Origin of the sequence: Winogradskyella maritima (assembly GCF_042650215.1) — a bacterium.
GTDB lineage: Bacteria > Bacteroidota > Bacteroidia > Flavobacteriales > Flavobacteriaceae > Winogradskyella > Winogradskyella maritima.
Genome location: NZ_JBHSAT010000002.1, coordinates 1 through 57,671, shown reverse-complemented (window position 1 = coordinate 57,671; position 57,671 = coordinate 1). Strand labels below are relative to the sequence as shown.

The window sequence follows — 57,671 nt, the reverse complement described above, 5'->3', positions numbered from 1 at the left end:
GGCGGCGGCTCAACCTTATTTTAAGGAGCAGAATATCGATTCTACCGAGATAAGACAATTAATGGTAGAAACCGATATTGAGTCCGAAGACAAAACCATAAAGCATACAAATATGGTTTTGGAGGAGCGCTTTAAAGTCCCATCGTTGTTCTTTGAAATTGATGCAGACAGCATTCCTTTAAGCGTATTTAAAAACGAACGTAAAACGGAAGTATTCAGTAAGAAAGGATTGGATGAAGGTGCCCAAATGATGCCTATCTCAACCTTAACTGAGTTTTCTAACCTTAATGAGGTACAACAGACCATGTGGGAAAACACATTTAGGTCACTCATTAGTAATTACCCAATTTATAAGCGCATAAGGACCGAACAGGTCGAGACTTTATTAAAGAAATTCCTTAAGAATGAAGGTATTAATATAGATTTTGAATTCGCGATTTACGATGATGATTTAAGCACCAAGGTGCAATCCGATAATTTTGAAAAATCAGAAGATTCAAGAGGTATTCCGATATTTTTAAACAATGACAATGAAAGCAATTATATTCTCTGGGTAGATTTTCCAGAACGTAAGCAGTTTTTACTCTCATCAATTATTGGTATGATTGTTTTATCCGTCATTTTCACCATTGTTATTGTTGTGGCCTACTCTGGAGCAATCTATCAGTTGATTCGTCAACGTCAGATATCTCAGATTAAAACGGACTTTATCAATAATATGACGCACGAATTTAAGACACCAATTGCGACCATCAATTTAGCCTTGGATTCAATAAAGAATCCAAAAGTCATTGGTGACCAAGACAAAGTAAAGCGTTATTTGGGAATGATTCGCGAAGAAAATAAGCGGATGCATGCCCAAGTTGAAAATGTACTGAGAATTTCTAAGCTCGAAAAAAATGAGCTTAATATCAGTAAGGAACCGTTGGAGTTGCACGACTTAGTGGAGGATGCTGCAACACACGTTGAATTGATTGTTGAAGACCGAAAAGGGTATATCAATCTCCATCTTGATGCATCAAGTTCATCAATATTAGCTAATGAAACGCATTTTACTAACGTTATAGTCAATATGTTGGATAATGCTATAAAATATTCTGACAACGCACCAGAAATTGATGTGTATACAGAAAATGTCGGGTCTAATATTTTGCTGAAAGTAGCAGATAGAGGAAACGGCATGTCAAAACAAGTACAAAAACGTGTGTTCGAAAAATTTTATAGAGAACACACTGGTAATGTACACAATGTAAAAGGCCACGGTTTAGGGTTGGCCTATGTAAAACGAATTGTTGACGACCATCAGGGTCATATATCAGTAGAAAGTGAAAAAGGAAAAGGCAGTGTATTTACGATAAAACTGCCCTTAATATCATAAATTATGGAAGAACAAAACAAAAAAATCTTATTAGTAGAAGACGATCCAAATTTCGGAACCGTACTTAAGGACTATTTAACTATGAACGACTATGACGTTGTACATGCAAAGAATGGTATGGAAGGCTTTGAAAAATTTAAAAAGGATGATTACGACCTTTGTATTTTAGATGTGATGATGCCCTACAAAGATGGATTCACTTTAGCTAAGGAGATTAGAGAGAAAAACACGGATGTACCAATTATCTTCTTAACGGCTAAAGCCATGAAAGAGGATGTGCTTAAAGGTTATAAGGTTGGTGCGGATGATTATCTCAACAAACCGTTTGACAGTGAAGTTCTTCTCATGAAAATTAAAGCCATTATGCAACGAAAGGCTACAGATTCTGTTGCGGATAGCAAGCAGTTTGAATTTAAAATTGGACGCTTTGATTTAAACTCCAAATTAAGATTCTTAAAATTTGATGGGGGAGATCCTGAAAAATTGTCACCAAAAGAAAACGAATTATTACGTCTTTTGGCTTTACATGAAAATGATTTAATGCCACGAGAATTGGCCTTGACCAAAATATGGAGAGATGACAATTATTTTACATCGCGTAGTATGGATGTATATATTGCGAAGCTTCGTAAATATTTAAAACCAGACCCAAATGTTGAAATCCTAAACATTCATGGTGAAGGGTTTAGATTGGTCATCAACAACCAAGACGCTTAAAACGTTTTTCCTTTATATATAAAAAATCCAGCTGTTTAGCTGGATTTTTTGGTTTCAATATGTTTTGTAAGAGTGTCGAGAATTTGGTCCAATGGTGTTTCAAAATCAAACCATAAAATACTATCGTATTTTCTATACCAGGTTAATTGGCGCTTAGCAAAGCGACGGGTGTTTTTCTTTATTTCTGAAACGGCCAAATCAAGTTCCCATTCGTCATCAAAATATTTGAATAATTCTTTATAGCCTACAGTGTTAAGGGCGTTCAAGTCTTTGTGAGGATACAGTCTTTTAGCTTCTTCCAATAAACCAGAATCCATCATAATATCTACGCGTTGATTAATACGTTCATAAATAATGGAACGCTCAGCCGTCAAGCCCACCGAAATGGTTTCAAAAGGTCTTGTTATTTTGCCTTTCGCTAAGAAACTAGAATAGGGTCTTCCCGTCCCAATACAAATTTCCAAAGCTCTGATAAGCCGTTGCGGGTTGTCAATTGCAATGGTATCATACGCTTTCGGGTCTTTTTCTTTTAATTCATTCTGAAGGACAGAGATGCCTTCATCCTGAATTCTTTTATTTAATGTGGTTCTGATATCGGAATCCACATCAGGAAAATCATCTAAACCATGAATCACGGCATTACTATATAATCCTGAACCACCAACCATCACTGCGACATCATGATTTCTGAAAATTGTATCTAGTCGAGCAATTGCGTCTTTTTCAAACTGTCCGACGCTATACGGGTCTTGAATTGATAAATGTTGAATAAAATGATGCTTGACTTGGCTCAATTCTTCACGTGAGGGTACTGCGGTACCGATAGACATTTCCTTAAAAAATTGCCTAGAATCCGACGAAATGATTTCAGTCTCAAAGTGTTTGGCCAATTGTATGCTCAGTGCCGTTTTACCAATGGCTGTAGGGCCAACTACGGATAAGAGAAATTTAGTCATAATGCAGATTGTTGCCACATTGATAGCAATAATTGGCATCGTCCTTGTGCTTTTCCGCATTACAATTCTGACAGGATTGTGTATTCATATCAATCTCAACAGGCTCTAGTACCTTAGAATCATCTTTTTTAGTAGCGGAGGTGTATTCCGCAGTCACAATGCCAGTAGGTACGGCGATAATACCATAACCCATAATCATAATAACAGCTGCGATAAACTGGCCTAGCGGTGTTACTGGGGCAATATCACCAAACCCTACTGTCGTTAATGTCACTATACACCAATACACACTTTTTGGAATGTTGGTAAAACCGTTTTCTTCGCCCTCAACCATATACATTAAAGTGCCAAAGATGATACAGGCAATCATTACTGCAAATAAGAATACCGAAATTTTAGCTTTACTGGCCTTCAGTGCTTTTGATAAATGTTGGGATGCACCTAAATACCTTGCTAGTTTCAAAATCCTGAAAACCCGCAGTAAACGCAAAGCTCGTAATGCAATAAGCATATTAGTACCCGCGAATATAAAGGATAAGTACATTGGGATAGTGGAGAGCAAGTCTATAACGCCATAGAAGCTTTTAATATACTTCCATGGTTTTTTTACGGTAATGATTCTAGTGATATATTCAATGGTAAAGAGGATAGTAATAACCCATTCCGAAATATAAATGAACTTATGATATTTGAGGTCGAAGCTGTTAATGCTTTCTAGCATCACAAGTACGATGCTAAATAAAATGGTGATTAAAAGAACAACATCAAAAAATTTACCCGATGGTGTATCTGCTTCATAAATAATTTCATGAAGTCTCACCCGCCAATGTGTTTTTGTCTTTTGCTGTTGCATGTGCTAAATTTACAAAAGAATATTTTGGGAGGGTTCCATTATATCATCACAATTTTAAGCCGTTTACGATTCCGGCGGACGTAACTTTGTATAATATGCTGATGGTCTTTGTTATTTTCCATCGGAGTGATAATTGATAATAATACGTCTCGATTATTTATTTGATGATTAAGGTCAAAAAAACCAAGGCCTCTAAACTGACCTTCTTCGATAACAATGACGCTTTTTTCACCGACACTTCTACCACGGTCAATAATCATCATATTTTTATCCTCGTAGCTGTTGTGGTCTATGATACGCTGTGCACGCTCATTGTAGGTGGTGACGTCTTCTTCCAATACGCAGGCGCCATAACACTTTTGAATACCGTAATTAAAACAACTAGTTTTAGAAGCTGATAAATGGTTGAGTTTTTCGCACAATTCAAAATCTTCGGTCATTCGGTTTAAAAAGGCGGTACCGCTTCTACGATTGCTGAATGTTGTAATCGGCGTTTCCTTTTTACTGGCGTGGTCTATCGAAAAGTTGAGATAGCCATTAGCATCAACAAAACTATATAGACCATGGGAAAACAAGCTTTTCCGAAGCGCTCTATTTAAAGGCGGTTTGTTCTTTTTAATTTCCACACTTTCCTTGAGCAGGGCTACCAACTCGCTTCCGGTTTTTTCAAAAGAGACGGAGTGAACCAACGCTTGAATTTTCTTTGATTTTGAATCTTTCCCCGTAAAATGTTGGGTGATGCGTTTTCTAATATTATTGCTCTTTCCGATGTAAATAATATCACCCGCTGCGTTATGAATGTAATAGACACCCGTATCCGACGGTAAATCTTCAATAATGTGTTTTAAGTTCGAAGCAATTTTCGGTTTTTCATCAACTTTTACTGAGGCTTTAATGATTTTCTTGCCAGAGTCCTTATTCAGTAACATTTTGAAGAGCTTAACCGTGGCTTGAGCATCGCCCGACGCACGATGTCGGTCACTCACGGCAATACCCAAGGCCCGAGATAACTTTCCTAAGCTGTACGACTCCATATCCGGAATCAGCTCCTTTGCCAATTCCACGGTACATAGGGTTTTTCGTTTAAATGGGAAGCCGAGACGCTTAAATTCCGTTCGGAGAATACGATAGTCAAAACTACTGTTATGGGCTACAACAATGCAATCTTCGGTAATTTCAACGATACGCTTGGCAACCTCATAGAATTTTGGTGCATTACGTAACATCTTTTGATTGATACCCGTAAGATTTACGACGAAGGGCTGAATCTCGCGTTCCGGGTTAACGAGGCTAATGAATTGGTCAACAACCTCATGACCATCATACTTGTAGATTGCAATCTCGGTTATCCCTTCTTCATTGAATTTTCCACCCGTAGTTTCTATGTCTAAGATTGCGTAAATAAAGCGTCTTTTCAGATTGTTTTAAAATTGAAAAATAAAGGAAATCTTGAGATTGGCAAAGGCTTAGCTGTAATTTCTTGCACCAAAAATAGTACTCCCAATTCTGACCATGGTACTGCCACAATCTATAGCTAATTTGTAGTCGCCACTCATACCCATGGAAAGGATTTCAAGATGAGGATGGTTGGTTTTTAAAGTATTAAAATAGGTTTGAAGTGATTTAAACTCACGTTCAACTTGGGCCATATCATCGGTGAACGTTGCCATGCCCATAAGCCCCGTTACTCTTATATGTTTTAAATTTTGAAATGAGTCTGAAGTTAAAATATCTGAAGCATCCGCTTTAGACAGCCCAAACTTACTCTCTTCCTCGGCTATCTTAATTTGAAGTAAACAATCTATCACACGGCTGTGCTTCTTAGCCTGTTTATCAATTTCTTTGAGTAGTTTGAAGCTATCGACACCATGAACAAGATTCACAAACTCCGCCATATATTTCACCTTGTTGCGTTGTACATGACCAATCATGTGCCATTGAATATCTTTTGGCATGGCATTCCATTTCTCCGTCATTTCTTGGATTTTGTTTTCTCCAAAAATGCGTTGCCCAGCATCATACGCTTCCATTAAATCATCAATCGGTTTGGTCTTAGAAACCGCGACTAGGGTCACGTTTTCTGGTAATTCAGATTGAAATCTTTTTATGTTTTTAGCAATACTCATTCAAGCTTAATTTCAAGTTAAAATTCATAAATAGTCACCCCACTCCGTAACTTAGGCTCAACATAGGTACTTTTTGGTGGCATCTTTAAACCTTCGTCTGCAATGGCTTTCATCTGTTCTACGGATGCAGGAATCATTCCAAAGCCGACTTTAAATTCGCCACCGTCAATTTTATTAATCAATTTTATGATGTCCTTCTTGCCACTGAGGTAGTCAATGCGCGAATTGTTGCGTAAATCGTCAATTCCCAAAATCGGTTTTAAAATGGTTTCAAATAATAATTGAGCGTCTAGCCGGTCTAAGGATGTTTTAAATTTGTAATTGGTTTTCCGAAGATATAGTGAATAAAACTCTCCATCTAAATACATACTAAAATGATGTGGTTTTGATGGTTTATAAGGAATGGCACCACGATTTTCAATACGATACATGGTATCTAGCTTAATCAAAAATTCCTCTTTAGATAACCCATGCAAATCTTTGATGATACGGTAGAATTCATGAATGCGTAATTCAGACTCAGGAATTAAAAAACTCATGAATGAATTATAGGTTTCGTCACCAGAATGATTTTGGTTTTCAGATTTTAAATCGTCGCAGAGCAGGGCAGAGGATGAGGAGCGATGATGGCCGTCGGCAATGTAAAGCGTGTTCATATCTGAAAAAGCTTTGGTAATGGTTTTTATATCGCGTTCTTCACTAATCTGCCAAAGATAATGGGTGTCTCGGTAGGTGGTGGTAAATTCGAACTCTGCACGATGTGACTGAATTTGCTGTACAATGCCAGAAACGATAGCGTTATCTGGATAGGTCAATAAAACCGGTTCTGCATTAAATCCGACGGTCTTTAGGTAATCTTTGAATACAGATTCTCGAGTAGCAATGGTATCTTCGTGCCTCTTGATGACGTTGTTTTTGTAATCGTCAACACTTGCCGAAGCAATGATTCCGTTAAAGACTTGGTTATCCCTATCAACTATACGATAAATATAAAATGAAGGCTTTTCATCTTGAACAAATACACCATCTTCCTTAAACTCCAAATAGCGATTTTTCACCAATTGGTATCGCTCTTTCCCAGAAATCTCCTTGTCGTATTTATACCCTGGATTCACAATATGTAAAAATGAATAGGGATTATAGTCAAGCCGTGCTTCGCGTTCCGCCTGCGTATAACTTTGGTAGGAACGAGAGGCCACGAGGCTGACTTTGTCTCTGGTTGGGCGAACGGCTCGGAATGGGAGGATTTTGGCCACGATTTAGTGTAAAGTTTTAAGTGTAAAGTATAAAGTTCTCACTGTTGCTTTATTACCCTTTGGAACCAAATTTTTCTGGATTCAGTATCATATAGTTTAGCAATTTTGAAATTTCAATGGATTTATCATAAAGCGTGTTATAAATGTCTTTCGTTATATAGGCGCATGCCAAAGCAAACTCTAGCCAAGTTCTTGTTTCTCCGTTTTCGCCATCACAATCAGTAAGTTTACTAATGAAATGTTTTGGATAACGGCGTTTGCTGTAAGCTTCAGAAAGATTGGCACAAACGCTTCGAGACGAGCGACGAATTTGGTCTGTTAGTGAATATTGTTCTTCTCTTGGAAACGATTTAGAGAGCTGAAAGATATCCATTGCCAGCTCAAATCCTTTCTTATAAGCTATCAAATCTTGAACTCTATTCATACGCATTGACTAACAACTTTACACTTTGGACTTTACACTTAAAATAAAACTATCGAGAAAACTGCTTCGCCACAGTCTCCGCCTTCCTGCTTTCAGAATAATCATAAAAACCTTCACCAGACTTCACGCCTAGCTTTCCGGCTCGGACCATATTGACCAATAATGGACACGGTGCGTATTTTGGATTTTTAAAGCCGTCGTACATGACATTCAGAATGGAAAGACAGACATCTAACCCAATAAAATCAGCGAGTTGTAAAGGTCCCATTGGGTGTGCCATGCCTAATTTCATTACGGTGTCAATTTCTTGTACACCGGCAACACCATTGTATAGCGTTTCAATAGACTCGTTAAGCATCGGCATTAAAATGCGGTTGGCTACAAAACCTGGATAATCATTTACTTCAGTTGGAATTTTACCCAAAGTCTTACTCAGTTCCATAATCGTATGAGTCACCTCGTCGCTGGTATTATAACCACGTATGATTTCCACCAATTTCATAATCGGCACCGGATTCATAAAATGCATACCGATTACCATGTCCGGACGAGATGTAACCGCACCAATCTGAGTAATGGAAATTGATGAAGTGTTGGTCGCCAAGATAGTGTCGTCTGGACAAGCTTCGTCCAATTGTCTAAAAATATTGAGTTTTAAATCGATATTTTCCGTGGCCGCCTCCACCACCAAATTAGCGTATTCCACACCTTCGGTAATGTCTGTGTAGAGCGTAATATTTTCAAGGGTTTGTTGCTTGTCGGCTTCAGATATTTTTTCCTTGGCCACCATGCGGTCCAGATTCTTGGAAATAGTATCCACACCACGCTTAAGAGATGCTTCGTTGACATCTATAAGTTGCACTTTAAATCCGGCTTGGGCAAAAGTATGTGCAATACCGTTTCCCATGGTTCCTGCGCCTATAACTGCTACGTTTTTCATAATAAAAAAGCCCTACCTAGCCTCCCCAAGGGGAGGAACTCTTACTCGGGCTTGTAAATAAAAGTTTAGTTATTGTAATTGTTTTTTTGAATTATATGATACCATACATTTTGCGTTTTGCGGTTCTCTTCCCTTTGGGAAGGGCTAGGGATGGGCTCTTAAAACTGATTAATAATCATATTGGCAATCCTAAGTGCTTCCGTACCATCATGCAAGGTCACAATTGGCGTCGTATTGTTAGTGATGGCATCCGCAAAGGTTTCCAGTTCATCTAAAATGGCATTGTTGCTTTCTACGTCAGGATTATCAAAATAAATCTGCTTCTTAACGCCTTCAGCATTCTGAAGAATCATGTCAAAATCGCCTGGATTCGTCGGTGCATCTTTCATTTTTACAACTTCGCATTTCTTCTCTAGAAAGTCAACAGAGATATAGGCGTCCTTCTGAAAGAAACGCGTCTTCCTCATATTCTTCAAGGAAATACGACTAGCCGTAAGATTTGCCACACAACCATTCTTGAATTCAATTCTAGCATTAGCAATATCTGGCGTGTCACTAACAACGGAAACGCCACTTGCGGAGATATGCTTAACTGGCGAGTCCACCACACTTAAAATGATATCTATATCGTGAATCATTAAATCGAGCACCACAGGCACATCCGTTCCTCTTGGATTGAATTCCGCCAAACGATGCGTTTCGATAAACATGGGATTGTCAATCTTGTTCTTAACCGCGGTAAACGCCGGATTAAAACGCTCCACGTGTCCCACCTGACCCTTAACACCATTCTCGGCCACTAAGGCCCTAATGGTTTCGGCTTCTTCAACCGTATTTGTAATTGGCTTTTCGATAAAAATATGCTTGCGTTTGGTGATGGCTTGCTTCGCACAATCATAATGCGAAAGGGTTGGTGTGACAATATCAACAACATCCACGGCGTCGACCAAGCCTTCAATAGTATCAAAATACCTGTAACCAAATTCGTGAACAACGCGCTTTGCATTTTCGGCATCTGCATCGTAGAAACCGACCAGCTCGTATTTTTCAGATTGCTCTAATAATCTCAGGTGTATTTTACCTAGGTGTCCGGCACCCAAAACCCCAGCTTTTAGCATAAATTCAGTTTTTCACAAAAATAACGGTTTTAGACGTAATTATTTGTAATGAAAAGATAAAATAGAACCGCTATAATGCGAAATTTATAATACTTCATTTTGAAAAACGCACTGTTGAAAAATCCTAAATTGCAATCCCGTTTTAGCTTTGCCATTGAAAAGCTTTCTATTAATTTTAGTCCCGACTAAACCCTACATTTTGAAAGACACGTTTAAACACCAAGGCCTACGAAAAAAGCTAGTCGCCATCCTGAAAGAGAAAGGCATTACCAACGAAGCTGTTTTAAATGCCATCGGAAAAATACCGCGCCACTTGTTTATGGACTCTGGTTTTTTGGACCATGCTTATCAAGACAAAGCTTTCCCAATTGGTGCCGACCAAACCATTTCACAACCATATACAGTGGCTTTTCAATCTGAATTACTCAACCTTTCCGAAGGTCAAAAAGTACTCGAAATAGGGACTGGCAGTGGTTACCAAACCGCAGTGTTATTGGAGCTTGGTGCGAAAGTATGGAGTATAGAACGTCAGCAAGAACTCTTTAAAAAGACCAGCAAGTTTTTACCTAAAATCGGTTATCGCGCTAAAAAACTCATTTTTGGTGATGGTTACATCGGCTTAGAAGACGAAGCGCCTTTCGATGGTATCATCGTTACCGCCGGTGCGCCTTTTGTACCAAAACCATTATTAAGTCAATTGGCCATTGGTGGACGCTTGGTTATTCCAGTGGGGGATGATGTACAAACCATGACACTCTTTATACGAAAAGGCCCAAAGAATTTTGAAAAGCATGAGTTTGGAGAGTTTCGATTTGTGCCTTTGTTGGAGGATAAGAATTAGGGGTTTCACGAAATCCATTGTCTAAAACCAAAAAAGCCCCAAACCAAGTTTAGAGCTTTTTCATTTTTACATTACAAAACCTACTCCGTCGCCTTTTTAAAAGCCTTAACCCCACCAACAACAGGTAATTCTAAATGCGTTTTCTGCAATTTTACAGTGAGTAGCGTTCCTGGTTTTGGATGTAAGGTGTATTCTTGGTCGGAACTGAAAATCATCAAGCCTATTTTTTGGCCTTTTGGGATGATTTGGTCGTCGGGTTGTAAATCGAAAGTTAAATCATAGAATTGATTTGGTTCTAGAGGTTCGCTTTCCGTTAGGGATTTTGAATTCTGTGGGTCTGCCCATCCGCGGGTAATAATATTATCTGTAATTTTTGTGCCTTCGCCTTCTTCCCAAGGCAGTGCTACCAGCCAAACCGAGAGATTAGCAAAGGGTTTGCTACTCGCTACAGTAATGTGCATTTTGGCCAAGCCCGAAATATGAAGGTCTTCCTTAAGCTCTGGCGTCACATATAATAAACGGTTTTCGGACTCTTCGGCTTTTGCTAATTCTGTTCCGGAAAAATTCACATTGTCAATTAAGGCTTCAGCAGTAATATCGCCATCATCAAGGGTAAGTTGCCCTTGGGTTCTTCCCTTGACCTTAAGATTTAGCTTGACCATTGACGCTTCAGGATTTGGATAATCTGCATAAGCCGTTGGCTCACTGCGCTTATCGTCCTCCCGAACGATGTAAGCTTTGTTTTCTTCATTCTCAACACCATTGTCGACGCCATGTAGATATTTAGTAAACCATTTGTTCATCATGGAAATCGGCGGTGGACCACCATGTCCATTTTGGTGATAGTAAATCATAGCTGGTAAACCCTGTTCTTTCGCTTTTTTGTAGATGCGATAACTGTGCTCTGGCATCACATTCCAGTCGTTAAAACCGTGGGACATTAATAATGCCGCTTTCATGCCGTCCATAGCATTCAGGTAGTCACGTCCCGCCCAAAAGTCATTATAGTCGCCTGTTTTACGGTCCATGCCTTGAATCATTATAGAATCCCTAACGGTTTTATTATTATAAGGCCGTTTGTCTTCGGCACCACTGTGAATATAATCGTAAAGCACATCGATGTCCTCGCCTAAATAACCACCTGGTGAACGTACCAAACCGTTAGAACGGTAATAATGATAGTAGGAGGTGTTTGGCGCAACAGGAATAATCGCTTCTAAACCTTCAACGCCTGTTGTGGCGCAGGCTAGGGGAATAGTACCATTATAGCTCGTACCCGTCATACCCACTTTTCCGGTCGACCAAAAAGCTTCCACTTCTTCATCGCCATCTGGACTCGTATAGCCTTTGGCTTTGCCATTGAGCCATTTTACAACGGCTTTTGGCGCCAAGGATTCATTGATGCCACCAACGGTAGGTGCACCTTGAGATAAGCCTGTTCCTGGAGACGAAGAATGCACAACGATATAGCCACGAGGTACCCAAGTTTTTATTTGTGAGTTGGAGATAATCGGGCGTTCACCTTTTCGTGTCACTTCAGGATGAACCCGTTCTTTAGCCATTTCGCCCAATTCATGTTTCACATCCCAAAAAACACCATCAACATCTGGTGCAACACCAGCGTAGTAGGGGCTAGATTCATAAACCACAGGCAACTTTAATCCTTCAGTATCAGTTTGCTTCGGGCGAGTGACATCTACGTGCATACGGTCTGGCTTACCGTCGCCGTCGGTATCAAATTCTGTTTCAACCCAAAGGTCGTGTCTAACCCAATCGTCAGGATTATTAAAAGCCTCCACAATTTGGGCTTCGCCGTTTTCAAAAATGGGTTTTACAGCATTGGGATCTACTTTGTCTTGGCAAGACGATATGGAAAGTCCTAATACAATTAGGGAAAGGCGTAAGTAGAGTTTCATAATTTCAGTTTTCTTTGCCCAAAATTACGAACTAAAATGAATACGGCTTTGCTCTTAAGATTTTTTTAGATTAATAAAAGTAATCGAGGTTTTTCTAAACAAAGAAAATTTGTCGTTTTGGGTCGATACATTTGAAGTAAGCTCTTCGTAGGCCATTTCGACTGCGCTCAATGTGACATTATCTTAAAAAGAATGTTTTGAACAGAGAATGGAAGTATTTTTTAATATTAATCCGGAAGATATTCCGAAGGAATAGGATTAGCTTCCGACTCTTGCATCCAATAAATATTCATCACCCACCAACGCTGACCGTCATTCATGAGTTGAATGCTGTTGATACCACGCATAAACGGTTCGGTATCACTTTCGCTTTTATAGGATTCGTAAGTACTAAAGACTTGGGTGATGTTGCCAAAGGTCTGCACTTTACGATTAATTTCCTTTTCAAAAAAACCGTTTTCCACCAACCATTTGCCCGAAGAATCGATGTATTGCTGAGGCGTCATGTAACGCGCTACTTGAAGACCTTCTTTGTTTTTTCCGGTTGGAATGAGCTTGGCATCCGCATGAAACAAATACTTAAATAAAGGCCAATCCCGTTCTTTTCCTTTTTCGCCAGAAATAACGCCGTAAAGCGTATTTAAGGTTTGGTCTAAGCTGGTCACATGACCTAAATAATCTGGCGTAATCGCATCTTGCGCCTGAAGGTTTAACGATAGAATACAAGCCGAAATAAAAGTGAGTAGTGTTTTCATGTTTTAAAATTAAAACAATTTCAGCCCAAACACAATGGCATCGCTCTGAAATCCGCTTTGGTAAGACCTTACATAGTCAACTCTGAGAAAGCGCCATTTGCCAAAACCGATATTGTCCAAACCGATGGAATATTCCTGATACGGTTTATTATCTGGTGTGGCCAAGAGATGTGCACCAGCAATTAAATTGAAATTAAGTTTACGAAGCAGTGGTATTTTTCCTAAAATAAAACCGTTGAAATCGTGTTCCAAATGGCCTTCAAAATAGGAATCATTAGTACTGGCACTATAGTACGGTAAATTGTTGAAGACATTGGTATAGTTCCCACGACGGCTAAAATGTGTCTGGTTGCCGTTAAAGTGCTGATAATCCACAAAGGCAATATCATCCCCACCGAAAAAAGTTCCAGCTTTCAAATTGTAAATCGTTCGGCCTTTGTCGCCCAAATTCATGGTTTGGAAAAGTTGTGCGCGGACTTGGTCAAAATTATAATTGTCGTTGGTTGACCCGAAGCCTTTTTCGTAAGAAAGCACCAAGGTTGGGTATTTTTCATTCCGAATATTGAATTTACTCCCTGGATAGCTCAAATAGTTTTGTCCGAAGTTGATACGAGCTGAAGCATAAAATTTTAAAATGTTGTGCGATTCAAACGTTGCCACGCCAAAAGCAGTTTCATCCAACGGATTGTTGCTAGTGTATGCATCGCCCTCTTCATTATTCCAAACTTGGTCAGTGGTATTAAAAAGTGGATTGCGTTTCTCATAACTTATAGTCGATGAAAACCGGAAACCATTGAATAATTCTTCAGAATAACTAGCCTGAGCAAAATACCGCTCAAAAAACTTGGCGTAGTTGTCTTCAATAGCTAAGGTGCTAACCGAATTGATGAAAGGCGAAATCGGGTTTGACGTATTGAATTGAAGGACTTGCGTACCACCAGAGACTGTTAAAAACGCGTCTGAGATATCGTTGAATTTGTAGTTGACACGCATAGTACCACGCAGGCGCTCATCCGAAAAACCGTATTCTAAACTACCATTAATGCTTAAGTATTTCTTATACTCATCATAATTCTTACGGTAGAATGCACTAGCACCAGCTGTAAACCCTTGCACCGTATTAAACTGTAAACTGCTCAACGGAATATCATAGCCCAATCGGTAGTCCTTGTGCGAATTTTGATAGGTGTAACCTGTCACGATATTGGTCAGCTTGAATTTATTTCGGGCAAGGTCTACAGAATCCAGATAAGGTTTCGAATTTTGAATAATCTCTATACTGTCCTTTTTGACGTAATCCCGAATTTCTTCCGAAGTTAAAGGCACAGGACGAATTTTCTCCCAAAAGAGTGAGTCCTTTTTATTGGCATTTTCTTCAAACGCAACGAGCTCTCTCCCGAAATCCTTAGTGTTTAGTCCTGTATTGAAATCATAATTGCTAAAAACTGCTGTAAAGCGACCGTCGCCTTTTATCCCGAAAAGCCCGTATTTAAAATCGATACTCTGGGAAATCAAAGCCCAAATATCATCGGTTTCAGAATAGGAAAAGCTTTGTTTTAACGTAATGATTTCTGCAGGTGGAATTCTGGCTTGTAGACCGTTAAGACTCAATTCCAAAGCATAGATGGTCCATTGGTCTTCTACAATAAAGATGTAACCCGAAAATGCTGGGTCATTCTCTCGCTTTGGAGTGACTGCAATTTTATTGATAAGGTTGCCACGGTCGTCATAAAAGACGCCTTCTAATCTGTAGCGGTAATAGCTAAAGGCATTATTGGCAATTGGCGAGACCATTTCGCTACCAAATTCCAAGGTATTGTTATAAAAATTGAAGTCCACATCCACAGCGTTGTTAAAACTAAAGCCATTATCATCACCACTCACTTTGGAGGCTGTGATTTTTTCTTTCAATCGGTCTGGACGTAGATAATCTATTTTTGAAATGGTTTCCGATAGATAGATAATCCCACTTCGGGTTGAATCCAATCCACCACCTAAATCGCCAACCTCTTGGCCGAGAAATTTTTCGGGGGCATCTTTTATTCGTATTAACCCACGGGAATAGAAATCCGCTTTAAACGACTGGATTTTTTCAAGATTAGCTTTTCTGGCGTCGATAGCCTTTCGCATGATGATATTGGCGGGGTTTTCTTCCACATTTACAACCACTTCGTCTAAAGAGACGTTTTCTTCAGATAGTTGCACATTGACTTCAAATGGAAAGCGGTCAATACTTATGGATTTCTTTACGGTTTTAAATCCTAAAGATTGAAAAACCAAAACGTAGTCACCCGTTTTTTCGAGATTGAGTTCGTAAAACCCGGCATCGTTAGAGGTGGTGCCTTTGTAGGTATTTTCAAGATAAACGCTGACAAATGGGAGGCCTTCGTTTTTAGCGTCCGTGATTTGCCCCGTAATTTGGGCGGTAGCTAACTGTACGACACAAAGAAAAAATAAAAATGGTAAAGTTGATTTCATAGAGATTTGATTGATGGCGTTTTTGATAGAGACGTCAATTTTCTGCAAAACGTTGCTTGACGCGTCAAACTTATATGAAATTTCGTTCCCAAAAGTTAGGGCAATCTTAAAGTTATCGGAAATCTTTCTTAATGCGGTCTAACTTCCGCTTGTTCTCGCGGTCCTTTATAGTGTCGCGCTTGTCGTAGAGTTTTTTTCCTTTGGCGAGGGCAATTTCAAGTTTTGCAAGACCTTTATCATTGATGAACAAGCGCATGGGGATAATGGCGTTACCCTTAATGTTGACCTCCTTTTCAAGCTTTTTTAATTCGCGACGATTTAAAAGTAGTTTACGTTCGGCTTTAGGCTTGTGGTTGTAGTAATTCCCGAAGCTGTATTCTTCAATGGTCATGTTAATGACAAACAATTCCGAGCGGTCATTAAACTCGCAGAAACCTTCGGCAATAGAGGCTTTTCCGGCGCGGATGGATTTTATTTCCGTACCCGTCAGCACAATGCCTGCCGTGTATTTATCTAAAATTTCGTATTGAAATTTCGCCTTTCGGTTGAGTATGTTGACCGTTTTTTGCATAAGCGACAAAGGTAGAGATTTTGAAGATATTTTAGGAATAAGCGTAAAGCAATAAATATCTTTACGACTCATTGTGACAAACCACCAGTTATGAAACGACTCTATATACTTTTTTTAGGCCTTGTGTTGGTCAGTTGCCAAAGCGATAAAAAAACTAAAAATGAAACGACTGCCGTTGAAACCGCTGAAAAGCTCACTGGCGATATGGTTGTAAATAAGGCGATTTCGTCTGCTGGTTTGGACAAGTTGAATCGTTCAGGCATTCGATTTGAATTTAGAGAAATGGAATATAGAGCTATGCGTAACAACGGTCGCTTCGAACTTTTGCGTTTGTTTTCTGAAGATGGAAAAGCAATCAAGGACATCCTTACCAATGATGGTTTTGAGCGCTTTGTAAATCAGGAAAGGCAAATTTTAGCGGATTCTATGGTGGCGAAATACACGGCATCGGTCAATTCGGTTCACTACTTTTCGGTGTTGCCTTTTGGTTTGAATGATGGTGCCGTGAATAAGACCTTATTGACTGACGAAACCATTAAGGGGCAAGATTATTTTAGAGTAAAGGTCACCTTTGACGAAGACGGCGGTGGGGAGGATTTTGATGATGAATTTGTATACTGGTTCAACACCGAAAATTTTGAATTGGATTATTTCGCCTATTCCTATGCAGAAGACGACGGCAGAGGTTTCAGATTCCGTGAAGTCTTTAATGAAAGGACTGTGGAAGGAATTCGGTTTGTGGATTACAAGAATTATAAGCCCAAGTCTGAAGACATTGCTTTAGAGAGTTTAGGACAACTATTTAAAGACAAGCAATTGGATTTACTCTCTAAAATTGAATTGGAAAACGTCGAAGTCCGACTAATCGACAACCTTTAATTCGGAAGTCGCTGTACCATCTTTTGCAATAGTGACGATATATAAGTTTGAATTATTATCGTCCGCCATCATTTCGTATTTCTTTTCGCCTAAAAGACTATTGGCAAAGACTGGCGTGGTATTGCTATGTCCTAAAACAAGCACTGTTTTTCCCTTTGTTTCTGCCATAAATTCGTCCGAAGCCATGTTGCTTGGGTCGTAGATGGAGATATTTAAGCCTTCACGCTCAGCAATTGGTGTGGCGGTTTGTTTTGTTCGATTGTAATCGGTAGAGTAGACCATATCAAAATCCACATCTTTTAAATGGGTATTCCAATTTTCCGCACGTTTTTGGCCTGCTTCACTCAAATTAGGATTTCTGTTGGTTGCATCAGAGCGGTCCTTTTCAGCATGACGGATTAAATAATAGACTGTAGAGCCATCATTATCAGCAGATTTTGACTGCCCACAAGAATTGAAGGCTAATGCAAGAACAAAAAGTACGATGAGATTTTTCATGGTTGATTATTTTATAAAATGGATTTATTTTGAATGTTTTTGTAAAAAATTAAATACGGTTTGCATTGTTGAATCGACATTTGTTTTTGTTCTACTTTCTACAAGCATTGATGAGCCGTGTATACCATCTTCAGCGACATAGGTTTCGTGATTATTGTCTTTCGCTAGGGCCAATTGCGCTTTTACTGATTCTATCTTAGCCTCATTGCCTGGACGTAATATAATTAAAGGTACGGTTAATGATTCTAAATATACAGAAGCCTGGCAATCTGCCATTGGAGGTCCCGAAGCTGGAGAAAATGCTAATACCGCATCAACATCATTGGGTCTACTGTGTGCTAATTGGATAGCTAAAGTCCCGCTGTAACTACTTCCCCAAAGTATAATCTTACCAGTGAGTTTTTTGGCTTTAAGATAGTCTAAAGCGCCAACCATGTCTGGGTAAGCGTCGCAATACCCATAATCTAGGTGTTCTATTAACGAAGCAGTTCTGTTATAACCACCGTACCATTGACCGCCAACACGTTGGTCGATGGATAGAACATTGTATCCCGAATCCTTTAATTTTGGAATTATCGATTTATACTCGGCTCTACCGTTGGACCCGCCCTGGTGAAATAACACTATTGATGGTGCCGATTTATCGGTAATATGCAAATCTCCAAAGACCTCAATACTATCTGAAGCAAAGAATGAAATTTCTGAAGTCTCTTTTTGGACATCTGAAGATTCAGGTTTTGTCCTTGAGTTGCATGCATGAACTAATAGGGTTAATGTGAAAGTGATTAAAATGTATTTAATCTTTTTCATATAGAATGATTAAGTCAGTTTCTCAAATATAGTTGAGATGCGACCTAGAGCATTCTAATGAAACGTTAAAAATCGGATACAGCTAAAAGTTATGCCGGAATTGACAACTTAGACTTGCAAATGGAAACACTTGACGATGTCCCAATGCGGTCAACACCCAAATCGATGAATTTCATCGCTGTTTCAGCATCTCGTATACCACCAGACGCCTTAATTTTTGCTCGGTCTTTCAAGGTTTTCTTAATAATTTTTACAGCGGTGAATGTAGCGCCACCTTCAGCAAATCCCGTAGAGGTTTTTACATAATCGGCTTTACCATCCAAGCAAATCTCGCAGGCCTTTACGATTTCGTTTTTAGATAATTCGCTGATTTCTATAATGACCTTGAGTGGCGTATTACCGATAGCACGTTTTACTTCAGTAATGTCTCTTAAAACAGCAACATGATTTTTACTTTTCAGCATACCGATATTCATGACCATATCAATTTCTGAAGCACCTTGCTGAATCGCATATTTGGCCTCAGCAACTTTAGCTTCAGTAGACATAGCACCAAAAGGAAAGCCTACGACGGCACATACTTTAACATCCGAACGTTTAGTGATTTGATGTGCAATCGGCACATAACAGCCGTTAACACAAACAGAATAAAAATGGTTGTTCAAGGCTTCTTCGCAAAGTTGTATGATATCACGCTCCGTGGCGTCTGCTTTGAGGTAACTGTGGTCTATGTATGAATTTAATTCCATGTGCGTTTTTTGAGTTTTTAACGATTGATAAACTATTTAATTCCTCATTTTCAGAGGGATTATTAAAGACAAGAATTATGGAAGTTGTCTTTAGTTTATGTTGGAATTAATAGCGGTACAAATATACGACAAGCTGTTCTTTTCATCGTCTAAAAGCATGAAAAAAATCATAAAATCGATGAACGGTAAATTCTTTAACATTTCTTAAATTCCTTGTTTACAGTTTTCGTCAAAAAGCCCTACAATTTTATCATTTTCTAAAAGTATTACACTAAAAAAGCAACGGTCATACCACTAAGGATAATCGCGTTGCTTCCATTTGCCTGCTGATTAAAGCAGGACCAACCAATCAATATAAAGACTACTTATAAGTCACTTTGTTACAGTGGTATTTAAATTTCTTGGACAATCAGGTCACCTTGATTTCTAAACACCAATTGTCCGTCAAATTCATCGAGTAAAATAATGCTGTCTGTGGTTACTTTTCCAGCTAATATTTCTTTACTCAACTGATTCAGAACTTCTTTCTGAATCACTCGCTTTACAGGTCTGGCACCATATTCTGGATTATAGCCTTTCTCCGCTAAATAAGCCTTGGCCTGTTCTGTAGCATCAAAGGTGATACCTTGCTCGGCAATCATCTTGGTGATGCTCTTTAGCTGTAGGTCTACGATATCGACAATATTTTCCTTGCTCAATGGCGTAAACATAATGGTGTCGTCAATTCTGTTTAAGAATTCAGGACGAACCGTTTGCTTTAACAATGCAAGAACATCTACTTTGGCGCCTTCAATCGCGCTTTGGACATTTTTAGTTGATTCAAATCGCTCCTGAATAATCTGACTTCCCATGTTAGAGGTCATGATAATAATGGTGTTCTTAAAATCTGCAACCCGCCCTTTATTGTCTGTTAATCGACCTTCATCTAAAACTTGAAGGAGGATATTAAACGTATCAGGATGCGCTTTTTCAATCTCATCCAATAATACTACAGAATATGGTTTGCGTCTCACAGCTTCGGTTAACTGCCCGCCTTCGTCATAACCGACGTATCCTGGAGGCGCACCGACCAATCGGCTTACGGCGTGACGCTCTTGATATTCACTCATGTCAATACGCGTCATGGCATTTTCATCATCGAAAAGATATTCTGCCAGGGCTTTTGCCAATTCGGTTTTACCGACACCTGTTGTACCTAGGAATAAGAATGAGCCAATCGGTTTCTGTGGATTTTGCAATCCGGCGCGACTTCGTCTTACGGCATCAGAAACTGCTTCAATAGCTTCTTCTTGACCTACAACACGTTTGTGCAATTCGTCCTCAAGTTTTAATAATTTTTCACGTTCACTTTGTATCATCTTGGTCACCGGAATGCCCGTCCATTTGGCTACTACATCTGCAATATCCTCATAGGTCACTTCCTCTTTAATCAAGGCTGTGTCCTGCTGTTCTGCTAAGGTTTTCTGAAGTGCTTCTAACTCTTCAGTCGCTGATTTAATCTTACCATATCGGATTTCGGCGACCAAACCATAGTTGCCTTCGCGCTCAGCACGTTCTGCTTCAACTTTATAATTTTCAATATCTTGCTTAAGACTTTGTACTTTATCGACGAGTTCTTTTTCAGATTTCCACTTGGCGTTGATATCGTTGCGTTGCTCTTTCAGATTTGCTAAATCGGACTTTAAATTTTTCAATTTCGCTTCGTCTTTTTCGCGCTTAATGGCTTCTATTTCAATTTCAATCTGCATGATTTTTCGGTCCAAAACATCCAATTCTTCGGGTTTTGAATTGATTTCCATACGTAGTTTAGAAGCAGATTCGTCCATAAGGTCAATGGCCTTGTCTGGTAAAAATCGATTCGTGATATAACGATTAGACAATTCCACCGCACCAATAATTGCTTCATCTTTAATTCGAACCTTATGGTGTGTTTCGTACTTTTCCTTTATACCACGAAGGATGGAAATGGCACTTTCCACATCGGGTTCATGTACCGCCACTTTCTGAAAACGACGCTCTAAGGCTTTGTCGGCTTCAAAATACTTTTGGTATTCATCTAACGTTGTGGCGCCAATAGCTCTCAGTTCTCCACGAGCCAATGCTGGCTTTAGGATGTTGGCCGCGTCCATGGCACCTTGGCCACCACCGGCGCCAACGAGCGTATGGATTTCGTCAATAAATAACACGATGTCACCATCGCTAGTCGTCACTTCCTTAATAACGGCTTTTAGACGCTCTTCAAACTCACCTTTGTACTTGGCACCAGCGATTAGTGCTCCCATATCTAAAGCGTAAATTTGCTTATCCTTGAGGTTTTCAGGGATGTCACCATCAATAATTCGATGTGCTAAACCTTCCGCAATGGCGGTTTTTCCTGTTCCAGGTTCGCCTACTAAAATAGGGTTGTTTTTTGTTCGTCTCGACAAAATCTGAAGAATTCTACGAATTTCCTCATCACGACCAATGACAGGGTCTAACTTCCCGTCTTTGGCCAAAGCATTGAGGTTTTTTGCGTATTTATTTAAGGAATTATAGGTTTCTTCCTGACTTTGAGATGTTACACGGTCACCTTTTCGTAATTCCTCGATGGCGGATTTCAAGCCTTTTTCGGTAACACCTTGGTCTTTTAAAATTTGGGCAATCTTACTTTTACTCTTAAAAATGCCAAGTACTAAATGCTCCACCGATACATAATCATCATTCATTGATTTTGCAAGGTTGGAGGCTTCGTTCAACGTTGTTCCAGCTTTTTGAGAAAGCATGAGTTGTCCGCCAGAAACCTTTGGAAAGCTCTGTAGTTCTTTGTCTAAAATCTGTTCCAAAAGTGAAACATTAACATTCAATTTCTTCAATAGAAAAGGAATGACGTGCTCATCAACCGTCATAAGCGCCTTAAATAAGTGCTCATTTTCAATCTGTTGATGTTCAAAGCCCTGCGCAAGCTGTTGCGCTTGCTGAATGGCTTCTTGGGATTTAATGGTATAATTATTAAAATTCATTCTATATGTTTTTTATCATCGCTCGTGGCGATTTTTTTTCGTTGTGTTTTCCCTTTAAAAAGCAATTACCTTACCAATGCATTTTATAAGACAAAATGTCTGTTAAGCCTTGTTTTATAATGACTTTTCGTCAGTCTGTAAGGAATTGAATTCGGATTAGACTACCTTTATATTGACTTTAAATTTGAAGATAACGAATGGGGATTTTTAATAAACTATTTAGTGGTTCATCAGAACCAAAAGAAGAAAAAGTACTGCCTTGGATACCATTGACGACGCTTGAACAATTGGATGCCATTGCCGAAAAATCGAAAACAAAAACCCAAGTTATTTTCAAACATTCTACACGTTGTGGTATCAGCAGAATGGTCATTAATCAGTTTGTGGAATTTTACAATTTGGAAGAGACCAATATCGATTTGTATTATCTCGATTTGTTGAATCACAGAGACGTGTCTAATGAAGTTGGGTATAAATTTCAAGTTCTACACCAATCGCCTCAGCTTCTGATAATAAAAAATGGAGTTGCAGTGGCACATGCTTCGCACGGCGCAATCAATGATTTGGAATTAGCGAAGTTTGCTTCCTAATTACGTTTTTACAGACAAAATTTTAAAAGACTATTTTACAATTACACTATCTTTAGGGACTAATCAAAACCTTTCCCATGAAGAAGTTCGCCATCTTATGTCTTAGTGTATGTGTCCTTTGGTCTTGTAAGGACGACAAAACAGCAGAAACTACTACTACATCTACTGAAGCTTCAGAACAGCTTCAAACCATGTTAAGCGATTATAGTGAAGAAGGCTATGCATTGAACCCGATGACTGCTACGCGTGCGGGAGATAATCGATTTGATACGGAATTTCCGAATGTTTTATCAGACGACTATAAAGCCAAAAAGAAGGCCTATTACACCAAGTACAAGCAACTGATTTCTGAAATAGACACAGAAAACCTTAGCAACACAGAAAAATTGAGTCTCGAGGTATTGGAATGGGATTGCGATATCAATCTCGAAGCCATGACCTTTAAAAAGGATTTGATGCCAGTCGACCAAATGTGGTCCATGAATTTAGACTTTAATCAATTCGCGTCGGCCACCAACGCCCAGCCTTTTGAAACTGTTGAAGACTATAATGAATGGTTGACCCGTGTCGATAATTATTTAGTATGGTTAGATAATGCCATCGATAATATGAAACAGGGCATGGAAGAAGGTTATGTGTTGCCACAACCCTTGATTAAAAAAACCATCCCGCAGTTTGAAACCTTAGCCAAAGGCCCTGTTGAAAAACATTTATACTTTTCGCCCGTAGCCAAATTGTCCGGTGATTTTTCAGACGAAGAGAAGACGCAAATAAAAACGGCGTATACCGCTATGGTTGAAGACAAGGTAATACCAGCGCATCAAAAGATGGTTGATTTTCTTCAGAATGAATATATGGCCAAAGGCCGAACCTCTAGTGGTATCAATGCCACACCACTTGGTGATGCCTATTATGCACACCAGATTAAGTTGTACACCACAACTGATATGACGGCAGATGAGATTCATAAGTTAGGATTGAGCGAGGTAGCCCGAATCCGTTCCGAAATGGAAAAAGTAAAGCAGGAAGTCGGGTTTGAAGGCGATTTAAATGCTTTTTTCGACCATGTAAGAACAAAAAAGGAACTGATGCCTTTTACCGAGCGTTCTCAAGTTATTGCGTTTTATGATAGTATCCACGATGCCATGAAACCTCAAATAGACCGATTATTTGATAAGCAACCCGTCACGGCTTTTGAAGTTAGAAGAACAGAACCTTTTAGAGAAAAGTCCGCCGCAGCCAATTATAATCCGGGGTCGTTGGATGGCACCCGTCCGGGCATTTTCTTTACGCCAATACCAGATGTTGAGACCTATAATATTTTTGATAAAGAAAGCTTGTTTCTACATGAAGCGATTCCAGGACACCATTATCAAATTTCGTTGCAACAGGAAAGTAATGAATTACCAAAATTCAGAAAAACATTGTGGTATTCTTCTTATGGCGAGGGCTGGGCCTTATATGCCGAATCAATGGGTAAGGAGCTGGGACTTTTTAAAGACCCGTATCAATATTTTGGAATGCTGAGTCAGGAAATTCATAGAGCAATTCGTTTGGTAGTGGATACTGGTTTGCATAGCAAAGGTTGGACACGAGAGCAGGCGATTCAATATTCGTTGGAAAACGAAGCGATGGAAGAAAGTAGTATTACCAGTGAGATTGAGAGGTACATGGCAAATCCTGGTCAAGCCTTATCCTATAAAATCGGACAATTAAAATTGATTGAACTTCGTGAACGTGCTTCAGAACAATTAGGCGATAAATTTGATATTAGAGAATACCACAATCAAGTGTTGGAAACTGGTTGTATTCCATTACAATTGTTAGAAAATAAAATTGATGGGTGGATTGGGTCTTATGTGGATTAATTATCTGTAATCGACCGTACAGCTACTAGAACTCCCAAACCACTCCAAGCGTTTGCGAGAGGCTGTTTTATAAATATAGTCTCTAATCATTTTCGGGATGAATGCTAATAGGGATGCTACCAATTTGAGTTGTGGGATTTTAGAGATGATTCTCAAAAAACCGTCCGAGTGTGTATTCACGCCCGTCTCATCAATAAGTATTACCGTTTCTAAATCATCGGTAGGGAAACCGTATTCGGTTAGTAATTCTTGGCCATAATCCGATTGAAACGCCACAAACTGAAAATGGTCTTTGGGTGCAATCTTTAAAAGTTGCCCAACAACGCCGTTGCACAAATTGCATTCGCCATCGAAGATAATTAAGTCTTTAGTTGGAGTGTTCATAGTGCCTTGGACGGAAGATTGGTTAAAAGCTTTCGTGATTTAGCAAAGACTTAACGTTTTTAGCGGTGATGGTATGGCTCATTTTTTAAAATCGTAAATCCACGATAGAGTTGTTCTATAAAAAATAAACGCACCATTTGGTGGGAAAACGTCATTTTAGAGAGACTCAGTTTCCCATTGGCGCGTTGGTACACCGCATCCGAAAAACCATAAGGACCACCAATGACAAAAATGAGATTTTTGATGCCAGAATTCATATGCTTTTGAAGATAATTGGCAAAGGCCACAGAATCTAGTTGTTTCCCGTTTTCATCAAGCAGAATTAAAACATCTGAAGTGCTCGTTTTGTCTAAAATTAATTGACCTTCCTTCTCTCTTTGCTGGGCTTCAGACAGATGCTTCACTTTTTTTAAATCGGGAATCATATCAAACTGAAACTTTATGTAATGCTCCAAACGATGACTATAATCATCGATGAGTTGAATGAGGTTTTTATTGTCGGTCTTCCCGATAGTAAGTAGGGTGATTTGCATAATGTAAAATTACAAATTCCCAAAACAATGGTTATTTTTACATGAAATAAGAGTGTATGATTTCAAAAGCACAATTTCAGAACGAAATAGATATCATAATAGCCAACGCTATCCGTGAGGATGTCGGTGATGGCGACCATAGTTCTTTGGCGTGTATCCCAGCGGATGCCCAAGGTAAAGCGAAGTTATTGGTGAAAGACGACGGTATTTTGGCTGGCGTAGAATTTGCCAAGCAAGTCTTTGCTTATGTGGATAAAGACATGACTGTTGAAACTCTGATTGAAGACGGAAACGAAGTGAAATACGGTGACATCGCTTTTTATGTAGAGGGTGCGTCACAATCCATTTTAAAAGCTGAACGTTTGGTGTTGAATGCTATGCAACGCATGAGCGCTATTGCTACAAAGACGAATAAATTTGTGAAGTTGCTAGAAGGTACGGACACTAAAATACTCGATACCCGAAAAACAACACCTGGTATTCGTGCTTTAGAAAAATTGGCAGTTAAAATCGGAGGTGGAGAGAATCACAGATTCGCTTTGTATGATATGATTATGCTTAAAGACAATCATATCGATTTTGCAGATGGCGTAGCTGAAGCTATTGAAAAAACAAAAGCTTATTTAAAAGACACGGGTCGTGATTTAAAAATCATCGTGGAAGCCAGAAACCTTGATGAAATCCGAAAGATTCTAGACTGTGGCGGTGTATATCGTATTCTAATTGACAATTTTAATTATGAAGACACTCGAAAAGCAGTAGCTATGATTGGCGACCAGTGTTTAACAGAATCCTCTGGAGGCATTAATGAAAATACAGTGCGACTTTATGCCGAATGTGGTGTAGATTATATTTCGTCTGGCGCATTAACACATTCGGTCTATAATCTGGATTTGAGCTTGAAAGCAGTTTAGTTAGTGTAAAGTTTTAACTTGCTATTCTTGTTAATAGAGTTGACGCTCTCAACTAAACAACAAACCACAACCAGCCAAACAATAAAACATGTCCAAAACCATAGAAGAAAAACTCGCTAGAATACCTGTGATAAATAGGGTGGTTGAGTTTTCTAAAGCCATGAAACTTCCTGGGCTGGAAGGACTTTCGGTTTGGGATTTGCTGAAACTGTATGGATTAGGAATAATAAAAGGTACTTTAACCACAAGGGCGAGTGCCATTGCCTTCAGTTTTTTCGTAGCCATTTTTCCTTTTCTGTTATTTATAATCATTGTCATACCCTATATTCCCATTGACACGTTTCAGGCTGATTTTATGGATTTTCTAAATTCCATTTTACCGCCTCAAACATCTGATTTTTTCTTTGAAAATATTTTTCAAAATATCAACAGTAATAAGGGAGGTGGGCTTATATCTGGTGTTTTTGTACTTTCTGTGGTTTTAATGGCTAACGGTGTTAGTGCTGTGTTTTCAGGATTTGAAACGTCTTACCATCAACAATTGGTTCGTAATCCTATTAAACAATACATCTTTGCGATGGGGGTAGCACTTATATTGGCAATCCTATTATTGTTTACTGTGGCTGTCTTTGGATATTTTCAGATTTTCGTTATACAACCTTTATATGAGCGTTTTGTTGGCGAAAGTGTGCTCGATGCCGATTCGGCATTGCCATGGGTTATTTTCGCTAAGTATGTGTTCTTCGTCGTTATGACCTATTTGGTAACGGCAACGCTTTATTATTTTGGCACTAAGGAAGGACGTGATTCAAGATTTTTCTCTATTGGCGCCCTATTTACCACCGTTTTGATAATGCTGACGTCCTACCTTTTCGGGATTTATGTGAATAATTTTTCAAACTATAACGAATTATATGGCTCTATCGGTGCTTTGTTAATTCTCTTGTTTTACCTTTGGTTGAATGCAAATATCCTATTGCTCGGATATGAATTGAATGCCTCCTTGCGTTATTTACATAAATCAAACTCCAAAGAATGAAACACCTACAAATACTTTGTTTTTTCTTATTCATGTCGACTTTAAACGCCCAAAGTATTATTGGCACATGGAAAACGATTGATGATGAAACGGGGCAGGCCAAGTCCGTTGTGAAAATCTTTGAGCGTGACGGAAAAATTTATGGGAAAATTGTTGAGGTTTTGAACGCTAAATCTCAAAATCCAGTCTGTTCAGAATGCTCTGGAAAAAATAAAGACAAACCAATAGTAGGTATGGAAATCATCGAAGGGCTGTCTCAAAATGACGAGGTTTACGACGGTGGAACTATTTTAAATCCAAGTAACGGAAAATCCTACAAATGCAGATTAAAGTTAGAAGACAATCCAGATGAGCTCCAAGTCCGTGGTTACGTGGCGTTTTTCTACAAAACACAATATTGGAAACGCGTTAAGTAATGGCCCATTTTATCGATGTCATACTTCCCATTCCGCTTCAAAAAGCGTTTACCTATCACATTACGGAAGCTGAGTCACAGGTTCTAAAACCTGGGATTAGGGTTGCTGTTCCCTTCGGAAAAAGTAAAATCTACACCGCACTGGTGTTGGTGGTTCACAACAATCCGCCAACGGCTTATGAGGCCAAAACCATCCATCAGATTTTAGATGAATCGCCTATTGTTACAGAACAGCAATTACAACACTGGCAATGGATTGCGAGCTATTATTTGTGCAGTTTGGGCGAAGTAATGCGGGCGTCCTTACCAAATGCGTTTTTGTTGGAAAGTGAAACCGTCATCCACGCCAATACCAACGCTGAGGTGGATGAGATGCAGTTGCAAGATGATGAATTTCTGATTTACGAAGCTCTGCAACATCAGTCATCCTTGAAAATTGATGACATTTCCAATATTCTGGATAAGAAGAAAGTACTGCCGGTCATCAAGTCTTTGGTCGAAAAATCCGTCGTACATCTTCAAGAGGAATTATATGAAAAGTACACGCCAAAATTGGTGCGCTACGTCAAATTACATCCCAACCATTCATCGGAAGAAAAATTACAAGAACTGTTAGAATTGCTGAGTAGAGCACCTAAACAACGCCAAGTCATCCTAACCTTATTTTCTATGGAAGCCAGTTTGAAAAAACCTATCAAGGTTTCAGATTTGGCTAAGGAAAGTGGGGCTTCAAATGCCATTATTAAAGCCCTGGTTGATAAACTGGTTTTGGAAGAATACCACATTCAAATAGATAGAAACACGTTTGAAGGCGATTCAAATTCAGACTCTAAAGATTTGAATGAGGCGCAGTTGGAAGCTCTAAAATCCATTAAATCTCAATTTGAAAATAAATCCGTGGTTTTACTTCATGGCGTTACGGCTTCTGGTAAGACTGAGATTTACGTAAAATTGATTGAAGAGCAATTGCTTCAGAATAAACAAACTTTATATCTATTGCCCGAAATTGCATTGACGACACAGTTGGTACAACGCCTTCAGGATTATTTTGGCGAACAGGTGGCGGTGTTTCATAGTCGCTATTCGGGTAATGAGCGTGTTGAGGTGTGGAACAATATGTTGGCGGAATCTAACAAGGCCAAGGTTATCATCGGGGCGCGCTCGTCGTTGTTGTTGCCTTTCAAGAATTTGGGATTAATTATTGTTGACGAAGAGCACGAGCAATCTTATAAACAATTTGACCCAGCGCCTCGTTATCATGCTCGTGATGCGTCCATTGTATTGGCCAATCTTTTTGGAGCAAAAACACTCTTAGGTTCTGCAACACCAAGTTTAGAATCCTACTACAATGCCAAACGCAATAAGTACGGTTTTGTGGAATTAAAAACACGTTTTAATAATATTCTCATGCCCGAAATTGAACTTGTTGATTTAGCTGACAAGTACAAGCGCAAACGAATGAAAGGCCACTTCAGCGACCGCCTCATCGAAGAAATGGCTGAAACATTGGAGCAAGGTTTTCAAATTATATTATTTCAGAATAGACGTGGGTTTTCACCAATCATAGAATGTACAACTTGCGGACATTCGCCTCAATGTCCCAATTGCGATGTGAGTTTAACCTACCATCAGTATCGTGACCAACTGCGTTGCCATTATTGTGGCTATAACTCGATAATGCCAAAATCTTGCGAGGCTTGTGGGAATGTGACTTTAGACACAAAAGGTTTTGGTACGGAGCAGATAGAGGAGGAGGTCAAGGTGTTGTTTCCGGATAAAGCCGTGGGGCGGATGGACTTGGATACGACTCGAGGAAAATACGGTTTTGAAAAAATCATTAATGCTTTTGAACAGCGCGAGGTTGATATATTAGTCGGGACACAGATGTTGACCAAAGGGCTGGATTTTAGACATGTTAAACTCGTAGGGATTATGAATGCCGACAACTTACTCAACTTCCCAGATTTTAGGGCGCATGAACGTAGTTATCAGTTAATGGCTCAAGTATCGGGTAGGGCAGGACGAACAGATTTACGAGGCAAAGTGATTATTCAGAGTTACAATCCGCACCATAATATTTTGCAACAAGTCTCTACCAACGATTATGAAACGATGTTTAAGGAGCAGTTGGACGACAGGCATAATTTTAAATATCCTCCAGTTTTTAGGATTATCAAAATTACCTTGAAGCATAAGGATTACAATCGTGTCAATACAGCTTCAGACTGGTATGCAAAGTCGTTAAAGCAGGTCTTCAAATATAATGTGCTGGGACCAGAATTTCCACCAGTATCTCGTATCAGGAATTTATACCTTAAAAATATCTTGTTGAAAATTCCACCGAAGCAGTCACTACTTCAAACCAAAGAAGCTATTATGAAAATTCACAATAGCTTCCAAAGTGTTAAAGAATTTAGGTCAGTTAGGGTAATTATTGACGTGGACAACTATTAGTTAGGTGCGGTGTTGTCCGTATCTTAACCAACGGAATCTTTACATATTATTTAGTGCATCTACGAGTTGGGTCTTTTTATTTCGACTCAACGGAATTTCGTAGGCGCCGACTTCAACATTCTTGCTGTTAAAGCGGTCAATTTTATCGAGATTTACGATGTATGATTTATGGATTCGTAAAAACTTACCTTCTGGTAGTTCTTTTTCAAACGCTTTCATTGTAGATAATACAACAAGGCTATTTTCCTCGGTAACAACTTTTACGTAGTCACCAAGTGCTTCAATCCATTTAATGTCTTTAATATATACCTTACGTTTCTTAAGGTTACTTTTTACAAAGATGTGTTCGCCGTCAGCTTCATTAAAATCAAGCTTCAGTTTGTGTTGCTCAATAGCTTTTTCAACTGCGGTGTTAAAACGCTCTTTGGTAATTGGTTTTTGAAGGTAATCGGTAGCGTCGTAATTAAAAGCTTTGAAAGCATATTCGGTTTTACCGGTTACAAAGATGATTTGGGGTTTGTTGTTAAGGACGTCAAGGAGCTCAAATCCATTCAGGACTGGCATTTCAATATCTAGGAAGATAAGGTCGACCTTGTGGGTGTTGAGACCATTCTTAGTCTCCAATGCACTACTGTACTCGGCAATAAGGTTAAGTGAAGAATGATTTTCAATTAACTTTACGATAGAGAGGCGTTGGATAGCAGAATCGTCTACAACGACACAGTTTAAAGTCATAACATTTACATTTTTAGGTTAAGATATCGACAATAGTACGAATATTTCGGTTAAAAAACAAAAAATACCGACAAAGTGTTAATTTTAACATTTGCTTTGCCGTTAAATTCCTACGATAGTTTTGTTCAATTAATCAATGGTTTAGGGTGTTTGAGGCTCATAGTGTGCATTTTAGACGAGTATTTGCTCTTCGTAATTTTGTACGTCTTCTTATATTTATGGGTCTAGGATTCTGTGGTTGGAATTGCTTGCTTTTAGAGGAGGCCAAATCTCTTAAAACCTTCTGGCAATTTCACATAAATAAAATCGCTATAACACTTGTAGAATAGGATATAATGCGTATTTTTGCACCCGTTTTAACAACAAAAAACAATTTTTTATGAATCATTATGAAACTGTTTTCATCTTAAATCCCGTTTTATCTGATGACCAGATAAAGGAAACAGTGAAGAAATACGAAGACTTTCTTGTTTCTAGAGGAGCTAAGATGATTGCCAAGGAAGATTGGGGACTAAAGAAATTAGCCTATCCAATCCAAAACAAAAAAAGTGGTTTCTACCACTTATTTGAGTACACCGTGCCAGGTGAAGTCATCGGACCTTTAGAAGTAGAGTTTAGACGTGATGAGCGTTTTATGCGTTACTTAACTGTAAGATTAGACAAGCATGCAATTGCTTGGGCTGAGAGAAGAAGAGAGAAAAACAAACAAAAAGCGTAATTATGTCTTCAATTGAACAACAAGCAAAAGGAAAGAAAGACGGCGAAATCAGATATTTAACGCCGTTAAACATAGAAACGACTAAGAAGCAAAAGTACTGTCGCTTTAAAAAGTCTGGAATTAAATATGTCGATTATAAAGACCCAGATTGGTTATTAGGCTTTGTAAACGAGCAAGGTAAATTGTTACCAAGACGATTAACCGGAACTTCTTTAAAGTACCAAAGAAAAGTTTCAGTAGCCGTAAAAAGAGCTAGACACTTAGCACTTATGCCTTACGTTGCTGATTTATTAAAATAAAATACTCATAACATGGAACTTATATTAAAACAAGACGTTGAGAATTTAGGATTTAAAGACGATATTGTAACAGTTAAGAACGGTTATGGTAGAAACTTTTTAATTCCTCAAGGACAAGCTGTTATGGCAACAGCGTCAGCTAAAAAAGTATTGGCTGAGAACTTGAAACAACGCGCACATAAAGAAAAAACTGTTATTGCAGATGCTGAAAAAACAGCTGAAGCCATCAAAGGTTTAGATATTAAAATTACAGCAAAAGCTGGCGCAGGTGCAACAGCCGGAGACAAGTTATTTGGTTCAATTACCACTATGGACTTGGCTGAAGCTTTACGTAAAGAGGGTCACGAAATTGAAAAGAAATTTATTTCTATTCAAGGTGGAAACATTAAGCGTTTAGGTCAGTACGATGCTGAAATAAGATTACACAGAGAAGTGAATGTAGATTTAACTTTTGAAGTTATCGCTGAAGCTTAATCTCTTATTTTGAACTATTTTAAAAACCGTTTAGACTTTCTAGACGGTTTTTTTATAAACTTGAATTTGAAAAATACCCGTCAACGAGGAAAAACATAGCATTGCTTATTTAGCTGTAAAAGCATAAAACAAAACTCGACCTGTAAGGTTTTCGAAACCTGACAGGTCTGAACACAATTTGAAAAACATTTTTCTATGAAGGAAATTATAATGAAGCTATTTAAATTCGCCTTAATCTTTTTATTAGTAGTTGGCTGTAAGAAATCGGTCGACCAGCCGGAAGCCCTAGCAACACCTGAAAAAGAAGCCTCGGCTTTGCTTAAAACATTCAGATACGGAAACGACAAGCTTCCAAAAATCTCCGTGCATCGCGGTGGAAAAGGCTTGGTCAATTATCCAGAGAATTGCCTTGAAACTTTAAAGTACGTTAACGACAGCATCTACGCCGTTTACGAAATTGATGTTGCACAAACCAAGGATTCCGTCCTCGTTTTAATGCACGACAATAGTATCGACCGAACCACAACGGGAACAGGAAGATTAAGCGATTTTACCTATGCTGAATTGTTGCAATTAAATTTAAGGGATGATTATGGTAATGTTACCGATTTTAAAATCTCAACCTTTGAGGATGTTTTAAACTGGAGCAAAACCAATAATGTTGTATTAACGGTAGATATAAAGCGTAGTGTAAGTCAAGAAACAGTGATTAACGCTATCAGAAAGGCCGAAGCAGAAGATACGAGTATCATTATAACCTATGATTTAGAGCAGTCACAATCGGCCTATGAATTGGCACCAGAATTAATGCTCTCGGTTTCAGCACGTAATATGAAGGAGTTTCAGTGGCTTATGGATTCAGGCATTCCAACCGAAAATATGATTGCTTTCACTGGGACACGTCTATCAGACAAAGCTTTGTTTGATGCTTTGCATGATAAAGGTATTTTAACGATGCTAGGCTCCTTAGGCAACTTAGATAAAAGTGCTGAAGCCAATGGAAATGAATTTTACAATAAGTGGTTTGCCTTAGGTATAGATGTAATGGCGACTGACAGGCCGTTTGCGGTGGCTGAGGCTTTAAAGATTAAGAATTAAAACGAATTTAAATAAAGATTCCGCATTGAGTACGGAATGACAAATGCTTTGTGATGAAATACGCAAGATTATCAAAAGAACAGTTTGAAGAACTGCATCAAGAATTTATCAATTTTTTGGCTACACAATCCATCACGGCCGATGAATGGAAAGATATTAAAGCCAATACACCCGAAGTCGCCGAGCAAGAACTCGATGTCTTTAGTGACTTGGTTTGGGAAGGTGTTTTGGGTCAAGTAAAATACATTGAGCATTTTTCGCCACAGCAGATTCATTTGTTTAAGATTGAAGAAACCAAAATGCGTCTTATTGCTTTAAAATTGAATAATAGAGAAGAGATAAATCTCGCTACGCGTGAAGGCTTTAAGTGGTTACAAGAAAACCTAATGTCTGACGAACTTGAGTTGTTTAATGCCGAAAAAGCCTATACAGATGATAAAAACAAGGACAAGTTTGCATTAATTCAACAAGGCGGAAACATTACAAAAGGGGAGTTGTTTGAGTATTTTGATAAGATGATACAGAACTAAAAAATTCCTCGATTTTGCTGTATTTGTTCAATTTCTCTTTTGGCTTTTAGTTTAGCCTTTTTTTGCTCTACAGATCCAAATTTTCTATGATATGGTAAAGGTCTATCATGAACCTTATCGACATCATCTAATAATAGATTGCGAAAAAATCGATTTAGATTATTAAAAAAAATAGCAACTTTATTCATATCTAAGTGATTCAACTGGATCTAACTTCGCCGCCTTCGTAGCAGGATAAACCCCAGAAACTACCGCAACAATAAATGCAATACTCGTTGCCCAAATCATGGCGAACCACGGTGTGGAAAAACTTAGGTCAAACGCTTTAGAAATTCCCCAACCAATAAGAATTCCAAGTAGTATTCCAAGAATACCACCCAATTGTCCGATAATCACAGTTTCCATAAAAAACTGAAAAGCAATCGTTTTGCGCTTCGCACCCAATGATTTTCGTACGCCGATTTCACGAGTACGTTCAGAAACTGAAACCAACATAATATTCATTAGAGCAATAGTGGATCCGAAGATGGTTATGATACTAATAATCCAGGCCGCAATATAGAGGTAGCTAGAGATGCTCCCTATTCTATTGATTAAGTCATCACTGCGCTCAATGCCAAAGTTATTCTCTTCTACAGGATTCAGTCCTCGTATGTTTCTAAAGGTGAGAATGGCATCTTCCTGTGCACCTTCGAGCATATCCTTCTTATCCACTTTTACACTAAGATTATAATTGATAAACGGGTTGGTAAAAATAGATCGCGCTTTCTGAATGGGGATAATCACTCGTAAATCCTGCTTGTTTCCAAACGTCGCGCCTTTCTCTTCGAGATAACCGATAATCTTAAATTTAGAGCCTCTAACGCTAATGGTTTTGTTCAGCGGATTAACATCTTCAAACAATGCTTTGACCAAATCGCTACCAATAACACAGACGGCATTATTGTTTTGTACATCAAAGAAATTGAGGCCACGACCATCTTCAAGCTCCAACCCAGAATTTTGAAGAAAGTTTTCATTAGCCCCTAAAACCGTCACTTCAGGGTCTGTTTTTTCGTTCCCATATTTAATTTCGGCTGTACGGGTGCCAGTAAAGGCAATTGAAGTTTTGGTAAACGGAAAGCTATAATTGTCTTCAAACTCCTTTACATTTCTGTAGGTAATTACAGGATTGACCTTTTGGCGCTCTCTACCACTTTGTCGTTGTGCCGTAAATTCATAACGCTGCAGGTTAAAGGTGTTGGCACCCATTGACGAAAAGTCGCTAGATATGGTATTTTCCAAGGCCGCGACCCCACTAAGAATACCGACCAAAGCCATAATACCTATGGCAATAATAAGTACGGTTAATATGGTTCGCAACAGTTGACTTTTAATAGAGCCAAAGGCAATTTTAATATTCTCCTTTACAAGTGAAAACATAGTTGGTATCTCTAGAGTTAGCTTCGTTTTGCTATAAGACTACCGAAGCGCCATAAAGTTACCATAAAAATGAAATTACTTAAGACAGCCACTAAAAATTATAATATTTTTGTGATTGATTTCCTATTTACGCATCGAATTACATCCGTCATTTCGAGCGTGGTCGAGAAATCCCACAAGATAGTAGCTATGCATCTCGAGGAACCTCGACGCGACAATGACTATTTATATTTAAAATTAAAAAATAGATTCCTGCTCCCGACGCTTCGGGACGGGGAAGTAAACATGGCACAAAAACCAAGCATACCAAAAGGCACGAGAGATTTTAATTCTGAAGAAGTTTCAAAACGAAACTACATCATCGATACCATAAAAAGTCAGTTTCAGTTATTCGGATTTCAACCAATTGAAACCCCAAGTTTTGAACATTCTGATACTTTAATGGGCAAATATGGCGATGAAGGCGATCGATTGATTTTTAAGATTTTGAATAGTGGCGAGTATTTGAAAGGTGTTGATGAAACTTTTTATCTAAATATTATTCGAATTCAAAACTTGATTAGGGACGGATATGAAAGACTTTTGAAACACCTTAAAGCCCAAAATGATCTCAATTCATTATTTGAAAGAGATGAGCAAGGTTTTATGGAATTGATAAACGAATGGAAAATATTTCAAGATCAAGATTATGAACTCTTTGGCTTTCGCAAGAGTTATATATTGTTAAAGCTTTCTAGAGCTTTTTACGAGTCAAATTTTGGAGAAAATAAAAATCTGTCATATTCATATACGGGTTTATTAGTAAAAGAAATATTGGATAAATATATTAGAGAGTCTTCAAATAAGATAGTTTCTAGCATTTCCGAAAAAGCCCTTCGCTACGACCTTACCGTTCCTTTTGCCCGATACGTAGTACAGCACCAAAACGATATTGAGTTTCCGTTTAAACGTTATCAAATACAACCCGTTTGGCGAGCCGACCGCCCGCAGAAAGGTCGTTTTAGAGAGTTCTTTCAGTGTGATGCGGATGTCGTAGGTTCAACCTCACTTTTGCAAGAAGTGGAGTTTATACAATTATATGATGCCGTGTTTACAAGTCTTCGATTAGAAGGCGTTACCATTAAAATCAATAACCGAAAGATATTATCTGGAATCGCTGAAGTCATTGGTGCCCAAGATAAGCTCATTGATTTTACGGTGGCTCTTGATAAATTAGATAAGATAGGCGAGGAGAAGGTCAAACAAGAAATGCGCAATAAAGGTATTTCGGAAGCCGGCATTGAAAATTTACAGCCTCTGTTTGCATTATCTGGCGATTTTTCTAGTCAGGTGGAAAGTTTAAAATCAATTTTAGCTACTTCAGACATCGGCCAAAAAGGTATTGAGGAATTACAATTTATCAGTGATGCCATTGAAACTTTAGGACTTAAAACTGCGAAGCTTCAATTGGATGTCACCTTGGCAAGAGGTCTCAATTATTACACAGGCGCTATTTTTGAAGTGTCTGCACCGGAGGGCGTAAAGATGGGTTCTATAGGTGGCGGTGGTCGCTACGATGATTTAACGGGCATCTTTGGACTGAAAAACATGAGTGGCGTTGGTATTAGTTTTGGGTTGGACAGAATCTATCTGGTTTTGGAAGAATTAGGACTCTTTCCTGAAACTGTTTCAGAACAAACCAAAGTGCTCTTCATTAATTTTGGAAGTAAAGAAGCTATGGGCTGTTTAAAGGCGATTAAAGCTTTACGTGAAAAAGGCGTTAAAGCCGAACTCTATCCTGATGATGCCAAAATGAAAAAGCAGATGAATCATGCTAACCGTCGTAACATTCCTTATGTGGTATTGGTTGGTGAGCAGGAGTTAGAAGCTTCAAACTTCACATTAAAAAATATGGCTTCTGGCGAACAATCTACATTGAGCCTTTCAGACTTACTTCAAAAACTATCATAAATAAAAACGCTCCTGATTTGGGGTCAAGGAGCGTTTTAGTAGGTTAAGATTTAGATTTGGTATTAGTTTACGATCGTCTTTTTGGTCACCGAACCGCTTTCAGTTTCCGCTCTGATAATGTAAGTACCAGGTGTTAAATTCCTAACGTTGAACTCAGCGTAACCGCTCGCCGAGATATTGTTAAAGGTCAGTACGTTCTGCCCAAGCATGTTGTACATCGCAATCTGACTCACATTAATATTGTGCGGGTTAGTCAGTATAATCTTTTTTCTATCGTTTGAATAGATGATGGAAAGCTCATCGCCTTCGATTTCTGGCTCTAATGTTTCGGCGATATCTTCATCTGTGTCTTCATCGATTGGATCCTCAGGTGTTTCATCTGGTTGATCTTGTTCTACAGGGTTGGTCTTGAAGGTAATCTCAAACCTTGAGTCATAGTAACCCTCATTAAGGAAAATGGTATAGTCCGAAGCCCTAAGATCGTGATAAATCTCCAATTCTTTGTCATGTAAGAATATATCGATATTCTCTGGCATGTTGATCAACTCGTCAATAGTGATGGAGTTTTCTCCATCAACAGACGTATATAACCCAAGTGGATAAACGTCGATATCATTGTATCTATTTGATTGAATAACGTAGAAGTTGTCTTCTATCAGCCAGAACATATCGTCGGTCTGGTAATCGTAAGTAGTTCCGTCAAATCCCCAGTCAATTCCAGGTGTTGTTCGTCTATCAAAGGTCAATAATAATTGTCTGTGAAGGTCTGTGACTGAATTGAAACCAATCTTGACTTTTCGGCGCGTATCATTTTTCTCCGGCAACTGGTCCGTGTCTTGGGTAGTTGCCTCAGCATTCCTTACAAAAAGCCCATTAGAGGCAGTCTCTCTTTTGAAAGCACGCTGGCCATTGTTGAATTGAATGGTTCCGGTACCACCACCAGTATTGCCTATAACAAAGAAACCTTGTCCCACAGGAATATAATCCCCTGGTGTTTTAGTTGGCGTACCACCTGCGCTCACATCTGGATCATTGACCCCGAGGTTAGAATATGGTGCGGATGCTGCACCAGCTAAATTATATGTAGCATATCCTCCTTGGTATTGAGCTAAAATATGGTTTGAACCTCCCCAGTGTTCCCAGAAATAGAGGGTGCCACTAGTAGATGCCGTAGCTTCTTCGGTGCCTGTAATAATATATACAGGATAACCATTATCATCTAAAACAGGACTTCCTCCATCTAAAGCCATATAATGCGGATTTCCTCCAGTATCTTCATAGATTGGATTTCCGTTTCCGTCCGACACGGGACTTCCGCCACTCCACCTCATGTAATAAAGATTTCCTTGGTTGTCTACATAAATAGGGTTGCTATTTCCGTCTAGATTTGGGTTTCCCGTTGTACTGTTTAGGGATACCTGTATGAGTCCTTGTTGATAGAAAAGGGCAGGGCCGTTGTCTATAATAAATTGTCTTGCACTAATAGCTGAAGCATATGGATTACCTACAAGATAGTCGTGGCCATCACTAACGGTCAATTCGATATTGCCATTGTTAGGTTTACCTAAGAACGTATAGTTCTGGTATGGATCCGCAGTATTAGAACCTTTCATAGTATAGCCTTCACCAGCCAACATTGTACCTGTACTTCTTACGTGTTCCCACTCCGAATAATCACCGTCTGGGTTGTCAGCAAATTTCCAGATCCAATAATCTGCGATTTCTACTGGGTCAGCCATTGTTCCCGGAGCTCCATCATAACTGTTTGTTATAAAATTAACATCAAAAGTCCTGTCTTTCATAATATCGGCGATGGAATAGGAGTATTTATTGGTTCCGGTATCAGTGGTTCCGATAGGCGCCGACCAGTAATTATAATGGTAAATATCATTTGTGCCCTGTTGGTCACGCTCCAATTCACCATTTACGCCTACGATAAGGTCACTATCTGTTGATTGTATCAATTGTGATTCACCTTCGAGGTCAATTTTCCCTTTTAAATTAAGATAATGGGTTACTGTATAGCCGAAACCTGCAGTTGTGGCTACATCGCCATCTACGGTCAGAGTTCCTGACTCTATAGTATGCGCAAGTACCGATCTGTTGTAATTTCCGTCGCCATCGGCATCATCAACTAATGTTGAGTTGTCCATGGTTATATCATGGCTTGTTTCAACGATATTCCAATTAACAGTTTTAGTGGCATCTGCTAGAGCAACAGCACCAGGTTTAGTTTGCACGCTACCATTCACCCATGTAGCATCAGAGTCCCAATCGCCATCTTGGGTAGACATATAGGGAAGAGGTGCAGTTTGATAATCGACGGTTTTTAATTGCTTTAAAGCTCCGGTCCTTAAATTTCCGGATTCATCCTTTGTATTTGTGTAGGTATAACGCGACATAGGATAATAGCCTTCTAAATCTGCATACGATAACGTAGAACCATCATTTTTGGTAGGCACTATGCTTTTAGAATCAAAATAGAGGCCAATAGTTGTAGCGTTATTATCCAGTTCTTGATTCATGACGTAGTGTAACTCCGCTTCAGATAATGCCTTGTTCCATATACGTACTTCATCAATATTTCCATGGAAGAAGCTTTGAGGGTTGAGTTTGGCCGCACCGCCCACGAAGAAAGATGAGGTAGTTTCTAATGGTCCAACTAGACTGCTTGCAACATGAAACACGCCATCAATATACATGCTTAAGGTGCCAGAGGAATAAATGAAAGCAACTTGATGCCATTCGTTTAAAGGAATATCTACAGTTGATCTTAATTGCCTTAAGCTACCGTTCATCCATGACATTTCTAATTTATTGTCTGATGTAATTTTTATGTCGTAACCTTCAGTATAAGCTACATTTCTTTTAGAAAGTATTGACGTATTTGCTGAATTGGCATCTCGTTTAATCCATGCCGATATCGTAAAATCAGCTGTTCCGTTAGAGTTGGAGGCATCTAAATCAAAATTATCCTCCATGTCAATATAAGTACTTCTAGCTGGGTCAAACGCTATAGATCTTGTAAATAGACGTTCGGGTGCCCATCCAAAGGTTATATATTCTGTTCCGTCAAAATCATACTTTGTGTATAATCGACCCCCAGTTTCTGTCATGACGCGGTAATCCGCTGTTGGGTCAAATTGTCCATTTTGAGAAATGAACATAAGATATCTTCCGTCTGGAGGAGTTGCAGTTCGTACTACCGATACTGGTATAGATACTTCAACAACACCAATATCTGACGTTCCTGTTGGTCTGTTTTCAACAACTTTCCAGATACGAGACATAGATTCAAAAGAAACATTTGTTGTTAATGCAGGGTCACCTATATCTTCAGACATATCTACAGTAATTGAGATAGCTGCAGCATCTAGACTAGCATTGTTATTACCCCACATTAAAAACTCTCGATCTTCAAAACCTGTGGTATTTGCTTGATTCAGTTTATTAGTGTCATAAGTGTCGGTTAACGCCATGGAAAGAAAACCACTAGTAGGACCTGTTCCGTCTGCTTCGTCATTCTGACTTCTCGATTGTCTTTGATCTAAATTTGAAGCATCATCCCGGCCTATTCCAGCAACATCGTAATTATGAAAATTACCATCGATGTCCGTATCACTTGTATCCCAGATGACATCACCTTGGGAATCAATGTAGTCGGTATCGTTTAATCTATGATCTAGCAGGGCAGAAGCGTTATCTTGTAGAGTGACTCCATACTTTACAGCCAAATAAGATTGTATTTTCTTTTGATTTGTAGCCGAATTAGGGGATGAATAGGAAATGATTTCAGCAATCATACCATTCATTTGAGATGTTGTTCTACCGTTAATACCAGATCTACCTGTACCAACTAAATATGGTAAATTGTTATTTTCATTAAAATTGAGGTCATCACCATTACCAGCTTGTCCTGTTGTGTTGTCCACACGTTTTCCATTTTTGTAAATCTCAGATGCTGTCCGTCCACTGTTGGACTTTACATTTACAATAACTGGATGGTTACTAAAAGTATCAGTTGTAGATGTATAAGCCCTTCCGTAAGAGGTAGCATTCGGTGCTTGAGTTCCATTTGGGAATGAACTGATATTGTGTGCTATCACTTCATCTGTATATCTAGCTGTGGAACTACCAGCAGCGAGCCCAGTTGCATCCTCATGAAAACTCTGGTCGGCGTATCGTCCACCAACAGCAAATTGTCTTCCAGGTGTAAACGAACCTGTGTTATTTTCTAAAGTATCATCACTTCTAAAAACTACAAAATAGTCTTGGGAAAAGAAACCTCCTTTTCCGTTCATATACTCTACAGCAGTATTATCAAAGTCTACTACAGGATTAAAATTAATATTTCTAGTCCCACTATCTCTATATGTAGGTGCGATTGAAGTTTCTGCGATAGCATTTTCCTTATCAAGTGATGAGGTAGATGCCTGGTCTTCCCATAAAGTTAATGGTGTGTTATCTGTATTTGCAATCCCAGCATTTGTCTTTAGCCATAATCTTAAGTTGCTGGTTATATTTGCCGGAGCAGTCGGGGATGTTCCAAGTGCAATACTCGGATCAGCTTCAATAATAAAATTGTCAAACGCTACACCTTCAAGATTAGTGCTGGCATCTGAACTAAATTGAATTCTAAATTTTACGTTACTTTGGTTGTTAAATGTTCCTCCGTCAAGATTTATAGAAGACTGCCCAAATTGACTATGAGGCGAAAAAGCGGTGTCAGGGCTATGACCATCATCATTCCAACCATCAGAGCCTAAAGCATTGACATTATCTTGGTACCAATTTGTTCCTTCTCCGGCTGCACCTAATACGGTATACGCACTGCCACCAACAGAATAGAGTATTCTCATACCATCGACATTATTCTCGGTATTATATTTAATGTCAATGGTTAACTTTAGATTTTGCAATCCTGTAAAATCATAAGTAGGACTTTCAATAACGATATCGGCACTAGATAAATAACTATTGTAATTGGAATTTCTAAAGAAATAACCTTCCCCCATCTCATCTGCAGTGGTAAAGGTATTCGTCCTTACCCACGATCCATTTGTGGAAGTTGCATTAGTCCAGCCTTCACTAGTGGCATCAAAGGTGTGATGGATATAGGTATACACTGGTGGGGGAGCTGTACCTTGGCCTTCTACTGTAAAAGTGTAAATATCTTCAGGTGCATCGTCATCGTTATTTACGGTTATTGTTGAAGATATAACTCCAGTACTTGTAGGAGTAAATGTAACTGTAAATAAAGTGGTGTCATTCCCTGGTACACTTGCGCTAGGGGCTAATGTAATGGCAAAGTCCGTATTACTTGACGTTACTGATGAAATGTTCAATGTCCCATTGCCTGTATTCTCAATGGTGTAGGATATACTAATTGGATTTAACGTGTCTGTAGATCCGAATGATGTTGAATTAATTACAGAAGGGCTATTGGTACTTCCGTCGTCAATATTGTTCCCATTAACATCGACAAGATTAATTTCAGGTTTAGGAGGCGAACCCTGTCCCCTAATTGTAAATGTATACGGTACATCTGTCCCTCCATTTGAAGTAGTTACCGTCACGGTTGCCGTTTGAATGCTAAAATCTGAAGGCGCGAAGGTAATTGTATGAGTATTACTTTTATTCTTTTTTATTTGACCAATATTAAGTGTTGTAGGTGAAAAAGCCGATGACCCGCTAACGTCAATAGTCACATTATTGAGGTTATTAGAAGAGCCGTTTGCAGTAGTAATATTCCTTAGGGTAAATACTCTGGAATAGGTCGTTCCTACCTCAACTAATCCAAAATCGGTATCATCAGAAAAATCAGGTGTCGAATCACCATTTGTGATTGTTAGTCCATTACCTTGAACTTGTAAAACACCAGTTTGAGAATAAGCGGTTAGAGCGAATGCACAAAAGAATATGCATACAGCAAGTGTGTATAAATTTTTCATAAGCGGTTAATTAATAGCTTGGGGCTAATTAATTTATGGTACAAACATAGACTCTAATTCCATAAAATGCAAATAAAATCGATGAAATGCAAACTAGTTTTTTAATGTGCTGATTTACAACGCTTATAAAATGAATGAATATTAATTAAAAAGACATCAATTTCAAAAAATTGATGTCTTTTCGTTTATAAGTTTTGAAGATTTAGTTTTTTATCAGGCGTTTTATTAGTTGCTCACCTGATGTTTGATTTGTAATCTTTAGAATATAGGGTGCTTGCTCCATATGCTTTAGGCCATCTAAAGAAAACGAACTCGTAGCTTGTATTTCTCTATGATAAACAACCCTTCCATTTATATCAAATATTTTGAAATCTAGGTCATCTCCTATAAATGCGTTAGGGATTTTAACCTTTAACACATCCTTAAATGGATTAGGATATACTGATAAGAAATTAAATTCAGAATCTTTTGTATTAAGCGTTACATTATCCTGTCCATCACAATCCTCATCAACTCCGTTGTCAGGAATATCTATAGCTCCTGGATTCTTCGAAGGATTGGCATCGTCACAATCATCCGTCCCCGTACCGGTAAGTTCAGAGGCAAGGAACCCGTTAGTCGGACGCTCGCAAGCCGTAGTCTGGTTGGTACCGTAACCATCCCCATCGGCATCGATGTACCATATCTGTCCGGGGAACTCATCGGCATCCGAATCGTCACAGTCGGTATTGTTAGTTGAATATCCAGCAGGTGCCGTCGTCTGGCAGAAGTCTGCGGAGGTTGTAGATCCGAAGCCGTCACCGTCGTTGTCCTCGTAATAGGTTATAGGTGCGTTGATACCATTATTGTTATCATCACAATCGGAAGTACCGGTAAGTTCAGAGGCAAGGAACCCGTTAGTCGGACGCTCACAAGCCGTAGTCTGGTTGGTACCGTAACCATCCCCATCGGCATCGATATACCAGGTCTGACCGGGGAACTCATCGGCATCCGAATCGTCACAGTCGGTATTGTTAGTTGAATATCCAGCAGGTGCCGTCGTCTGGCAGAAGTCCATACTTGTCGTGGAACCAAAGCCATCACCGTCGTTATCCTCGTAATAGGTTATAGGTGCGTTGATACCATTATTGCCATCATCACAATCAGAAGTACCAGTAAGTTCAGAGGCAAGGAACCCGTTAGTCGGACGCTCACAAGCCGTAGTCTGGTTGGTACCGTAACCATCCCCATCGGCATCGATGTACCATGTCTGACCGGGGAACTCATCGGCATCGGAATCGTCACAGTCGGTATTGTTAGTTGAATATCCAGCAGGTGCCGTCGTCTGGCAGAAGTCCATACTTGTCGTGGAACCAAAGCCATCACCGTCGTTGTCCTCGTAATAGGTTATAGGTGCGTTGATACTTGCGTTGCCATCATCACAATCGGAAGTACCCGTAAGTTCAGAAGCCAGGAACCCGTTAGTCGGACGCTCACAAGCCGTAGTCTGGTTGGTACCGTAACCATCACCATCGGCATCGATATACCAGGTCTGACCGGGGAACTCATCGGCATCGGAATCGTCACAGTCGGTATTGTTGGTTGAATACCCAGCAGGTGCCGTCGTCTGGCAGAAGTCCATACTTGTCGTGGAACCAAAGCCATCACCGTCGTTGTCCTCGTAATAGGTTATAGGTGCGTTGATACTTGCGTTGCCATCATCACAATCGGAAGTACCCGTAAGTTCAGAAGCCAGGAACCCGTTAGTCGGACGCTCACAAGCCGTAGTCTGGTTGGTACCGTAATCATCACCATCGGCATCGATATACCAGGTCTGACCAGGGAACTCATCGGCATCGGAATCGTCACAGTCAGTATTGTTGGTTGAATACCCAGCAGGTGCCGTCGTCTGGCAGAAGTCCATACTTGTCGTGGAACCAAAGCCATCACCGTCGTTGTCCTCAAAATAAGTTATAGGTGCGTTGATACTTGCGTTGCCATCATCACAATCGGAAGTACCCGTAAGTTCAGAAGCCAGGAACCCGTTAGTCGGACGCTCGCAAGCCGTAGTCTGGTTGGTACCGTAACCATCCCCATCGGCATCGATGTACCATGTCTGTCCGGGGAACTCATCGGCATCCGAATCGTCACAGTCGGTATTGTTAGTTGAATATCCAGCAGGTGCCGTCGTCTGGCAGAAGTCCATACTTGTCGTGGAACCAAAGCCATCACCGTCGTTATCCTCAAAATAAGTTATAGGTGCGTTGATACTTGCGTTGCCATCATCACAATCGGAAGTACCCGTAAGTTCAGAAGCCAGGAACCCGTTAGTTGGACGCTCGCAAGCTGTAGTTTGGTTTGTACCGTAACCATCACTATCGGTATCGATGTACCAAGTCTGACCGGGGAACTCATCGGCATCCGAATCGTCACAGTCGGTATTGTTAGTTGAATATCCAGCAGGTGCCGTCGTCTGGCAGAAGTCCATACTTGTCGTGGAACCAAAGCCATCACCGTCGTTATCCTCAAAATAGGTTATAGGTGCGTTGATACCATTATTGCCATCATCACAATCGGAAGTACCCGTAAGTTCAGAAGCCAGGAACCCGTTAGTCGGACGCTCGCAAGCTGTAGTCTGGTTTGTACCGTAACCATCACCATCGGCATCGATGTACCAAGTCTGTCCAGGGAACTCATCGGCATCGGAATCGTCACAGTCGGTATTGTTAGTTGAATATCCAGCAGGTGCCGTCGTCTGGCAGAAGTCCATACTTGTCGTGGAACCAAAGCCATCACCGTCGTTATCCTCAAAATAGGTTATAGGTGCGTTGATACCATTATTGCCATCATCACAATCGGAAGTACCCGTAAGTTCAGAAGCCAGGAACCCGTTAGTCGGACGCTCGCAAGCTGTAGTTTGGTTTGTACCGTAACCATCACTATCGGCATCGATGTACCAAGTCTGTCCAGGGAACTCATCGGCATTCGAATCGTCACAGTCGGTCAATGGTAATACTGTGGTTGTATAGCCTGCTCCAGGCGAGGTGCAAGATTGTGTTGAAGAGACAGCAAAGTTATCCCCATCGGTATCTAAGTACCATGTGGTATTACTTTCTACTGTAACTGTTGCAATACATGAATCTGTATTGCCAGAATTACTAGGGTCTGTCGCTGTTAAAGTAACGTCTACTGTTCCTATATCTGAACATGTAAAACTCGAAATATCAATAGATAGATCCCCGGCACTTCCTCCGTTATCTATATCATTTGGAGTAATGGAAGCGTTACCAGAAGAATCTAATTGAATGGTTATATCCATACAGTCAGCAACAGGAGTAATGGATGAAATGACTGCAGTTAAGCCAATATCATCAATGGCCATGTCACTTCTAGAGTTGCCAGAATTTGGCATATCTCCACTGAATCTAAATTTCACATATTTGTTTAAGTAAGTACTCAAGTCAATATTATTAGTAAACCAGCTATCTCCTTGATTTCCGCTCTGTGACCACAAATTCGTCCAGGTAGCACCATCATCATCAGATATTTCTAAAGTCAAAGATCCCATGTTGCTGCCATACATATGATAGGCATATGAGAATGAAGCACTACTTAAACCATTAAGATCAAAACAAGGACTAATTATTCTCGCAATTCCTGTACTTGTTCCAGCTTCAGTATATAGATAATAATTACCCTCTAAAGCAGATGAAGGACCAGTACTGGTTGTAGGTGTTCCATTGGCATCAAGCGTCCAGTCAAAATTGTCTGAAGAATCTTGTGTCCAATCACCCAAACTACCAGATCCAGAGCCTTCAAAACTTTCAGAATAAGGAAAAGTATCTACAAGTGTTCCAGAACAAGGAGCCGCTGTTGTAAAATCCACTAAGCTCGAAAATGCTGAAGTCGTTGAGACACATCTTGTACTAATTTGTACTTGATAATCTGTAGAAGCACTAAGTCCCGTATTAATCGTATAGCTATTGGTACTAATATTGTTTATCGTTGTAAACGAACCTCCAACTTCGCGATACTGAAGATCATAAGTAGCTGAAGGAATAACATCCCAAGTTATATCTGCAGTTGTAGACGTAATATTAAAAACATTTAAATTTGTTGGCGGATTTGAAGCATCACATGGAATTTGAATATTTAAGACTTTAAAGTTGTCAAACTTAAATCCCGTAAAATCCGCATTTTCATAAGAATCTTGGCGATTGCTACTATCGGTGTCTAGTCTAAATCTAAGATATACTGTATTTTGACCGATAAGGGAGCTATTACTAGAAGCATCAATTAAAATTTCTTCCATATTCCAACGGTCTTGGGTATCACCGTCATAGAGATATGAGATAGCATTTTGATTAGAATCATCTGTACCAGACTTTACAGTGGTGTCGATTCCACTGGATGTACTTGAATATGTATTATTTGCTGTAGGTGCTCCAGGCTTAGTTAACTTTCCGCATAATTGCGTCCATGTAGATCCATTTGTAGAGGCTTCAATTGCAACATAATCGAAACTTCGTTCTAAATCCCATTTTGCATGATATTGGACTAAAACGGTCGATGAACTTGAAAAATCCAATGGATTTGTAAGCTGTAATGTTCTATTCTGATTTGTACTGTATGAGCCACTATTTGAAGCAATTGCAGATGAACCGCTGTATGCATCTGTTGTGGTCGTCCATGATCCCGAAGAGGTCCAATTAGATAATGATGAAGGATCAGCATTTTCAGAAAAAATTACTGTTGGGTTATAGGCTTTAGTGATGTTGGCCTCATATAGCACATTATCAGTTGCATAATTATTTGTAAAAGTGACCTTAAACTCAATTTCGTCATTAGCATTTACTCCAGATAATGTATATGGAATAGAAACTATTCTTTGTTCCAAAACTTGAGCGTCAGTGAAACTTTCCATAAATGTGGATGTAGTAAATGACACATTACTCGACACGGGAGTAATAGTAATAGTAAAATCAGAAGCAGCCTGACCTAAATTTTCAATTGCAAACTGAAAGTTTCCTGTGGTTGTTGTTATGTCGTTTTGATTAAGATCATGCAACTTAGCGTACTTACCACTGAAATATGCGGCTAGAAAATTCATGCGCATTGCTCGTTTGGCAATAGGAAGATAGTTAGAAGGCTGTGGCCAAAATCCGCCGTATGTACCTCCAGTTCCTTCAGAAGAAAGACCATTTTCTGGTGTCCATGCCATAGTGTTTTTACCCGAACCGGTTCCTGATTGTCTACTAACTATAGGTGACTGATTTGTAGTATAAGTATAATCAGCACCACCAAGCATCCAATCATTCATATTTCCACTGTTTAGAGAACTGATGTATGTACTTGGACCATGAGCATATCGGTTGTAATGCGTCATGTCATGATTGTATTTTGAATATTCGTCTGCTCTAGAGTTAGGAAATGGTGTTGAAGTTCCAGGAATGCGATCAACTCCAGCATAAGCATGAAGCATGGCATTTTTAAAAGAATGATGGTTAAGCGCTATTTCAAAATCATGATCTAAGAAAAAATCGCGAAGTATTTGAGTCTCAGGTTCAGAAAAAGGACTGTCACCCATAAAGGTTGCATCACATTCTGAATTTGATGATCCTCCATTATTCCAAAAATACTCAGAGTTTCTGTTAAGGTCAATTCCTGATGAGTAAGTGCCACAACCACCAGCGTTTGTAAGATTTCTGTTTTTTCGTTGTCCACCACCACCATCTGGTGCAACAGTTTGATTATAAACAAAACCATCAGGGTTTAGAACAGGGATAAAATAAAGTTCATGATTGTTCACCAAATTTCTTATAGCTACATCTGAGTTATAGTTTTCTAAAATATACCACATGAAGAAAAGCTGATTCATTACTGTAGCAGCTTCTCTAGAATGAATCAAAGATTGATAAAGCGTTTCAGGTTCATTGGCCTCATCAGTATCTGGATTATCTGAAATTCTTAAATAATATATTGGACGCCCTTCGATAGTTGTCTTGGTCGAAGAATTGTAGGAAGCATCTAGTTTTTCAGAAATTATATTCAATCCATTAGCAACTGAATATGCTCTCATGGCATCTAACTCATCAATAACCATATCGTAAGTAAGGCATCCCCCAAAATGGTTTGTTTCAGAAGGGTAATTTGTTGCGTCATTGATATTCCAATTTTGCGGTGTTGCCCAATCTATCTCGTCGCAGTCATTATATTGTCCAACATTACCAAGTAATTCGCTTACACTTAATGAGCGACTATTTAAAGAGATGTTTTTTTCTTGACGGATCAATGCACTGGCATTGTCAAGGTCAGCGATGGCTCTATTACTATAAAATTTGGTGAGATCATCAATCATGACACGATACTGAACACCGTTTCTTTTAATGTTTTCAAGTTCAAATTCCATGAGCTCCAAAGACATAGTATTATTTTCGATAGTAACACCACAGGTCATATCTATACCTAAATCGTTTAAAGTTTTAATGGTTCGTTGGTTAACACCAGTAATTTCAACTCGTTTCATTGAGTTTTGTGACCAACTGAGTTGAACAGCACTTAATAGCAACACTAGTACAAGGAGGGTAATTTTTTTCATTAGATTAGGGGTAAATGAATTTTGGGCTAATATAGATTTTTTTTAAAATAAACATCGTTAAAGAGCAAAAAAAATAGATAAAGTGTAAAATTTTGAAAGTTGTATACTTCTTTCCTGTTTAAATTTTAGATGTATATAATTCTAGAGATATGACCATAATCTGTCACCAACCTTATTATATAAGGGCTATGACTCAATTGGAGATGCTCAATGGAAAGACGAGAGTCATTGATATTTTGTTTTGCAAATATTTGCTTACCATTTATATCATAAATCACTAAATCTTGGATGTCAAGATTTTTTGAGCCAGATAGAATAATGGATTGATCTTCTTTAATATATCTAATGCTTTCGCTAGATATTTTAAAATCATCTGTACCCAGTGTTCCTTGATTGATATTTGGGTTTTTAAAGGCTATATAAAAACGATCCATATAATCACCAGCTTCAATAGTCTTTAAAAATGAAGACTCGTTAATTAGAGTATAAGTATCATCTAGTGTATCATGAATGAAGACTTCAATATCTTCTTCGAAATTTTCTAAAGAATTTAAACTAATATGCACCTCGCTAGTTTCTGCTAAAAAAATACCGATTGGGTAGGTTTTAGTGTCTTCGAACACACCTACGCCTTGTATAAGGTAGCGGTAGTCTTCAATGATCCAATTCATATCATAATCATGATTGGTCCATGATGCTGCGTCATAACCATAATCAAAACCATCGGATGCTTCATTATTAGGTGTAAAACCAAGTAAAATCTGTCTTACGGCGCCGTTGGGTGAATGGTAATCTAATCGGACTTTTTTAATTTGGGCAAATGTCTGGAAGGTTAGCAGACAGAGTATTATACCAAGAATTGCGGTTTTGACTTTAAATAAGCCAATTGTAAGTAGGTTCATAGTCATTGCGGTTTACGAATGTTTGGGGCATTCGGTGGGCAATATAAAAATAAAAACCTAAAACATCCATAAAAAGCAAATAAAATCGACGAAATGCATTGGTAGGAATAAAAAAAGAGCGTTAGTATTAACGCTCTTTATAATATAGATATATTTTCTAGTTTTTAATAATCACCTTTTTAGTCTTCCAAGTCCCATTAATTAAGGCTTTTACAACATATGCACCAGCTGAAAAATCTTTTGCAGGGATACGATAAGCATCCGTATAATAGTTTTCCATATTAGTATCCCAAGTCTGAACAACTTGTCCTAGTATATTAACAAGTTGTAATTCTTCAAGATTTTGATCCTTAGAACCTGTGTTGATGTAAATCTCTTCATTATCACTTAAGTAATTAATAAAAAGCTGATCATTTAAGATTATATCATCTGTACTGAGCGTAGCAGATTCCTTAAATGTAATAAAGAAACGATCGGCGTAATAGTCTGGTGCTAGATTCAATTCAAAATTAGAATCCTGTAAGTTGGTATACGTACCAAGTAATGCATCATAGACAAAGACATCCATTGACGAATCGAAATTTTCTAAATCAATCAATGATAATTCCACATCACTATTTTCTGAAAGGAAAATTCCTAAAGGATATTTCTTGTTCTCATCAAATTCTCCTACACCTTGTATTACGAACACATTGTCTTGTATTAACCAGAAGGCATCATTGTTTTGAAAATATTGATTATAAGCATCATAGCCGTAATCTATACCGTCACTGGCTTCGTTGTTTGGCGTAAATCCTAATAATAAAGGTCTAATTCTGCCATCAACATGCGAGGTAAAATTGATTCGTATTCTAGATATATCTTGATTAACTGTTGGGTTTCTTAAATTAGAAACTTCGGTTTCTTCAGGATTTGGTTTTCCATTTCTTAAGAATACAGATGTCCCAGTTGCTTCTCTAACAAATTCTCTTTGGTCATTTTCAAATTGTATGTAACCATTAGTTGCAATGGTACTGGCGACAAAGAAACCTTGACCAACCGGTATATATCTACCTGGTGTTTTTGTGGACGTTCCTGCACCACTGATAAGTGTAGGATTATAAGTGTTAACACCTCCTAATAGGTTCAACACCGCATATGCACCTTGATATTCACTAAGTATATGGGTTTGGTTGCTTTCATAATGTTCCCAGAAGTAAAGAGATCCATCCATAGTACCTGCGGTATTACTGTTAGCAGAACTTGGCGAATTATCTGGATTTAATGCTGGAATATTATCCTTAATAAATTCTTCAGAATCAATAGCAGAAGGATATGGATTACCAACTAGAGCTTGATAGTAACTATTCAAAGGAATAGCATTCACACCAGCCAAACCAATAGTTCCGTTATTTGGCTTTCCTCTAAAGACATAATTCTGAAGATTGTTGAGCTGACTTCCACCAGTAATAATACCGCCTTCGCCACCAACGCCAACGCCACTACCTTTCATGGTGTAACCATAGCCTGGTAATAGTGTGGAATTATTGCCAATGTATCTCCAAGAAGCATAGTTGTCAGCTTCATAATTTTCATATACAAATAACCAGTTGCTACTTAAGGTAACTGGGTTTGTAGAGCCTGTTGCATTATAACCAGCTGTCCAATTAAGATTTACTGGGGTAGCAGAGTTAGTACCATCCATTAAAACCGATGACGTTGCAAAGGCAGTGTTATTTGCCGAAGTATTGATAGTACTCACCGGGGAACTCCAATAATTATAATTGAACAAGTTGGTTGTTCCTTGTTGGTCACGTTCTAATGCACCACCACTGGCTGTATCTAAAATACTTTCATTGGCCTGTCTTGTTGAGTAGCGTTTTTGAACGAGTTGAGATTCACCGACAAGATCCATATCACCGTCTAGTCTCAAATAGTCTGTTACCCAAATACTGTTTCCTGTATTTGTTTCGTCTTGAGCACCAGTTCCCGTAATGGTAAGCTCGTTGCTTTGTACAACAAGACCGAGTACAGTTACACTTCTAGTATTCAGACTAACATTGTGATTGGTTCTAACAATGTTCCAATCTATACGTGTTGCTCCATCAATACCTAAGCTATTTGGTACATCCCACACATTGAAGTTTGTCCATGTGTTATCAGTATCCCAAGTAGAATTTGCTCGGGTTGTATAAGGTAATGGTGCTGTTTCTTGCAATGACGTTTGTATGTTTATTAAACGTCCACTTACACCTTTGTACGGTGATAAATCACCACATACTACATTCATTCTATAATACCCATCAAGATTTGCCCATAATAAAGGATCATCTTCATTTCTATCGGCATCAGTGTCAGGGCCATAAATTTTTGTCGGGATTACCGTTCCAACAACATCAGCCCCAGAAGCATTAATTTCTTGATTCATCATCTGACGAATATGTTGAACGTCTAGTGCTCTATTCCAAATTCTAACTTCATCCATCCAGCCGTGGAAATAATCCACGGGTGTATTATTAGGTGGGGCTTGATCCATAGCTCCTAGAAGCGCTGAGATATTAGCAGGGGTAGTTGCTGGTGCCACACCGTTTGATGTGCCTAATAATATACCATCTACGTATAAATTGTACTCAGTTCCATTGAACGTTACTGCTAAATGATACCAACGATCAATTCCAACAGTTCTTGTTCCAGTAGTTACGGATCCAGAAGAAGTTCCGTACCAATTAAATCTCACTTGTCCATTTACAATACTAAGCGCATAACCACGGGTATTGTCGCCAGCATCTTTACGGCTCATTATTGTTTTAGTGCCGTTAACGCTTTCTGGTTTCACCCAAGTCTCTATACTAAATGCACTATTTAAGTTGTAATTGTTCTTAAAATCAACATAATCATTGGTTCCATCGAAATCAACCGTTGGACAATCAGTAATAGTAACTGTGACATCATCAAAACACCCACTACCGTCTTGTAAGGTCCATCTTAAGGTATATGTTCCAGGGCTTGCGTTAAAGGTTGCATCAGGATCAGTAGTAGAAGACAAAACAGCGAGATTTCCACACGAGGTAGGCGTACCGCCAACAATACTCCACTCACCAGTAACACCAGTAGGAGTATAGTCGCTAGCATCATCAACAGGGACTATATAAAGACCCATTTCATGAGCACCCTTAGTGAAATTTGCTCTAGATGTTTTTGTATTATCATAAGCATTAAGTTGCACTAAATTTTCACCACATTGACTTGCCAGTGGTATATAATCTTGGCCAGCATAAGCAAGGCTAGTGTAAACTAAAGATTGATCATTAGTTCCGTCATCACCTGGAGCTCTACAGCCATTAACCAAATTGGTGACACTATAATTTCTTATTCCTGGAGTCACAGGTTGCACTGTGGCCTCTGTACCTATGGCGATGACGTTTCCTTCTTCATCTGTCCATTCTAACTCATCATCTACTTGTGCAAAAGCAAAGCCTACATCATCGATAGCCCATCCACTTTCTATATCAAAGGTTTGTGTCTGTGAGCAGTTGTTACTACTATGTTTAGGGAACGTATCCGTACAGCCTCCAGATCCTCTATGGAATTCAAACATTACCCTTAACCCAGAACGTCCCGTGTAGGCCCCTAAATCTAATCTTGTATATCTGTATGGATCCGCTACGGGGTATTGACCACCATTACAAGCACCATTACCATTGCCATTACCTTTATACGCTTGGACGCCTAAAGTTTTCGACGCTGGGCCAACCCTAGAATCCATATCATCACCCTCCATTGTAGTAAGTTCTACTGTATAGGTATTTCCTGAATCAAATGACAGCCAAATTTTACCGTAGGCTCCATTACAGAAATAATAGTTGGTATAAAAGGACATAATCGCTTCCGCAGAAGTCATACCAATAGTACTAAAAACAGGAGTTTCCAGAGTTGTAGAGTCTTGCGTCATAAACTCTTCGTGAGCCATAGCGAATTTAGTATTGTCTTCAGTATCATAATTAATACCACTAAATGTAGTATTGGCGTTATCATTGGAATTAGTCTCTTTCCAAGTGCCTTCAACCGAATTATTACCCGCAGCTGGGAAGAAATTATCTATTTTGTCAACACGCCATCCATCAGGTTGCGCATAATTAAATTCGCCTCCAGTACCAAATTGTCCATTGGGCTGATCAAAGAAACTCTCAGCAGTTAATAATACAGATTCTCCAAGACAAATATCAAATCTTGGATCACTAGTTAAAACTGGAGGTTCATCTGGTGGTAAGAATCTTACATAGGCTTCTGCCGAAGTCCTTATAATGGTTTGACCATCAACCACGTCGGAGATTCTTACACGAACAAAAGTATCTTGCGTTAAACCAATGAAAGTATAGGTTGTTGAACCAACGCTACTTGCAAAATTTGGAACATTACTCCAGGTCTCTCCGTTATCTTGGGAATATTCCCAACCTAAAATATTATTAGGGTCTAAAACATATGGTGAAACTTGTGATAAATCAAAGGCAACATCTCTAGGTTCTGTGATTCCTCCAGGACAGGCCGTTGCCTCGATTAAAGCACTTGGAGGGACTGGATCTGGGTTGTTTGGGTCGTTAGGATCACTGTAAACAATAACACCTGTAACCACAGCAAATTCATTCGTAGGAGGTTCCACAGTCACAACAGCAATACATGAAGCAATATTTCCATTTGGATCTTCACCAAATAAGGTGACGTTTTGTGTGTATACCAAACCATTTGGATCTTCTGGGAACGTATCTTGACTCAAAGTCAATGTCACCGCTCCACAAGCATCATTAGAACCATTATCTACGTCAGAAGGTTGAATTGTAGCAACTCTAGTAATTGGATCGATAACCACCACAAAATTGTTGCACTGCATGGTAGGTGCCACATTGTCTTCAACCGTAACTGTGGCAAAACAAGAGTCTGAATTTCCAGCATTATCAAATACTGTAAATTCAACAGATTGAGGTGTCCCAACATCAGCGCAAGTAAAGTTGGTTCTAGAGGCCGTGAAGGTAGCTACTCCACAGGCGTCACTTGAACCATTATTTAAATCTGAAGCCAATATGTTTACAGTACCACCTGCGCCCAGCTGAACTATGATATCTTGACAAACAGCTATTGGATCAGTGACATCTGATGGAATAACGTCAAACATACAAGAAGATTGATTATTGTTATCATCAGTGGCCGTAAGAGTCACCGTTATTGAACCAGATAGAATAGTACCTGGAGCTGGACTTTGAGTAATAGTGATATTAGTATCACAGTTGTCTGATGACGAAGCCAAATTGGTGTAATCAGCCAGCGTGAATTGACATCCTATCGCATCATAATTAACATTTTGATTACCTGGACACGTTATACTTGGGTTTTCATCATCCGAAACTGTCACCGTTTGAGAGCATGTAGCATTCAATCCTACTGCATCCGTCACCGTATAGTTAATTGTAGAAACCCCAATGTTAAATGGACGTGTTCCTACTGGCCCAGACCCACTAAGTGTTGTTGCTCCCGTGATTGTCCATGCTATCGTTGCTCCAGTACAGTTGTCACTAAATGCAGGTGTTGCTATTGCAATGTTAGCTGTACAATTACCTGTACTATCATCTGAGGTATCAGCTGTGATGTTCCCGGGACATGTGATACTAGGTGCTTGAGTGTCGTTTACTGTAATAGTATACGTGCACTGCACGGAGTTGCCTCCAATATCTGTTGCGGTATATGTAATCGTTGTTGTACCAATATTGAAGTCGGTTGTTCCGATTATATTTGTACCACTACCCGTTGTTGCACCAGCCATAACCCATATCACAGATGCAATACTACAGTTGTCATTGAATGTTGGTTCAACAGGATTGAATGTGTAATTACATTGATTTAAATCTGTATCCGCACTAAAGTTTGGTGGGCAGTTTGAGGCTGTAGGGTTTGTTGTGTCGTCAACTATAACAGTTTGGTTTTGAGAACTTGTATTGCCATTTCCATCATCATATATCCATGTTACTGTATATGTACCTTGGTTATTGTATGAAGTTGGGTTAGTTGTGGTCGCAGTTATTGTACCAACGCAATCGCTTGCCGTTGGAGCGGTTAGAGTTGTTGAACATTGGACAGTAATAGGTGGTAAATTGGTAATATTTGGAGCTGGTGCTGTCGTATCGACGATATTAACTACTCTGATTAGCTGAACAGCGTTGTTACCAGCAGCATCCGCAACATTATACGTTACGTTGTAGTTGCCAGGAACGTTCATGTTCACAGCCGAAGCATCAATAACTATATTAGAAGTAAGGGTAGCGTTATTATCCACACAATCAGTAGCCGTAGCACCTAGTTCTGTGTAAGTACCACAAGCTTCTAATATTTGAGGATTAGCGCCAGTTAGCGAAATAGCAGGAACGGTAGTATCCTGTACCGTTACAACGCGAGTTACTTGAACAGCGTTGTTACCAGCAGCATCCGCAACATTATACGTTACGTTGTAGTTGCCAGGGACGTTCATGTTCACAGCCGAAGCATCGATAACTATATTAGAAGTAAGGGTAGCGTTATTATCCACA

The 57,671-nt window shown here is 39.1% G+C and carries 41 protein-coding genes (1 of these 41 running past the window's edge); 16 read left to right on the top strand and 25 right to left on the bottom strand.

The window, feature by feature from the left end; translation table 11 throughout:
• Positions 1 to 1,378, top strand: partial view of a sensor histidine kinase gene (locus ACFOSX_RS00870; protein WP_386096063.1) — the 3' portion only. The gene continues 188 nt to the left of window position 1, outside the view; 1,378 of the gene's 1,566 nt are visible here — the last part of the coding sequence; its start codon lies off the left edge, out of view; the stop codon is at positions 1,376 to 1,378.
• Positions 1,379 to 1,381: 3 nt separating this feature from the next.
• Complete coding sequence (locus ACFOSX_RS00865; protein WP_386096061.1) at positions 1,382 to 2,095, top strand: response regulator transcription factor; 714 nt, start codon at positions 1,382 to 1,384, stop codon at positions 2,093 to 2,095.
• A gap of 35 nt (positions 2,096 to 2,130) precedes the next feature.
• Here the strand turns inward: ACFOSX_RS00865 and miaA are convergent, their stop codons facing one another.
• The 8 genes from miaA to ACFOSX_RS00825 form a co-directional block, all read right to left on the bottom strand.
• Positions 2,131 to 3,051 (bottom strand): tRNA (adenosine(37)-N6)-dimethylallyltransferase MiaA, encoded by a 921-nt coding sequence (miaA, locus tag ACFOSX_RS00860; RefSeq protein ID WP_386096059.1) that lies wholly within the window; start codon positions 3,049 to 3,051, stop codon positions 2,131 to 2,133.
• Complete coding sequence (locus ACFOSX_RS00855) at positions 3,044 to 3,904, bottom strand: ion transporter (RefSeq protein WP_386096057.1); 861 nt, start codon at positions 3,902 to 3,904, stop codon at positions 3,044 to 3,046. The genes miaA and ACFOSX_RS00855 overlap by 8 nt, the downstream gene beginning before the upstream one ends.
• 38 nt (positions 3,905 to 3,942) lie before the next feature.
• Positions 3,943 to 5,307 (bottom strand): exonuclease domain-containing protein, encoded by a 1,365-nt coding sequence (locus ACFOSX_RS00850; protein ID WP_386096165.1) that lies wholly within the window; start codon positions 5,305 to 5,307, stop codon positions 3,943 to 3,945.
• Positions 5,308 to 5,370: 63 nt separating this feature from the next.
• A complete protein-coding gene (locus ACFOSX_RS00845) occupies positions 5,371 to 6,030 on the bottom strand; it encodes a YggS family pyridoxal phosphate-dependent enzyme (protein ID WP_386096055.1) in 660 nt (219 codons plus the stop codon).
• A gap of 17 nt (positions 6,031 to 6,047) precedes the next feature.
• Positions 6,048 to 7,286, bottom strand: a complete 1,239-nt coding sequence (locus ACFOSX_RS00840) for a DUF1015 domain-containing protein (RefSeq protein WP_386096053.1) — start codon at positions 7,284 to 7,286, stop codon at positions 6,048 to 6,050.
• 52 nt (positions 7,287 to 7,338) lie between these two features.
• Positions 7,339 to 7,710, bottom strand: coding sequence for a four helix bundle protein (locus ACFOSX_RS00835; RefSeq protein ID WP_386096051.1), 372 nt, complete (start codon positions 7,708 to 7,710; stop codon positions 7,339 to 7,341).
• 49 nt (positions 7,711 to 7,759) lie between these two features.
• A complete protein-coding gene (locus tag ACFOSX_RS00830) occupies positions 7,760 to 8,650 on the bottom strand; it encodes a 3-hydroxyacyl-CoA dehydrogenase family protein (RefSeq protein WP_386096049.1) in 891 nt (296 codons plus the stop codon).
• 158 nt (positions 8,651 to 8,808) lie between these two features.
• Positions 8,809 to 9,768 carry a Gfo/Idh/MocA family protein gene (locus tag ACFOSX_RS00825; protein WP_386096047.1) on the bottom strand — a complete coding sequence of 320 codons (960 nt, stop codon included), beginning with the start codon at positions 9,766 to 9,768 and terminating at the stop codon, positions 8,809 to 8,811.
• Between the two features lie 199 nt (positions 9,769 to 9,967).
• Here ACFOSX_RS00825 and ACFOSX_RS00820 point away from each other — a divergent pair, with 199 nt between their 5' ends.
• On the top strand, positions 9,968 to 10,609 hold the full coding sequence (locus ACFOSX_RS00820) for a protein-L-isoaspartate(D-aspartate) O-methyltransferase (protein WP_386096045.1): 642 nt from the start codon (positions 9,968 to 9,970) through the stop codon (positions 10,607 to 10,609).
• A gap of 80 nt (positions 10,610 to 10,689) precedes the next feature.
• Here the strand turns inward: ACFOSX_RS00820 and ACFOSX_RS00815 are convergent, their stop codons facing one another.
• The 4 genes from ACFOSX_RS00815 to smpB form a co-directional block, all read right to left on the bottom strand.
• Entirely contained in the window at positions 10,690 to 12,525 is a 1,836-nt protein-coding gene (locus tag ACFOSX_RS00815; RefSeq protein ID WP_386096043.1) for a Xaa-Pro dipeptidyl-peptidase, read from the bottom strand.
• Between the two features lie 227 nt (positions 12,526 to 12,752).
• Entirely contained in the window at positions 12,753 to 13,280 is a 528-nt protein-coding gene (locus tag ACFOSX_RS00810; RefSeq protein ID WP_386096041.1) for a hypothetical protein, read from the bottom strand.
• 9 nt (positions 13,281 to 13,289) lie between these two features.
• Entirely contained in the window at positions 13,290 to 15,758 is a 2,469-nt protein-coding gene (locus tag ACFOSX_RS00805; protein WP_386096039.1) for a DUF5686 and carboxypeptidase regulatory-like domain-containing protein, read from the bottom strand.
• A 112-nt stretch (positions 15,759 to 15,870) separates the two neighbouring features.
• The gene (gene smpB, locus ACFOSX_RS00800) at positions 15,871 to 16,329 is read right to left on the bottom strand and encodes an SsrA-binding protein SmpB (protein ID WP_386096037.1); all 459 of its coding nucleotides are present in this window, start codon (positions 16,327 to 16,329) and stop codon (positions 15,871 to 15,873) included.
• 90 nt (positions 16,330 to 16,419) lie between these two features.
• On the opposite strand from smpB, the gene ACFOSX_RS00795 reads away from it, so the two are divergent.
• Positions 16,420 to 17,208 carry a DUF6503 family protein gene (locus ACFOSX_RS00795; RefSeq protein WP_386096035.1) on the top strand — a complete coding sequence of 263 codons (789 nt, stop codon included), beginning with the start codon at positions 16,420 to 16,422 and terminating at the stop codon, positions 17,206 to 17,208.
• On the opposite strand, the gene ACFOSX_RS00790 is transcribed toward ACFOSX_RS00795, so the two are convergent.
• The 4 genes from ACFOSX_RS00790 to clpB form a co-directional block, all read right to left on the bottom strand.
• Positions 17,191 to 17,706, bottom strand: a complete 516-nt coding sequence (locus ACFOSX_RS00790; RefSeq protein ID WP_386096033.1) for a SixA phosphatase family protein — start codon at positions 17,704 to 17,706, stop codon at positions 17,191 to 17,193. The genes ACFOSX_RS00795 and ACFOSX_RS00790 overlap by 18 nt on opposite strands.
• A 24-nt stretch (positions 17,707 to 17,730) precedes the next feature.
• The gene (locus tag ACFOSX_RS00785) at positions 17,731 to 18,516 is read right to left on the bottom strand and encodes an alpha/beta hydrolase (protein WP_386096031.1); all 786 of its coding nucleotides are present in this window, start codon (positions 18,514 to 18,516) and stop codon (positions 17,731 to 17,733) included.
• Between the two features lie 89 nt (positions 18,517 to 18,605).
• Positions 18,606 to 19,265: a deoxyribose-phosphate aldolase gene (gene deoC / locus ACFOSX_RS00780; RefSeq protein WP_386096029.1), complete on the bottom strand. Its 660-nt coding sequence runs from the start codon at positions 19,263 to 19,265 to the stop codon at positions 18,606 to 18,608.
• A 392-nt stretch (positions 19,266 to 19,657) separates the two neighbouring features.
• Positions 19,658 to 22,264: an ATP-dependent chaperone ClpB gene (gene clpB / locus ACFOSX_RS00775; protein WP_386096027.1), complete on the bottom strand. Its 2,607-nt coding sequence runs from the start codon at positions 22,262 to 22,264 to the stop codon at positions 19,658 to 19,660.
• Positions 22,265 to 22,461: 197 nt separating this feature from the next.
• Between clpB and ytxJ the strand changes: the two genes are divergently transcribed.
• Together ytxJ and ACFOSX_RS00765 are read left to right on the top strand one after the other, a co-directional pair.
• Complete coding sequence (gene ytxJ, locus ACFOSX_RS00770; RefSeq protein ID WP_386096025.1) at positions 22,462 to 22,854, top strand: bacillithiol system redox-active protein YtxJ; 393 nt, start codon at positions 22,462 to 22,464, stop codon at positions 22,852 to 22,854.
• A 77-nt stretch (positions 22,855 to 22,931) separates the two neighbouring features.
• Entirely contained in the window at positions 22,932 to 24,722 is a 1,791-nt protein-coding gene (locus ACFOSX_RS00765) for a DUF885 domain-containing protein (protein ID WP_386096023.1), read from the top strand.
• On the opposite strand, the gene ACFOSX_RS00760 is transcribed toward ACFOSX_RS00765, so the two are convergent.
• Entirely contained in the window at positions 24,723 to 25,106 is a 384-nt protein-coding gene (locus tag ACFOSX_RS00760; protein WP_386096021.1) for a thiol-disulfide oxidoreductase DCC family protein, read from the bottom strand.
• Positions 25,107 to 25,165: 59 nt separating this feature from the next.
• The gene (rlmH, locus tag ACFOSX_RS00755) at positions 25,166 to 25,639 is read right to left on the bottom strand and encodes a 23S rRNA (pseudouridine(1915)-N(3))-methyltransferase RlmH (protein WP_386096019.1); all 474 of its coding nucleotides are present in this window, start codon (positions 25,637 to 25,639) and stop codon (positions 25,166 to 25,168) included.
• Positions 25,640 to 25,695: 56 nt separating this feature from the next.
• Here rlmH and nadC point away from each other — a divergent pair, with 56 nt between their 5' ends.
• The 4 genes from nadC to priA all read left to right on the top strand — a co-directional run bounded on the left by nadC (position 25,696) and on the right by priA (position 30,461).
• Complete coding sequence (gene nadC, locus ACFOSX_RS00750) at positions 25,696 to 26,553, top strand: carboxylating nicotinate-nucleotide diphosphorylase (RefSeq protein ID WP_386096017.1); 858 nt, start codon at positions 25,696 to 25,698, stop codon at positions 26,551 to 26,553.
• 88 nt (positions 26,554 to 26,641) lie between these two features.
• On the top strand, positions 26,642 to 27,592 hold the full coding sequence (locus ACFOSX_RS00745) for a YihY/virulence factor BrkB family protein (RefSeq protein ID WP_386096015.1): 951 nt from the start codon (positions 26,642 to 26,644) through the stop codon (positions 27,590 to 27,592).
• A complete protein-coding gene (locus ACFOSX_RS00740; protein WP_386096013.1) occupies positions 27,589 to 28,008 on the top strand; it encodes a DUF2147 domain-containing protein in 420 nt (139 codons plus the stop codon). The genes ACFOSX_RS00745 and ACFOSX_RS00740 overlap by 4 nt, the downstream gene beginning before the upstream one ends.
• A complete protein-coding gene (gene priA / locus ACFOSX_RS00735) occupies positions 28,008 to 30,461 on the top strand; it encodes a replication restart helicase PriA (RefSeq protein WP_386096011.1) in 2,454 nt (817 codons plus the stop codon). Before ACFOSX_RS00740 ends, priA begins: the two co-directional genes overlap by 1 nt.
• Before the next feature lie 39 nt (positions 30,462 to 30,500).
• Here the strand turns inward: priA and ACFOSX_RS00730 are convergent, their stop codons facing one another.
• Entirely contained in the window at positions 30,501 to 31,196 is a 696-nt protein-coding gene (locus tag ACFOSX_RS00730; RefSeq protein ID WP_386096009.1) for a LytR/AlgR family response regulator transcription factor, read from the bottom strand.
• 379 nt (positions 31,197 to 31,575) lie between these two features.
• Between ACFOSX_RS00730 and rpsF the strand changes: the two genes are divergently transcribed.
• From rpsF to ACFOSX_RS00705, 5 genes are all read left to right on the top strand, one after another.
• Positions 31,576 to 31,914 carry a 30S ribosomal protein S6 gene (rpsF, locus tag ACFOSX_RS00725; RefSeq protein WP_386096007.1) on the top strand — a complete coding sequence of 113 codons (339 nt, stop codon included), beginning with the start codon at positions 31,576 to 31,578 and terminating at the stop codon, positions 31,912 to 31,914.
• Complete coding sequence (gene rpsR, locus ACFOSX_RS00720) at positions 31,914 to 32,213, top strand: 30S ribosomal protein S18 (protein WP_386096163.1); 300 nt, start codon at positions 31,914 to 31,916, stop codon at positions 32,211 to 32,213. Before rpsF ends, rpsR begins: the two co-directional genes overlap by 1 nt.
• A 12-nt stretch (positions 32,214 to 32,225) precedes the next feature.
• Positions 32,226 to 32,687 (top strand): 50S ribosomal protein L9, encoded by a 462-nt coding sequence (rplI, locus tag ACFOSX_RS00715; RefSeq protein WP_386096005.1) that lies wholly within the window; start codon positions 32,226 to 32,228, stop codon positions 32,685 to 32,687.
• Between the two features lie 195 nt (positions 32,688 to 32,882).
• Positions 32,883 to 33,785 carry a glycerophosphodiester phosphodiesterase family protein gene (locus ACFOSX_RS00710; RefSeq protein WP_386096003.1) on the top strand — a complete coding sequence of 301 codons (903 nt, stop codon included), beginning with the start codon at positions 32,883 to 32,885 and terminating at the stop codon, positions 33,783 to 33,785.
• A gap of 53 nt (positions 33,786 to 33,838) precedes the next feature.
• The gene (locus ACFOSX_RS00705; RefSeq protein WP_386096001.1) at positions 33,839 to 34,315 is read left to right on the top strand and encodes a DUF6495 family protein; all 477 of its coding nucleotides are present in this window, start codon (positions 33,839 to 33,841) and stop codon (positions 34,313 to 34,315) included.
• Here the strand turns inward: ACFOSX_RS00705 and ACFOSX_RS00700 are convergent.
• Complete coding sequence (locus ACFOSX_RS00700) at positions 34,312 to 34,503, bottom strand: hypothetical protein (RefSeq protein WP_386095999.1); 192 nt, start codon at positions 34,501 to 34,503, stop codon at positions 34,312 to 34,314. The two genes, ACFOSX_RS00705 and ACFOSX_RS00700, sit on opposite strands and share 4 nt — an antisense overlap.
• The gene (locus ACFOSX_RS00695; protein WP_386095997.1) at positions 34,496 to 35,737 is read right to left on the bottom strand and encodes an ABC transporter permease; all 1,242 of its coding nucleotides are present in this window, start codon (positions 35,735 to 35,737) and stop codon (positions 34,496 to 34,498) included. Before ACFOSX_RS00695 ends, ACFOSX_RS00700 begins: the two co-directional genes overlap by 8 nt.
• A gap of 285 nt (positions 35,738 to 36,022) precedes the next feature.
• Between ACFOSX_RS00695 and hisS the strand changes: the two genes are divergently transcribed.
• Entirely contained in the window at positions 36,023 to 37,687 is a 1,665-nt protein-coding gene (hisS, locus tag ACFOSX_RS00690; RefSeq protein WP_386096161.1) for a histidine--tRNA ligase, read from the top strand.
• Between the two features lie 62 nt (positions 37,688 to 37,749).
• Here the strand turns inward: hisS and ACFOSX_RS00685 are convergent, their stop codons facing one another.
• The 4 genes from ACFOSX_RS00685 to ACFOSX_RS00670 all read right to left on the bottom strand — a co-directional run bounded on the left by ACFOSX_RS00685 (position 37,750) and on the right by ACFOSX_RS00670 (position 57,670).
• Positions 37,750 to 43,638, bottom strand: coding sequence for a LamG-like jellyroll fold domain-containing protein (locus ACFOSX_RS00685; RefSeq protein WP_386095995.1), 5,889 nt, complete (start codon positions 43,636 to 43,638; stop codon positions 37,750 to 37,752).
• Positions 43,639 to 43,840: 202 nt separating this feature from the next.
• Positions 43,841 to 50,143, bottom strand: coding sequence for a M14 family zinc carboxypeptidase (locus tag ACFOSX_RS00680; protein ID WP_386095993.1), 6,303 nt, complete (start codon positions 50,141 to 50,143; stop codon positions 43,841 to 43,843).
• A 197-nt stretch (positions 50,144 to 50,340) separates the two neighbouring features.
• Positions 50,341 to 51,117, bottom strand: a complete 777-nt coding sequence (locus ACFOSX_RS00675; protein ID WP_386095991.1) for a hypothetical protein — start codon at positions 51,115 to 51,117, stop codon at positions 50,341 to 50,343.
• 157 nt (positions 51,118 to 51,274) lie between these two features.
• On the bottom strand, positions 51,275 to 57,670 hold the full coding sequence (locus ACFOSX_RS00670; protein WP_386095989.1) for a LamG-like jellyroll fold domain-containing protein: 6,396 nt from the start codon (positions 57,668 to 57,670) through the stop codon (positions 51,275 to 51,277).
• Position 57,671 lies beyond the last annotated feature (1 nt).

What these genes read in the sequence shown, in the direction of transcription:
- clpB (WP_386096027.1), bottom strand. Translation starts at nt 22,264, where the DNA reads ATGAATTTTAATAATTATACCATTAAATCCCAAGAAGCCATTCAGCAA.
- ACFOSX_RS00695 (WP_386095997.1), bottom strand. Translation starts at nt 35,737, where the DNA reads ATGTTTTCACTTGTAAAGGAGAATATTAAAATTGCCTTTGGCTCTATT.
- ytxJ (WP_386096025.1), top strand. Translation starts at nt 22,462, where the DNA reads ATGGGGATTTTTAATAAACTATTTAGTGGTTCATCAGAACCAAAAGAA.
- ACFOSX_RS00865 (WP_386096061.1), top strand. Translation starts at nt 1,382, where the DNA reads ATGGAAGAACAAAACAAAAAAATCTTATTAGTAGAAGACGATCCAAAT.
- ACFOSX_RS00845 (WP_386096055.1), bottom strand. Translation starts at nt 6,030, where the DNA reads ATGAGTATTGCTAAAAACATAAAAAGATTTCAATCTGAATTACCAGAA.
- hisS (WP_386096161.1), top strand. Translation starts at nt 36,023, where the DNA reads ATGGCACAAAAACCAAGCATACCAAAAGGCACGAGAGATTTTAATTCT.
- ACFOSX_RS00700 (WP_386095999.1), bottom strand. Translation starts at nt 34,503, where the DNA reads ATGAATAAAGTTGCTATTTTTTTTAATAATCTAAATCGATTTTTTCGC.
- ACFOSX_RS00790 (WP_386096033.1), bottom strand. Translation starts at nt 17,706, where the DNA reads ATGAAAAATCTCATCGTACTTTTTGTTCTTGCATTAGCCTTCAATTCT.
- priA (WP_386096011.1), top strand. Translation starts at nt 28,008, where the DNA reads ATGGCCCATTTTATCGATGTCATACTTCCCATTCCGCTTCAAAAAGCG.
- miaA (WP_386096059.1), bottom strand. Translation starts at nt 3,051, where the DNA reads ATGACTAAATTTCTCTTATCCGTAGTTGGCCCTACAGCCATTGGTAAA.
- ACFOSX_RS00785 (WP_386096031.1), bottom strand. Translation starts at nt 18,516, where the DNA reads ATGAAAAAGATTAAATACATTTTAATCACTTTCACATTAACCCTATTA.
- ACFOSX_RS00830 (WP_386096049.1), bottom strand. Translation starts at nt 8,650, where the DNA reads ATGAAAAACGTAGCAGTTATAGGCGCAGGAACCATGGGAAACGGTATT.
- nadC (WP_386096017.1), top strand. Translation starts at nt 25,696, where the DNA reads ATGATTTCAAAAGCACAATTTCAGAACGAAATAGATATCATAATAGCC.
- ACFOSX_RS00805 (WP_386096039.1), bottom strand. Translation starts at nt 15,758, where the DNA reads ATGAAATCAACTTTACCATTTTTATTTTTTCTTTGTGTCGTACAGTTA.
- ACFOSX_RS00745 (WP_386096015.1), top strand. Translation starts at nt 26,642, where the DNA reads ATGTCCAAAACCATAGAAGAAAAACTCGCTAGAATACCTGTGATAAAT.
- ACFOSX_RS00740 (WP_386096013.1), top strand. Translation starts at nt 27,589, where the DNA reads ATGAAACACCTACAAATACTTTGTTTTTTCTTATTCATGTCGACTTTA.
- ACFOSX_RS00835 (WP_386096051.1), bottom strand. Translation starts at nt 7,710, where the DNA reads ATGAATAGAGTTCAAGATTTGATAGCTTATAAGAAAGGATTTGAGCTG.
- ACFOSX_RS00765 (WP_386096023.1), top strand. Translation starts at nt 22,932, where the DNA reads ATGAAGAAGTTCGCCATCTTATGTCTTAGTGTATGTGTCCTTTGGTCT.
- ACFOSX_RS00705 (WP_386096001.1), top strand. Translation starts at nt 33,839, where the DNA reads ATGAAATACGCAAGATTATCAAAAGAACAGTTTGAAGAACTGCATCAA.
- rpsF (WP_386096007.1), top strand. Translation starts at nt 31,576, where the DNA reads ATGAATCATTATGAAACTGTTTTCATCTTAAATCCCGTTTTATCTGAT.
- ACFOSX_RS00680 (WP_386095993.1), bottom strand. Translation starts at nt 50,143, where the DNA reads ATGAAACGAGTTGAAATTACTGGTGTTAACCAACGAACCATTAAAACT.
- ACFOSX_RS00760 (WP_386096021.1), bottom strand. Translation starts at nt 25,106, where the DNA reads ATGAACACTCCAACTAAAGACTTAATTATCTTCGATGGCGAATGCAAT.
- rplI (WP_386096005.1), top strand. Translation starts at nt 32,226, where the DNA reads ATGGAACTTATATTAAAACAAGACGTTGAGAATTTAGGATTTAAAGAC.
- ACFOSX_RS00685 (WP_386095995.1), bottom strand. Translation starts at nt 43,638, where the DNA reads ATGAAAAATTTATACACACTTGCTGTATGCATATTCTTTTGTGCATTC.
- ACFOSX_RS00855 (WP_386096057.1), bottom strand. Translation starts at nt 3,904, where the DNA reads ATGCAACAGCAAAAGACAAAAACACATTGGCGGGTGAGACTTCATGAA.
- ACFOSX_RS00795 (WP_386096035.1), top strand. Translation starts at nt 16,420, where the DNA reads ATGAAACGACTCTATATACTTTTTTTAGGCCTTGTGTTGGTCAGTTGC.
- ACFOSX_RS00675 (WP_386095991.1), bottom strand. Translation starts at nt 51,117, where the DNA reads ATGAACCTACTTACAATTGGCTTATTTAAAGTCAAAACCGCAATTCTT.
- ACFOSX_RS00730 (WP_386096009.1), bottom strand. Translation starts at nt 31,196, where the DNA reads ATGACTTTAAACTGTGTCGTTGTAGACGATTCTGCTATCCAACGCCTC.
- rlmH (WP_386096019.1), bottom strand. Translation starts at nt 25,639, where the DNA reads ATGCAAATCACCCTACTTACTATCGGGAAGACCGACAATAAAAACCTC.
- ACFOSX_RS00810 (WP_386096041.1), bottom strand. Translation starts at nt 13,280, where the DNA reads ATGAAAACACTACTCACTTTTATTTCGGCTTGTATTCTATCGTTAAAC.
- ACFOSX_RS00815 (WP_386096043.1), bottom strand. Translation starts at nt 12,525, where the DNA reads ATGAAACTCTACTTACGCCTTTCCCTAATTGTATTAGGACTTTCCATA.
- smpB (WP_386096037.1), bottom strand. Translation starts at nt 16,329, where the DNA reads ATGCAAAAAACGGTCAACATACTCAACCGAAAGGCGAAATTTCAATAC.
- deoC (WP_386096029.1), bottom strand. Translation starts at nt 19,265, where the DNA reads ATGGAATTAAATTCATACATAGACCACAGTTACCTCAAAGCAGACGCC.
- ACFOSX_RS00825 (WP_386096047.1), bottom strand. Translation starts at nt 9,768, where the DNA reads ATGCTAAAAGCTGGGGTTTTGGGTGCCGGACACCTAGGTAAAATACAC.
- ACFOSX_RS00710 (WP_386096003.1), top strand. Translation starts at nt 32,883, where the DNA reads ATGAAGGAAATTATAATGAAGCTATTTAAATTCGCCTTAATCTTTTTA.